Here is a 57,234-nt window from a genome sequence, read left to right on the forward strand (position 1 = left end):
GCTGTTGACCGGCAGATACGCTTTAACAATGACACCCTCGTTCGGATAATCATTGGGGTCGAGCTGGTAGATTTCCCCGTATACATTCTCACGTTCTTTAATTAAATCAAGCGGGTCCTCTATCACAACCCCACTCGCACCAGCTTCATGCAAAATATTTGAGATAGGTTCGACCGCTTCATGTGTTGTGTGAATGCTTAATTCGGACCATTTCAAAACTACCAACTCCTCATCCAATAATTAATCGCCTTTAAACGCGCGTTTTACCTTATCAAAGAAACTCATTTCCTGTTCATCAGGCAGGTTTCCGCTGACTTCGGCAAATTCACGGATAATATCTTTTTGTTTATCTGTCAAGTTTGTCGGCGTGACAACGCGGACGACGATATGCTGGTCACCCTGTCCATAGCCTCTGACATTTTGAACGCCTTTGCCTCTTAATCTGAACTTTGTTCCTGTTTGTGTACCGGCAGGAATTTTCAATTTCACTTTCCCGTGAAGCGTCGGAACTTCCACTTCATCTCCAAGAGCGGCTTGAGCAAACGTTAACGGCATTTCACAGTAAATATCATCTCCGTCGCGCTCAAAGAATTCGTGAGCGCGCACGTGGAATACGACAAATAAATCCCCTGCAGGGCCGCCGTTTACGCCTGGTTCACCCTGTCCTGAGAGACGCAGCTGCTGCCCGTCATCTACACCGGCAGGAATTGTGACGTTGATTTTTTTGCGTTTTTTGATTTTTCCTTTGCCGCCGCAATCCGCACATTTGTTTTTAATGATTTTACCCGTACCTTCGCAGTGGTGGCACACTCGTCTGTTGACAACTTTTCCAAACGGCGTGTTTTGCTCCACATTTAGCTGGCCGGAGCCTCCGCAGTGAGAGCACGTTTCTGGTTTTGTACCAGGTTTTGCCCCTGAGCCTTTACATGTATCGCACGTTTCCTCACGCGGAATCTCGATGGTCGTTTCTTTTCCGAAAACGGCGTCCTCAAATGACAGAGTCATCGTATATTGCAAGTCCGCCCCTTGACGCGGTGCATTTGGATCTCTTCGTCTAGTGCCGCCGCCGAAAATACTTGAGAAAATATCATCGAAACCAAAACCGCCGAAGTCGCCGCCGCCAAAACCGCCGCCGCCGAAGCCTTGGTTAGGATCAGTATGGCCAAATTGGTCGTAATGAGACCGTTTTTGATCATCAGACAGCGTTTCGTATGCTTCTTTGACTTCTTTAAACTTTTCATCTGATCCGGCTTCTTTGTTAATGTCAGGATGATATTTTTTCGACAGCTTTCGATAAGCCTTTTTTATTTCATCCTTTGAAGCGCTCTTACTTACACCCAGCACTTCATAGTAATCACGCTTACTCATCTACTTCACTCTCCCGAATTTCTCACATAAATTAGATTGTATCATTTTGAATTATGATTTTTCAATTCCTTTTATCCCGGGCAAGAAAAAAAGTCAAAGCCAAGAGATGCCTGACTTTGACTTTCTAACCATTGAATCAGATTATGAAATGTGTTCTTTTTGTCAGTCCCAGAAGCGGGACTGACTCTAAAAAGAACTTATTTTTTGTTTTGATCGTCGTTTACTTCTTCGTATTCAGCGTCGACAACGTTGTCATCCGCTTTGCCTTCAGCGTTTTCTCCGCCTTGAGCTTGCTGTGCCTTAGCAGCTTCTTCATAAAGCTTCATAGAAAGCTCTTGAACGATTGTTTGAAGCTCATCTTTTTTCGCTTTGATCTCTTCAAATTCGTTTTTCTCAATTGCTGCTTTTAAAGCGTCTTTGGCATCGTTGGCTTTTTTCACTTGTTCTTCGTCCACTTTGCCTTCTAGATCTTTTAATGTTTTCTCAGTTTGGAAAACAAGCTGATCTGCTTCGTTGCGGACTTCGATTTCTTCTTTTTTCTTCGCATCAGCGTCAGCATTTTCTTCCGCCTCTTTTACCATGCGTTCGATCTCATCATCAGAAAGACCTGAAGAAGATTTGATTGTGATATTTTGTTCTTTTCCTGTGCCTAAGTCTTTTGCTCTTACGTTTACGATACCGTTTTTGTCAATATCGAAGGAAACTTCGATTTGAGGCACGCCGCGCGGTGCTGGCGGGATATCAGTAAGCTGGAAGCGGCCGAGTGTTTTGTTGTCGGCAGACATTGGGCGCTCACCTTGAAGAACATGGATATCAACAGCTGTTTGGTTATCAGCAGCAGTTGAGAACACTTGTGATTTGCTTGTCGGAATTGTTGTGTTGCGGTCGATCAGTTTTGTGAATACGCCGCCCATTGTTTCAATACCGAGAGAAAGCGGTGTAACGTCAAGAAGAACTACGTCTTTTACATCACCAGTGATAACGCCGCCCTGAATTGCAGCACCAAGCGCTACAACTTCATCCGGGTTTACGCCTTTATGTGCTTCTTTTCCAGTTTCTTTTTTGATTGCTTCTTGTACGGCAGGGATACGAGTTGATCCGCCGACAAGGATGACTTTGTCGATTTCGCTTGCAGAAAGTCCTGCATCTTGAAGCGCTTGACGGACAGGGCCCATTGTACGCTCTACTAAATGAGAAGAAAGCTCTTCGAATTTAGCGCGAGTTAATGTCAGTTCAAGGTGAAGCGGTCCTGCTTCTCCAGCTGTGATAAACGGTAAAGAAATTTGCGTAGAAGATACGCCGGAAAGATCTTTTTTCGCTTTTTCAGCTGCGTCTTTCAAACGCTGTAGCGCCATTTTATCTTTAGACAGATCAATGCCGTTTTCTTTTTTGAATTCAGATACAAGGTGATCGATGATGACTTGGTCAAAATCGTCCCCGCCTAGACGATTGTCGCCGGCAGTTGAACGAACTTCAAACACACCGTCGCCCAGCTCAAGGATGGAAACGTCGAATGTACCGCCGCCAAGGTCGTATACTAGGATTGTTTGGTCTTCATCTGTTTTATCAAGTCCGTATGCAAGCGCTGCTGCAGTCGGCTCGTTGATGATACGTTCTACTTCAAGACCTGCGATTTTACCAGCGTCTTTTGTCGCTTGACGCTCAGCATCGTTAAAGTATGCAGGAACTGTGATAACTGCTTTTGATACTGTTTCGCCAAGATAGCTTTCAGCGTATGATTTAAGGTGTTGAAGGATGATAGCAGACACTTCTTGAGGAGTGTAATCTTTTCCTTCAATTTCAACTTTATAATCTGTACCCATATGGCGTTTAACAGACATAATTGTGTTTGGGTTTGTAATAGATTGGCGTTTAGCCACTTCCCCTACTTGGCGTTCGCCGTTTTTGAACGCAACAACAGATGGAGTTGTGCGGTTCCCTTCAGCGTTAGCAATGACTTTAGGCTCGCCGCCTTCAAGCACTGCCACACATGAGTTTGTTGTACCTAAGTCGATTCCGATAACTTTACTCACTTGAATAACCTCCTGCTATGTAATTATTGATTCACTTTTACCATGGAAGGGCGAATGACGCGATCCTTCAGCTTGTAGCCTTTTTGCATTTCCTCAACGACAATGTTGGAGCCGTAGTTTTCATCCTCAGCCTGCATAACGGCTTGGTGAAGGTTCGGATCAAATTCCTGTCCTACAGCTTCGATTGCTTCTACACCTTCTTTTTTCAAGGCTTCAACGAGCTGGCGGTGGACCATTTCCATTCCTTGGAGCAAACTTTTCGTCTGTTCATTGTCGGCTTCAACATGAAGCGCTCTTTCAAAGCTGTCAAGAGCCGGCAGCAATTCAGTAACGATGTTTTGAGAACGGTATTTCTGGGACGCTTCCATTTCTAAACGGCTGCGTCGTTTATAGTTTTCAAAGTCTGCTTGAACACGCAAAAGTTTGTTTTCCTTTTCCTCAAGCAAACCTTGCAATTCGTTAATTTGATTTTGAAGAAGTTCGCTTTCGTTTGTTTCTTCCTGCTGTTCTTCAGCGGCAGCTTGTTCTTCGATAACTTCTTGTTCTTCTGTTTCGTTTTGTTCCGCGGTTTGTTTTTCTTCTGACATTGTGTTCACCTCCCTCAAAAGTGTAAGGAGAAGGGCAGGTGATGCCCTTCGATAAAATTTGCCAATTTTCCCTTATTCATCATACAAACTTGTTAATGCTTTTGACAAGTCTGAAGTCACATGCTGAAGCAGACTGACGACCCTTGAATAATTCATGCGGGTTGGTCCAATGATCGCAATTGAGCCTATTTGCTTCTTATCTACTGAATATGAGGCAGTAATCAGGCTGCAGTTTTCCATCTCTTCATAGTCGTTTTCTTTTCCGATCTTAATCGAAATGCCCGTATCTGAAGATTGGACAAGCTTCAACACGTCCTGCTCCTTTTCAATCAGAGAAAGCAACGACCGCACTCTCCCGATATCATGGAACTCCGGCTGGTTCAGCATATTGATTTTCCCGCCGAAAAACAATTTTTCAACGTGACTTGTCGAATGAAATGTTGAACGCAGCGCTTCAAGTATGTTGTCGTAGTTCTTAATGTGCTGCCTTAAGTACATGACAACTTCTTTAAAAATGCGTTCATTCAGTTCATCCATCGGAACACCGGTTAAACGGTCGTTCAGTATATTTACCAGCTTTTCAATATCAGACAGATCCATTTTGGTTGGAAAATTAATCGTTTTGTTTTCCACATGCCCCGTATTGGTAACGAGAATGGCTACCGCTTTATCGGGCTGAATCGGTATGATTTGAATCTGTTTAAGATAATTCTCGCTCAGGGTCGGCCCGAGCACGATAGACGTATAATTCGTAAGATCGGACAAGATTTGTGCTGATTTTTGAACTGTCTTTTCCAGCTCGAATATTTTTTCTTTGAAGATCGAGTGGATTTGGTCTAGGTCGGTTTTTGTCAGTTTGACGGGCGACAGCAAATGATCAACATAGTACCGGTACCCTTTTTCCGACGGAACACGTCCTGAGGAAGAGTGGGTTTTCTCAATGAAGCCCAGTTCTTCCAAGTCAGCCATCTCGTTTCTTATTGTTGCAGAGCTAAATGTGATTTCATCTTTTTTCGAAAGAGTTCTTGATCCGACGGGCTGCGCCGATTTAATAAAATCGTTGATTATGACCTGAAGGATCAGCAGCTGACGATTGGTTAACATCATCATCACCTCTGTTAGCACTCTCAACAAGCGAGTGCTAAATCTATAACAAAAGTATCAAACCACAAGAAAAATGTCAATTATAACTCACCCAAAAAAGCGCCAAAAACTTCATTACCCAATAATTTTCCCTGATGAGTCAAACAAACGGCAGACTCCGTATTGATAATCAGTCCCTTTTCAGAAAGCTCTTTTAAAATGCCGGGAAAAAGTTTATCAAGAGAACGGCCGTATTTCTCCGCAAAACGTTTTTTGCTGACTCCGGATGTTTTTCTTAACCCTAAAAACATCTCTTCTTCAATTTGTTCTTCCATCGTCACTTCATGTGTATCCCGATAAGGAAAACCTTTTTCAGCTATCAGATCAATGTAATGTTTAACAGGTCCGACGTTTACTGTTCGAATTCCGCCGATATACCCGTGGGCTCCTGCTCCGAAGCCGAAATATTCCTCGTTGCTCCAGTACGTCAGGTTGTGCTTAGATTCCATGCCTTGTTTCGCAAAATTACTGATTTCATATTGGTGTATACCGGCCTTTTCCATCCGGCTCATCACCGTTTCGTACATTTCGGCTTCCTGTTCCTGCGCCGGCAGATGAAGCCGCCCTTTTTGCATCAAATTATAAAATACCGTTTTCGGTTCTACAATGAGAGAGTAAACGGAATAATGCTCTGCGTTCAGGGATAAAGCAGTTTTTAAAGAGTGGTCAAGGTGTTTAAGCGTTTGTCCAGGAAGACCGAACATCAAATCGAGACTGATATTTTCAAAACCAATTTCCCTTGCACGTTCAAAAGAGGCAAATACGTCTTTTTGTTTATGCACCCGTCCGATTTTTTCTAGAAGGTCGTCTTCAAATGTTTGCACACCGAAGCTTAAACGATTAACGCCCGCTTCCTTGAGTATTTTCAGTTTTTCTGCCGATAGGTCGTCCGGGTTCGCTTCAACAGCGAACTCTATTAAGGCGCCTGAAGGCTTCAGCACACGGCTGACCATGTCCATTAATTTTTCGAGCTGGTCTTCAGAGAGGGATGTCGGCGTGCCTCCTCCGATAAAAATCGTATGCAGATCAGGCTGCCCCGTTTTTTCTATCGTATTTATCATTTCCTTCTCGAGTGCGTTTAAATACTCGCCGACAGGCTGGCTTTGAATAAAATATTTATTGAAATCGCAGTAGTGGCAAATATGCTCACAAAATGGAATATGGATATAAGCTGATTTCAATGTATTCACCTTCTTTAAAGAAAGAAGCCGCAGTACAGGACTGCGGCGGCTTCTATTATTTTTTCGGATTGTCGTCCATTTTCAGGACCGCCATAAATGCTTCTTGCGGCACTTCAACTGAGCCGACCTGCTTCATTCGGCGTTTTCCTTCTTTTTGTTTTTCAAGAAGCTTCCGTTTCCGCGAGATGTCTCCGCCGTAACATTTAGCCAATACGTTTTTACGCATCGCTTTAATGGTAGAGCGGGCCACGATTTTCTGGCCGATCGCCGCTTGAATCGGTACTTCAAAGTGCTGGCGCGGAATGAGCTCTTTCAGTTTTTCTACAATTACTTTTCCGCGTTCGTACGCGTAATCGCGATGCACGATAAATGAAAGGGCGTCGATTTTTTCTCCGTTCAGCATAATGTCCATCTTGACAAGTTTAGACGGTTTGTAGCCGATCAGTTCGTAATCAAAGGAAGCGTAGCCTTTTGTGCTTGATTTCAGCTGATCAAAAAACTCATAGACGATTTCCGCTAACGGCATGTCATAGACAATGCTGACGCGATTTGCATCTAAATATTGCATGTCGATAAAATTGCCGCGTTTCCCTTGACAAAGCTCCATCACCGCACCGACATAATCGTTCGGCACCATCATAGTCGCTTTAACATACGGCTCCTCGATCCTTTCGATCTTTTGTGGGTCAGGCATGTTGGACGGGTTGTCGACAACAACCTTTTCCCCGTCTGTCATATACACATCATATATAACACTCGGCGCTGTAGTGATCAGGTCGATTTTAAACTCCCGCTCAATCCGCTCCTGAATGATTTCCATGTGAAGCATACCTAAAAATCCACAGCGGAAACCGAATCCGAGCGCTTGGGATGTCTCTGCTTCATATTGAAGCGATGAGTCATTCAGCTCAAGCTTTTCAAGAGCTTCCCTTAAATCGTTGTATTTGGCCGTATCGATCGGATATAAACCGCAGTACACCATCGGGTTCAGCTTGCGATATCCAGGCAATGCTTCGGCAGCTTGATTGGCCGCGCTTGTGATCGTGTCACCGACGCGTGTGTCACCGACATTTTTGATCGCAGCAGTTAAAAAGCCTACATCGCCGACCGTCAGTTCATCTGTCGGAGTTGCTTTCGGCGTGAACACACCGACTTCTGTCACTTCAAACTCTTTGCCGGTTGCCATCATTTTGATTTTTTGCCCCGGCTTTACCGTTCCTTCAACGACTCTGATATAAGCCACGACACCGCGGTAAGCGTCATAAAGCGAGTCAAAAATCAGCGCTTTAAGCGGCGCCTCTGGATCTCCGGTCGGAGCAGGCACCTTTTCCACGATCTGCTCTAAAATCTCCTCAATCCCGATCCCGGCTTTTGCTGAAGCGAGCACGGCTTCCGATGCGTCAAGGCCGATGACGTCCTCCACCTCTTGGCGAACACGTTCCGGCTCTGCGCTTGGCAGATCAATTTTATTAATGACTGGAAGAATTTCAAGGTCATTATCAAGCGCCAGGTAAACGTTCGCAAGCGTCTGCGCTTCAATTCCTTGCGCCGCGTCCACGACAAGTATCGCTCCTTCGCAGGCAGCAAGGCTTCGGGATACTTCATATGTGAAATCGACGTGTCCCGGTGTGTCAATCAGGTGGAAAATATATTCCTCTCCGTCTTTTGCTTTGTATTTAAGCTGAACAGAGTTTAATTTAATGGTAATGCCCCGTTCGCGTTCAAGATCCATAGAATCAAGCAATTGTTCTTTCATTTCTCGTTGAGTGATTGCCGACGTTTTTTCTAAAATACGATCCGCTAAGGTCGATTTTCCGTGGTCAATATGGGCGATGATGGAGAAATTCCGAATTCTCGACTGCCTCTCTAAACGCTTTTCTTTATCTGTCACAATCTATCACTCCTACTATTAAACGCAAAATACACTAGCTTAGATTATATCAATAGGATTGTAAAGATTCAATGTAAAACAAGAAAGAGAAAAGTTCCCTCTCATACTGGGGCTACTTTTCTCTTTCAAGCACTTATTTTCTCATATCCCGTATCCATTCATACATCGATTGAGCTGAGTTGGTCACTGTGTCAGATAGCGTTTTTCCTGCTTTAGAGAAAAGGTTAAACGTTTCCACCTGTTCAAGCTCTTTTTGTTTCTCTTCTAAATCTTTCGAGGTTACTGTTTCCCCTAAAACGGTCGCTTCTTTTTCATTATTTTCTCCGTCTGTGAGCGTAAACGCGCCTTTCAGTGAAGGATCATGATAGCCTTTCATGCTCAGCATGCCGTTATTTGCCTGCTGCATGCCGAACAGGACGCCTATAAACATCATCGTCACAAGAAGCAAGCATTTGCCAAGATATGCAATCAACTCGACCACCTATTTCTTATTGTTTTTTCGTCTCGCCGCTTTCGGCGTTAACTTTTTCAGCATCCCAGTACATTTCGCTGAATACGTCAGCAGTTGCGTTAGCCGCCCGCTGCAGCTCTTCGAGATTGTTATCCACTCCGCCGAATTCAAGCAAAAGCGCTCTGTCGTTTAAGTCTTGGTTGTAAACTCCGTTATCTCCTGGTGAGCCTTTAGAAAAGACCCCTGTGCTGAGTCCCGGGTATTTTTTCTCCATCAGCTTGTGAAGCTCGCTTGCAATTTTGTAGTTTTCTTCGAAATTCTTGCTTTTTTTGCCGACCACAAATGCGACCCGGGCATAGCTTTTCCCTTTAATGGTTGCCGTCGTATTTTTCTTGCGCCTGGAGTCTCTATGGATGTCAATGATGTATTGCAGATTCTTGTTTGAAGCAAGGGCTTCTTGTACGACCGGCCTTGATTCATCGTAGGATCTGGCATAATTCAACCCTTTTTTGCTCAGTTTTGCCTGTATATCCGTTTTATTAACTGTGGCTCCGATACCTTGAGATTCCAGCGCTTTCCCGAACATGTCTCCCACGAGGGTGACGTTTGCTTTAGAATGACGCGCCATATCGGGATCGGTCTCACCTTTTAATAGCGGGAGATAAGATTCCGTATTATGCGTGTGATAGATAAAGACAACCTTCTTGTCGCCGGTTGTTTGTTTTGGCGGGTCTTTTTGCGTATTGTCTGTTTGCGTCTGCTGTTTTTCAATCTCCGCCAAATTCGCTTCTCTTTCTTCCTGCATCACCTTTGAAGGCGGCGGGGATTCCGACGGCATGTTTGTATAATCGGTGCCTTGTCCCGCTAAAAGGATCTCTGTGTCAAATTGCGCAAACCCAGGCAGCTCGCGTCCAAGAAAACTTCGCGGATCCTCGAGATTAATACTTGTCGCCAGCTTTAAAGAAAGACGTGATAGATGAAATGAGCTGTCGGTTTGAGAAAGGTCAGAAGCGAAATAATGGTTTTCCATCCGCAGCAAGTGTGCAAATACGTCACCCGGCAGTTCGTCGGCAATCCCGTAAAAAGAGTCAGACGATGGCCTGAGTTCCGGCCGGAGAGACGTCAGCACACCGGATAAAACAAAAATCACTAATAGGCTTGCGATAAATAGAAAGATCGCCTTTATCGCTTTCCCGCCATTCACCGCAACAACAATTTGTCTGTTTCTGCGTTTATTTCTCATTGAATCCCTCCAGCGCTTGTCTAGTAATTACTCTATGAACAAGCTAGAGGAAGTAGAACCGTTTAGTGATTATAGGAGCCTTTGTTTTCCTGAGACACCTTTTCATGAAGCGCTGTATTTAATCCGTTTGCCAGCACATTTGCCATATCGTCAATAAATGAATCGACTTCCTTCGGCGTGACCATCAAATTATGGCCCAGAGGTGCCAACACCTCATGAATGAGCTGCCGCTTTTCGTTGTCTTCAAGAGTCCCCACTATGCCGAGAAACGATTGACGCTGTTTTGGGTCGGGAAGGTCCTCTTCAGTAAGCACTTTCTTTTTCCCAAACGTCATCCCCGCCGGAACAAGCGATCTCGACGGACTGTTATCTCTCATTTCTCTGCCAAAATGCTTTAATATGTAGTCAACCGTGTCGCTGGCAATTGTTACGGCGTCAACGACCGTCGGTACACCGATTGCAATGACAGGTACGCCTAGGGTGTCCTTACTCAAGTCTTTACGTTTATTTCCGACGCCTGATCCCGGGTGTATTCCTGTATCTGATATTTGAATGGTTGTGTTGACCCTTTCTACCGCCCGCGCCGCAAGTGCATCAATGGCAATCACAAAATCGGGTTTCGACTGCTCGATGACCCCTTTAATAATATCGCTTGTTTCGATGCCTGTAATTCCCATGACACCAGGAGCAAATGCGCTGACAGGCCTGTAGCCCTCCTGCACATTTTCAGGCTGGAGTTTAAATAAATGTCTTGTCACTAATAGATTTTCTACAGCCATCGGACCGAGCGCATCAGGTGTCACGTTCCAGTTGCCGAGGCCGACAATTAAACAGCTCGCATCCTTTGAGATCTTAAGGCTTTCCAGAAAGGCTGAGAATTCTTCCGCAAATACAGCAGAAACTTTCTCTTGCATTTCCGAATCATTTTCTCTGATCCCCTGGGCCTCAATCGTTAAATAACGTCCTTCTTTTTTTCCGGAAAGCTCTGCGCCTTCCTTCGTGATATCAACAGTGCGGATTTTTATTCCGCCATGATCGCGTTCTTTTTCAATAAAACCTTTTATCTCTTTTGCAGGCACAGCCTGACGATTAGCCATGGCTTCCTTCGTTTCAACCGCTAAATCTGTACGTATCAAATACTGATTTACATCCAGCTCACTCTTTTTCATACAGGGCCTCCTTCGAATATTCACTAACCATATTGTTTCCATTTATAAAATGAATCATGCTTAAAAGCATTCCTTCAATGAAAAATACTTTACATTTATATTGCAATCTAAAGGTGTGTTTGATAGAATACAATTTGTTCTATTGTGAAGAAGATTTAACCTTAAGACACTGTGCTACAGGTTGTATCTTAGGAGGTGAAACACATGCCAAACATTAAATCAGCGATTAAACGTACAAAAACTAATAACGAACGCCGCGCTCATAACGCGACAATCAAATCTGCTATGCGTACTGCAATCAAACAAGTTGAAGCTTCAGTTGCAAACAACGAAGCTGACAAAGCGAAAACTGCTCTTACTGAAGCAGCTAAACGTATTGATAAAGCAGTGAAAACAGGTCTTGTACACAAAAATGCCGCAGCTCGATACAAATCAAGACTAGCGAAAAAAGTGAACGGACTTTCTGCATAAAACAAAAACGATCCTCATCATTGAGGATCGTTTTTTTCATTTCTTTTTAACAGCTGCAAGAGAAAAAGCTCTAGTAAAAGCTGCTTGTCCTTTTTCCCGGTTTTCATCTCATAGTCCATCACGGCAAGCTGTTCAATAATAGACCGGAGCTCAGCTTCTGAAAAAAGCCTCGCTTGATCCATTGCCAGCTTTACCCGGAATGGATGCACCTTTAAGTTAGAAGCAATCTGTTTTTGGCCGTACCCTTGTTCCGCGAAATATTTCGTCTGCAGGATAAGCCGGAACTGGTTCGATATGAGAGCCATAATTTTAATCGGCTCTTCATTTTGTTTGAGCAAATCATAAAAAATTTGCAGACTCTCAGTCCGTTTTCGGTTGACGATTTTATTAATCAGTTCAAAGATATTTTGTTCCAGACTTCTCGCCACAAGCGTCTTTACATCATCCAGCGTGATTTCTTCACGGTCTCCAATAAACGTGCAGAGTTTCTGAATCTCCTGAAAAAGTGATGACAGATGCCCGTTTACAAGCAAAACTAAATGCTCTGCCGCCTCGGTGCTGATTGTTTTCTGCTCGGTTCTCGCCAGATTGATCGTAAAGTCTGTCGTTTCCTTCGCGTTTAATTCCTTTGCCTCCATCATGAACGCCTGCTTTTTTAGCGCTTTGGTCAGTTTTTTCCGCTCATCCAGTTTTTCATAAGGCGCAAGCAGAACAAAGACCGTGTATGGCGCCGGTGATTGTATATAAGATTCAAGCGCGCTGATGTTGTGCTCAACTTTTTCTTTCTTTTTTTCACCCGTTAAAAAATATGGATTTTTCACAATGACAAGGCGCCGCTCCCCCATAAATGGGAACGTTTCAGCGTCGGCAATCGCCTGATCCAGCGGGTCTTCCTCCAAATCAAAAACAGACAGGTTGAAATCTTTCGTCTCTTGATCAATCACCGTCTGTCTGATCCTGCTGACAGTTTCTTGGAGCAGATACGTCTCTTTTCCGTATAAACAATAAACCGGATGGACATCACCTTTTTTCAGGCTTTTCCACACATCAAATACCATTGTTGTACGACTTCCTCTCTTTCATCATCCTCTTCTATCCTAAATTGAGTTTGCAAAATAGTAAAGAGGAAGCCTGACAGCGGCTTCCCCATTTATATTAAACGCCTGTTCGCAAGCCCCCGGGACAGCTTGTAAAAAGGCGATAATCACCAGAACAGAAAACGTTACCTTAGCTTCTAGATTTTTCAAATCGATTCCATTATACTTAAGTCAGTCAGGGGGGATGAAATTGAATGATTTTGAAAAAAACGTTCAAAGCAAACGAAATGATGCTGTAGATTCAGCGGTTGGTTTTGTTGTGTCCTTCGGATTTTTCGCCTTATTGTTTGTCATGGCAACGGTTATTCACCTGGTTGGTTCATAACACGACTGCCCGGGCTGCTGATTTCTCGGCAGTCTTTTTTAATTCTCCTTTGTCATATCTGATGTATCATATGGAGGATAGACAGAAAAGGTTCCTGATCCGTTTTTGTACGTGTATTGGATCGTGCCGCTTTGATCAGTGCGCAGCACACGGATGGATCGGCTCTTTAACAATTGAAGAACTTCTTGATGCGGATGATGGTACCTATTGTTTTCTCCCGCTGAGATGATCGCCGTTTTCGGCTGAAGCTGTTTGATGAATTCTTCACCGGTAGAGCCCTTGCTTCCATGATGCCCCACCTTTAACACATCCGCTCTTATATTTGGGAAGACACTAATAATCTCCTGTTCCCCCTCTTTTTCCAGATCACCCGTCAGGAGCCAGCTGAGACTGCCTGTTTTCATCCATAGAACGAGAGAAGAATTATTTTTACTTGCCGGATCAGGCGTTTCCGGTGACAGCACATGAAACTGCAAGTCCTTTATTTGCAATACATCACCCCGCTTCACCTCTTCAATTGCCACCCCCTCCTGTCTGGCAGTCCGCAGCACTTTCTCATCATGAGGTTCAGAAACAAACCCTTTCGGAATGATGAGACGCTTTACTTTATGATGCTTCAGCAAAACCTCTGCCTCTCCGATATGATCCTGATCTGCGTGCGTCAGTATCAGCGCATCAAGCTGCTTGATGCCCTTTGCCGTTAAAAAAGGGATCAGCACCTTTTCCCCCAGTGAAAAAGGATGCTGTTTTTCCCGCCAAGGCTCTGACGAATAAGACAAAGTGCCTCCTGTATCAATTAAAACACGGCCTTTCTGATAGGGTGCACTGACAAACATACTGTCACCTTGTCCGATATCAATCATATCTACTTCTCCATCGGAACTAACATAAGGGAAAATAAAGAGCAGGGTAAGCGTTGCACAAAAAAGGCCTGCGGATACGGTCAGCCGGAGATATGAGCGTTTCTCGATACTCATAAGCAATATGATGACAGTGAGCGTGAATAAGAGAAGAAGAGCGGGTGCAGGACGTGAGATGATGATTGTGAATATTTCTATATCTGCGATTTTAGTGATCAGTCTGTTGGTCCAGGTCATCATTACATCAAACCAATAGAACAGAAATTGACCGACGGATGCTGAAAAAAATAATAGAATCACTCCTATAACAGCAGCCGGTAAAATACAGAATGTATAAAAAGGCACCAACACCATATTCATCGGAATGCTCATAATAGAAAACTGCTGAAAATGATACAGAAGAATGGGTAGTGAGCCTAGCTGGGCAATAACAGATACCATCGTCAGCTGTCCCAGACCCGTTTTGCTATGCTGAAAAATAGATGATGAGAGAATTAAAGAAAAACTGACCGCAAATGAAAGCTGAAATCCAGCTTCAAAAAGGTAGTAGGGATTAAAAAGCAAGAGGACGATATACGAAAGACAGATTACCCCTGCAGAATTCACCCGCTGCTGAAAAAGGCTTCCCGCTAAGTAGATGCCCGACATCAGAGCGGCTCGGAGAACAGAAGGCGCTGCGCCTGTCAAAATAACATAGATCGGCAGAAACAAAAGGAGTAGGATTGACGCATTTTCTCTTGTTATACCCAGACGGATCATTGCGTAAAATAGGCCAGCTGTCAAAATTCCGACATGGAGGCCTGAGATGGCTAATAGATGGACAACACCTAGATTTTGGTAAGCGTTAAGCACATCGTCATCCAAATAAGACCTCTCACCTACAGTAAGCGCCTGTACGATTCCTGCTGAATCTGACGGAAGCTTGGTGTTCGTGAATGATACGATGTATTTTCTCAAACTGAGAAGCTTATACCGGACACCTGAAGACTGACTGCAATTTCTAATAGATGTGACAGAGTAGCTCCAATGAATATGCTGCCGGTAAAGATACTGGTGATAATCAAATGTTCCCGGCACTGTTGCTTGTTTGGGCTTCTCCAAAGTACCAGTCAATTCGCATGCCATACCCGGCTCTAGATGTGACAGTTTGTCTTTCTCAGCTAAAGACTGAATCCGATAAGAGGCAGCCCATTTTTCGCCATCAGGCGTCTTGATCAACAAAGACATCCGATCTCCGTCAATTTTAGGAATACTATGAACGACCGCCTTGAAGTGATAGCTGCCCTGCTTGTACGAAGAAGTATTTTGAAAATCTGTAATCTTAAACAGGGCAAAATTGAGCACAAAAGAGAATAAACATACAAAAATGAGTGGAGCCTGTCTTGTTTTGACTGACACAATTAGAAGAAAGAGGAAGAAGAGAAAGACAGCGGAGAAATAAGAGGCGGCAGAAATTCCAGCCGTTGCTGAAGCTGCCGCCAAAGGCAATAATAGACGCGAATGTCGCATCAATCACACATAACTCGTAAAAAGTTTATTAGCCTGTTCATGTATTTTCTTCAAATCTTCCTCTGCGAGACCGGCATCCGCTAATTTTTCTAAAAGCCCCGCTACAAATGAAAGCTTTTCTCTGTTTTTCAGATCAACGATCATCTCATCAAGTTCAACCTGTTCAACCGTAACGCCAGACTGCTCAAATAGCTCCTGGGCATACGGATGTGTTTTATAATCCTCAGCGTAATATACTGTTTTGATACCGGCTTGAATGATAGACTTACAGCACTGAATACACGGATAGTGCGTAACATATATCTCCGCTCCATCTGTCGGCACTCCAAATTTAGAGCATTGAAGAATCGCATTCATTTCCGCGTGAATCGTTCTCGCGCAATGATCGTCTATCATTAAGCATCCTTCGTCCGCGCAATGTACGCCGCCTGCGATTGATCCATTATATCCTCCTGCAATCATACGTTTATCTCTGACAATGGTAGCGCCGACAGACAATCTCGGGCAGGTGCTGCGCAGTGCCAGTAAATGGCTTTGAGCCATAAAATATTGATTCCATGAAATTCGTTCCACGTTGTTCCCTCCAAATGTTGTGTTGCCTGTTCTTTAGTTTACCTATCATCATACATGACCGTCAATTCACTTTACTGTAATGGAAGACTTTATTTTTTCAAATGATTTTTCGCCAATTCCCGAAACCTTTGTGATATCTTCAATTGCCTGGAAACGCCCGTTCTCTTCCCGATATGCAATAATCGCTTCGGCTTTTGAAGGCCCTACTCCTGAAATGTTTTGTAAATCCTCTAATGTTGCTGTATTGATATTGACCAAGGCCTCTTTCCCCGTGCTGCTTTGTACAGCACCTCCGGCCGCTTGCGGCGGCTCCTCTTCTCCCTCACTCGGTATATACACCACTGTACCGTCCTGCAAAAGTTCCGCCAAATTCACTTGCGTTTCATCTGCTTTTTCGCCGATGCCTCCTGCTTTCTCAATAGCCTGTGACACTCTGTCCCCTGCATGCATTTCATAAACGCCGGGATGCTTAACAGCACCTTTTATGTCAATTACAATATTTTCTTCCGCTTTGTCTTTTGTCACTTCCTGCTTAACCTCAGCATTATCCTTTTCACTAGATATCACTTGTTTTACAGGCTCTTTGTTATGCCCGATGAAAAAAAAGAGACAAAGAACCGCAATGAGAACAGCAGCAAAGGCCACTGACATGATGATCATTTTATGTTGATTCAACCAATTCAACTGGCATGCGCCCCGCTTTCGTCATATTTTGTTTCTTTATCACATATGGTTTAGAGGATAATAGCTCAAAGGAGGGGAAATCATTGAAGATTGGCTTTATCGGCACTGGAAATATGGGTACGATCCTTATTGAATCATTTATTGAATCACAAGCAGCCGATCCCTCAAACATCACAATCACAAACCGCACAATTGAAAAAGCGTTGAAGATAAAAAACCGCTACAACAGCTTAAACGTTACAGAGAGCCTTGAAAAGCTTGTTGCAGAAAATGAGATGATTTTCATCTGTGTAAAGCCGCTTGATATATATCCATTATTGTCAAGGGCAGTTCCTTATCTAAGAAAGGATCACATTCTCATTTCCATTACAAGCCCGCTTCAGACTGATCAGCTGGAACAGTATGTGCCATGTCAGGTGGCACGAGTAATCCCGAGTATTACAAACCGGGCGCTTGCTGGCGTTTCTCTCGTCACCTTCGGCAAAAGCTGCGGGGAGGCGGCAAAAACAAAAATCAACGAGCTGATGAAGCACATTTCGAATCCGCTGCAAATTGAAAGTGACATCACAAGAGTAGCGTCAGATATCGTGAGCTGCGGACCCGCTTTTATGAGCTATCTGGTACAGCGGTTTATAGATGCAGCCGTTACGGAAACGTCAGTGTCTAAACAGGACGCTATTCACATGTGTAAAGAGATGCTTGTCGGGCTGGGAAAACTGTTAGAAACCGAATTGTATACTCTTCCTGCATTACAGGAAAAGGTTTGCGTAAAAGGCGGTGTGACAGGAGAAGGCATAAAAGCCCTCGAAAGCGGTGTACAGGATATGTTTCATCGGGTGTTTCAAAATACGCATTTGAAGTATGAAGAGGATATTTCCGCGGTGAAGAAGCAGTTTCATGTGTAAACGAGTATGCCATAGTCTTTTGTTGTATGCAAAATGGTAAAAAAGCATTTTAAAAACCATCGTCTTAGTAAACGATGGTTTTTAATTTCTGTGCTTTAAAGAAAAGGCGTTCAGAGTGTGGTGACGGGGCTGAATCGGTAAAATCAGCGGTGACCTTATGAAGCTGAAAACCGCAGCCTGCCAGCATTTCTTCGTATTCATCCACTCGGAACGTTCTTTGCTCATGCGTCTCATCGAAGCGGTCGTACGCCTCTCCGTTCCAAACAAAAAACGTCATATCATGAATGGCGGAAAGCTCTTCACTACCGGCAAAGCTTTGCCAAATATAGCTGATATCTTCGTCTTGATCAGCAAACGTGCTGCCAGGAAAAACCTCGGTTATTTTATACGGTGAATGAACATCAAACAGCAATATGCCGTCCGGCTTCAGCACCTGAAATACACTTTTAAAGGTATTCATCACGTCATTTTTCGTTTTTAAATAATTCAAGGAGTCACAGCAGATCGCAACCGCATCAAACTGGCCTTCAAAACCGGTAATCTCTCTCATGTCCTGCTGAAGGAAAAGAATCGGCTGTTTAGCTGGTACTTTTTGCTGGGCGTATGAGAGCATTTCCTCACTGAGATCAATCCCAGTGACTTCAAAGCCTTTTTCGGCAAGCCGGATTGAAATTTCTCCGGTGCCGCATGCCAAATCGAGAATACGGCCTTTTTCCGGCAGAGATGCTTCAATCCACTCTGTCCATTTGTCGTAAGGTGCGTGAGACATTAACTCGTCATACACGCTTGCAAAGCCTTGGTAAATCATTGGTTCATTCCAAGTTCCAGGTCTGCGAGCGGAGCATCTCCCCACAGTTTTTCTAGGTTGTAATAGCTTCTTTCGTCCTTGTGAAACACATGGGCAATCACATCCCCAAGGTCAACTAATACCCATCTTGCCTCATCGAAGCCTTCCATCTTTTTGACTTCAATGCCGTTTTCTTCTGCCTGGTCCTTGATTTCACGCGCAATGGCCTGAACTTGTTTATCTGAATTACCGTGGCAGATCAGAAAATAATCAGCAACCAGAGAAATTCCTTCCATATCCAGTGCTAAAATATCCTCTGCCCGCTTATCGTCGCAAGCCGCAGCTGCAATATTTAAAATGGACTTTTGATTCATTCACATATTCCTCCTGTTCATTTGCCAGACACAAGCCAGTTATAAGTTAAACATGTATCTGGAAAAACCTGTTGATTTTTTTTCATTAGAAAAATCATTGTATTTTTGATCGACTGAATCAACGCTTGATTCAAATCCGTTTCGGCTAGTTCGCGCACCTCATCAACACCGGGAAATTTACGGCCTGGTTCAATATAATCGGCAACGTAAATGACTTTTTCTAAAAGCGTCATGCCCGGACGCCCAGAGGTATGGTATCTGATCGCGTCAAGAACATCTTCGTCATGAATTCCCGCTTCCCTCTGGACTAGGTAAGCGCCGACCGGAGCATGCCACAGCTCCGGGTTGTGATCTAACAGATGCGCGGGCATGTTTTCTCTGGCAATAATTTGTTTCATTTCTTCTTTTGGACGGAATTTGGCGTAATCATGAAAGATAGCCGCCGTTTCCGCTTTTTTGGAGTCGGCGCCAAAGCGCTCCGCAAGTTCAATCGCCGTGTTCATTACGCCAATTGTATGGATATATCGATGCTCGGTCAATTGCTGCTTGACGCAGGCAAGTGCCTCCTCACGATTCATATAAACCATTCTCCTCTACATACTTCTTCACTTTATCAGGGATTAAGTAGTCAGTGGGCTTCTTGCTTTTAAACCGTTCCCTTATCATAGTCGATGATACCTCAAACTCCGGAACGTCTGCAAAGAGAAGCGGATAAGGGGTTTCAACATGAAAACCGGGGCGCTTTACTCCGATAAATTGAATAAGGTTCAGCAGCTCGTCCAGCTTATACCATTTCGGCAGGTATTCAATCATGTCAGCACCAATGATAAAGAATAGCTGATCATTCGGATATCGCTGCTTTAGTAAAGAAACGGTATCAAAGGTATATGACGGCCCTTCTCTTTCCATTTCAGCCAGCTGCAGCTTAAAGGATGGATTAGACTGGATCGCAAGCTTCAACATTTCCACCCGATGAGTGCTGTCTGTATAGTCTTCATCCTGTTTATGCGGAGGTATTTGATTGGGCATAAACCAAATTTCGTCGAGCTCCGCCTGATACAGCACCTCATTCGCCATTAAAAGGTGACCGTTATGCGGAGGATCAAACGTGCCTCCAAAAATTCCGATTTTCTTCATTTCAACCACCTTAAGGAAGCTCGATCTGTTTATTTTCCTTTGATTCCTTATATAAAACAATCGTATTGCCAATCGTCTGAACCAACTGTGCGCGGCTTCCTTTAACAAGAGTTTCCGCAACATCATTTTTATCGTCTTCGCAGTTTTGAAGAACGCTGATTTTAATCAGCTCTCTCGCTTCAAGCGCTTCAGAAATTTGTTTAATCATGTTGTCATTGACTCCGCCCTTTCCTACTTGAAAAATCGGGCTTAAATGGTGCGCTTTTGAACGCAAGAAACGTTTTTGTTTTCCTGTTAGCATTATTTTCCTCCTAATTTCCCTACTACAATAGATCTCATTTTTTCAACATCAGGTTCATGTCCCGTCCACAAGCGGAAAGACAATGCCGCCTGCTCAACAAACATGCCGACTCCATCCAGTGTTTTCAGACCTTTTTGCTTTGCTTCTTTTAATAGTGAAGTCTGAATCGGATTATACACGATATCGCAAACAACCGCACTGCTTGCCGCACGCTGCAGCGAAAGCGGAATATCTTCCACGTTTGGATACATGCCTACAGATGTTGTATGGATAATTACATCATACTGCTCAAGCCGTTCTTCTGCTTCTTTTATGCTTAACACTTCTACATTGCGGAACGAGGGAGCAGATTCTGTGAGCTGTTTGGCTTTTTCTATCGTTCGATTGCAAATATCAAACTTTGCCGGATTGTCGCGGACGATCGTCGTAAAAATCGCTCTCGCTGCCCCGCCCGCGCCGATCATTAAGAAAGACAGCTCGGAGATTGGTTTGTCCAAAATTCTCATTAAAGATTTCACAAAGCCTTCTCCGTCTGTATTATATCCGACAAGCTTGTCTCCTTCTCTTCTGACAGTGTTAACGGCACCAAGCACTTTTGCGCTCTCATCAATATGATCGAGATGATCCATGATGGAAACCTTGTGCGGAACAGTCACATTGATGCCTTGTACGCCAAGAGCTCTTATCCCTTTTACCGCATCTTCAAGACTATCCTCTTCCACCTTAAATGCATGGTAGTGTCCGTCCAAACCAAGATCCTTCAAAGCCGCGTTATGGATATCCGGCGACATGGAATGCGCAATCGGATTTCCGATAACCCCGTACAGCTTCTTCATACCCCTCTCCCCTTTTTGTTAAATTAATGAGCGCCGAACAAATACGTGAACGCCTTTTGGCGCATAAGCCGTTATCTTTTTATCCGCGTCATGCACCGTTACCCAGCCTAACCCAGAAAAAACGATATCTGTCTTTTGCTCTTTCATCGTAAACGTATGGGCAACCAGTTCTGGAAACTCATCCATATCATCTTTTCCCGGCGGTGTGAGCAATTCTCCTGCGTGCTTTTCATATAGCGCGTCAGCATTTTCCAGTTTCGTTCTGTGAATCATTAATTCATTCGGCATATAGCAGACAAAGGCAGCTCTTTCACCTGAAACATAATCAAACCTTGCCAGTCCGCCGAAATACAGCGTTTGCTGATCGTTTAGCTGGAATGTGCGCGGCTTCAGTTCCTTTTTGGGCGAAAGCACTTTTAAATCCTTTTTGTTTACATAGTGCGCCATTTGATGGTGATTGATGATTCCAGGTGTATCATAAAGCGCTGAGCCGTCATCTAACGGAATTTCAATCGCATCAAGAGTTGTGCCCGGGAATTGCGATGTTGTGATGATGTTGTCTTCACCGGACACTTCTTTGATAATCCGGTTAATGAACGTTGATTTCCCTACATTGGTACAGCCGACAACGTAAACATCCTTGCCGTTACGGTAATGCTCAATCGCATCAATGACTTCTCTGATTCCCTGGCCGCGTCCCGCACTGACCAAAAATACGTCAATCGGTTTTAAGCCGAGCTCTTTCGCCTCGCGCTTCATCCACTGGATCAGCCGTTCTCTTTTGAGCGATTTAGGCAGAATATCCGCCTTGTTTCCGACTAACAATATAGGATTTCCTCCGACTAAGCGCTGCAATCCATTAATCCAGCTGCCGTTAAAATCGAAAATATCAACAATTTTAACGACGAGAGAATCGGTTTCTCCAATTCCATGAAGGATGTTTAAAAAGTCATCATCCGTTAAGGAAACGTCTTGTATTTCATTGTAGTTTTTCAGTCTGAAGCAACGCTGGCAAATCACGCTTTCTTTAGAAAGCGAAGCCGGCGGCGCGTATCCCAGACCGTTTTTGTCCTCGGTTTGGATTGAAACTCCGCAGCCGATACAAACAACCTTTTCCATTCTTATTCCTCCCACTGAATGTGCCCTTTTCGTTTGAGAGCACTCAGTATTCTGCGTTCTACCTGGCGGTTAAAACGCGTAATAAAGCCGTCTGAGGAAGCGACAGGCACGACCAGGATCGTATGGTAGCCGTTACGGTTCCCGCCGAGTACATCAGTCAGCAGCTGATCTCCGATGACAACACAGTCCTCTTTTTTCAGCTCCATATTGCGCACTGCTCTATTAAAGGCTTTGCCCATCGGTTTTCTTGCTTTATAGATGAATGGTATACCGAGCGGTTCCGAGAAAAGTTTTACTCTTCGCTCATTATTATTAGAGACAATCGTCACTTTAATGCCGTGCTCTCTCATTTCTTCAAACCACTCGATCAATCGCGGCGTCGCGTTTGGTCTGTCCCATTCAACAAGCGTATTGTCCAGATCAGTGATAATTCCTTTTACATTTCGTTCCTTTAATTTTTCAGGTGTAATATGAAAAATATTTTTTACAAACTCGTCAGGTAAAAAAAACTTTTTTAACAAAACCCGCACCCTTCCCTTTTCTTTCTCTTAAAATTTATGTCGAAAAAAATCGAACTTGCGCTTAAAGAAAAACTGAGCAAAAAAATTTCGACAAAAATTGGGTTTCTTCACCAGGTGTGGATAAATTTACACACACTATCCACTCTTATTACATCACTCTTTAGACAAATTATAAACATGATACTCACAAGTTATCCACTTTTTGGTGTGGATAACAGAACGATTGTTCTTATATGCAATTCATGGTAGATTAAAGATAATCTTCAGCTTCAGATGAACGCAACCTATAAATGTATGTCACAAAGTCATGAATGATTCCAACTATGAAGGAGGTGTCTCTCCCATTAATTGGGTTCCTAGCATGAGAAAATTGTCTGATGAACTATTAATAGAATCCTATTTCAAAGCCACCGAAATGAATTTAAACCGCGACTTTATCGAGTTAATCGAAAACGAAATAAAAAGAAGATCGCTCGGACATATTATTTCCGTATCTTCTTAATAGGAATTTGTCTATATTTTCCGGGCGTATTTCCTTTTTTTACTCAGATGACTGATATTATATCACTTCAGTTACGCGCTTTACTACTGTTTTCAGCAAAAAACACCCCTAAAAAGAGGTGTTTTCAGGGCTGGATTTCATGTGAACCAATACACTCCGCCCACAATCAGGAGAACAACAATCAAAACAACGATAAAAGCGTATCCGTATGCTCTGCTTGCTCCATATGGCCAGCCGCCGAATGGATACGTGTATAAAACCCGCTGTACATGTGAAGCGCGCCTCCTTAAAAATGTTTCTATAACAGCCTATGTAGGAGAAATAAAACGGCTTAGGCCTTTGTCCAGATCAGCGCTTCAGGACCTGCCCATCTTGTATCCCTTCATAAACAACCCTTGCCCCTTTTGGTGTCATATGATTGCCTGAAGGATCTATCAAGCCGGATTGGATAAGCGCTTCATCAGTAGCTTCTCCACCGTCTGCTTCTATAAAGTGTTTCCAGTTGTCTACGAGAGGCACATTCATATGTTTCGCGACATCTCTTGTAATATCATTGTATGAGTTATGCCACTTTCTCGCCCCGCCTTTTGATTCAAAAGCAGCCGCTTTATACCTGGAATAGTAAAAGAGGTGATGCTTTCCGTTTCCTTCAATAATAGGAATACACGTCATTAAAACAGGCTTGATGCCGTGTTTTCTGCTTTCTTTTATAAAGTAAACCAGATTCTCTCTGAAACGCAGCTTTGACACTCTCGGCTTTCCTTCAGCCAGAATCGCGGCGTCATTAGTGCCAAACATAATAAAAAGATGCTTAGGTTTTTGATCGAGTACATCTGTTTGAAACCGTAAACGGGCATCTTCTGTCGTTTGTCCTCCAATTCCTGCATTGAGGATATCAAGATTCCCGCGTTCAGCCGTTTTTAATATATTGACCCACTGCTGCGCTTTTGGATAGTCACGATAATCCCAATTAGAGCCGCGTGTATTGCTGTCACCAAATGCTACCACGTCTTCGTATCCCCTTCCTTCGCATCCTGCTGTAACGAACAGCACTAGGAAAAGGATGAACATATACTTCATCTTTACACCCCCAAAAGCTTCACCTTTATGTTATACCTCTGCTCTGTTTCATTCAACGCAGAGTTTTTTCGTTATAGCGTTCTCTCTATTGTTAACGTGTCCCTCTCGACTAAAATCATTCTGTTTCCATTAAGGGGTGATATATCTATTTCAGTTCCCGTCTTTTCCTGCGAAAAAACACTTCAGAGAGTTGATTGCAATAACCTGCTTCCGCCAGAGGAAACAGGCTACTGATTACCTCTGCATTTATTTTAATTTCGCTTTAAGCTTGGCCTTTGTTTTCGGTCCGTAGATACCATCAGCTTTTAATCCATTCATCAGCTGAAAACGTTTCACGGCATTTGCTGTTTTCGGTCCATAAATGCCGTCAATACCGTTATTCTTCGCACCTTTATCGGGGTAAAAATGAAGTGCTGCTAAAGCCTTTTGCAGCTGAAGAACTTTTGTGCCTTTTCTATAAGGCGCAGTAAGTTTTATTACTCCTGAAGGCAGAGGATAAGATTTGGGTGATTCTTTAGATGGCGTATCAGAGGAAGAAATTCCGTTTTTGAATGCACTCCATTGATTTAAGAGTTTGCGGGGACATTCTTTTCCGGACCATTTTTTGTGGGGAACAACACGATCCAGCGAAATATTGTGATCCTTCATCAATTTTTTGATCAGCCACTGCGCATTAGCTACTGCTTTGTCAAAATCGCCGTCTGCATTTTCGCAGATTTCAATCCCGATTGATTTGCGATTCCCTGTTCCATCGGTGCCGTCGCCAGCATGCCACCCGTTTTCAGTAAGAGGCAGATGCTGATAGATGTCTGAATCGTCTACTGTAAAATGCCAGCTGACAGATGTACTTGGGTTTTTTACATAATCAGCGTGCATTTTTGCATCGGCACCTTTGGCGGTATTTGCTGTATTGTGCACCGTAATGTAGGCAGGTGTCATCGCATAGCCGGGACGGTTATCGTTTGATTTTGGTATAAAATCTTTTTTTATCGCTACCATTTCTATCCCTCCCTACTATTAAAGAATGCAGCAACGAGTGAAATGGACAGCCTATTTTACTAGCTAAAAAAGAATTGTATTCCCCCCCACTCGTATGACAGTTGAACCTCCGAAATGGTACAAGTTATACTAACGTAGATGCCGGAGATTCTGCCTCCTGACATCGCCACAAGTGTTGGGAGTGGATAATTGATATGTTAAAAAAGACTTTAGGTATAATCTTGATCATCGCCGTTATTGCAGTCGGGTTTTATCAGAAAGAAGCTTGGCTTGATGCTATAAAAGCAGGCGGCTTGATCTCCGTTTTATGTAGTATGCTTCTGATTGCAGCCGACGTCTTTTTCCCGATTGTGCCGTTTGCAATTATTGCAGCTTTAAATGGCGCTGTGTTCGGAATTGCAAATGGCGTTTGGATTACACTGGCCGGTTCAATGCTCGGTACAATATTGCTATTTTTTCTCGCGAGGTACAGCTTTCGTGATTGGGCTAGGAAAAAAATAAAAGCTTACCCTGCTATAAAAGGATACGAGGCTTCCTTCGATAAAAATGCGTTTACCGCTGTTTTATTGGGAAGACTTATCCCTGTTATTCCTTCTCTTGTCATGAATGTTGTATGCGGACTAAGCAGTGTTCGGTGGCATGTTTTTTTCGTCGCCTCTTTAATAGGAAAAATCCCAAATATATTAGTTGTTACCATTGCCGGCGCCAATTTCTCCAGCAACAAATTACTATCTTTCAGTATTTACGGGGCCTACGTTCTGATCCTGATGCTGATCATATATAAAAAGTTTCCTCATCTTGTAAAAGTGTCAAAAAAATAAGGGCGGCCCGCTTTGCCCCCTTACTTTTTTTCTGTTGCATGTCCTCCAAATTCATTACGGAGCGCAGCAACGACCTTTCCTGTAAACGTATCGTCTGTTAACGAACGGTATCTCATCAAGAGCGACATCGCGATCACCGGGGTGGCTGTCTGCAAATCTAGTGCCGTTTCCACTGTCCATTTCCCTTCCCCTGAGGAATGCATGACGCCTTTGATCTGTTCCAGCTTCGCGTCTTTAGAAAAAGCTCGCTCAGTCAGCCCCATAAGCCACGACCTTATGACAGATCCATGATTCCATACCCTTGCAACTTTCTCGTAGTCAAACTCAAACGGGCTTTTTTCCAGCACTTCAAATCCTTCGCCAATAGCAGCCATCATTCCGTACTCAATGCCATTATGAATCATTTTTAAAAAGTGGCCGCTGCCCGCTTCTCCGGCATATAAATATCCATTTTCAACAGCAGTATCCCGAAATAGCGGCTCGGCAATTTCCCATGCTTCCGGGTCTCCCCCCACCATAAAACAGGCTCCATGCCGTGCACCTTCCATTCCGCCCGACGTCCCCGCATCGAGATAATAGATACCCGCTTCTTTCATATGATTATAGCGACGAATCGATTCTTTATAATGAGAATTTCCGGCTTCGATGATAATATCACCTGTGCTTAATAAAGGTGTCACATCACGCAAAACAGTATCGACCACGCCATGGGGCACCATAACCCATAGTATTCGCGGCATGTCTAATGAAGAAATCAACTCTCTTATACTCGTTGCCCCCTCAGCCCCATAAGATATCAGTTCATCAACAGCAGCTTGGTTCACGTCATAACCGATTGCTTGATGATTGCGGTCGATCAATTGCTTTCCTATGTTGATGCCCATTTTCCCTAAGCCGATCAATCCTATTTTCATGTGAGTTCCTCCTGGTTGTCTAAACTCTAAAGCCCTTACTCTTTATGTTCCCTGTGAACTGCTTTGTGATACGTCCTGTTTTCTCAAACAAAAAAACAAAAGCGGTCCGTGATCAGCCAGAGTGATTTCTTTTCCCGTGTCATATCGTTTCTGTATGATCTTTATCAGAAAGAGGGTGTGATAATCATTTGGCGCCTTCATGAATTACAGCAGAAATCGTGGAAACATCCTTGATTTCCTCTCTATTTAAGTTAAAATATGGGAAGAGAATTCAATTTATTTCTAGCTAAGAAGGTGACAACTTGCAGGATCAAACACAAACAATCATTGGAATTAAGAAAACCGCGAAATGTTTATTATACGTTACACTTGCAATGATCGGTCTTCTCATTGGTTATTTCTTTCATCAGCTTGCGAAATGGGCATTATCCCTGCCGTGGATTCCATTAGAAGGCCCTCTTCGGCTTGTTGCCTCTTTTCACGGATCACCGGTGAAGTTTATCACCGCGCTGCTTGGCCTGATTGCCGGTATATGGTTCGCTCATTCAATCATCAAAATGCTATTAACTGTACACATTACAGACGACTCCGTGAAATTAATGAAAGGCAAGCATGTTCAAACGCTCAACTCGGAAGACATTGCTCTGGTATTTATTGATCATAAACGGCTTGTCCTCTTAGGAACAGACGGATATGAACTGGCACGTGAAGAAATAGATGAAAAACCTAAAATCATTGAGCAGGCCTTTAAAAAACACCATTACATATGGTCGGCAGAAGGTGACCCGTTTAAAGATAAATTTCGACGATGGGTACCTGAATCACCCGATCTCTCTCCAAGCGCTCATGCTATATTGAAGGCTCGTCAGAAAGCACTGAAAAAAGAGGAAACAGACGACATTGAAGATTTTCGTCTTGAACTTGCAAAGATCGGGATCGTTGTACCTGAAGAAGGCCCACGCCAGTATTGGCGAGAAGCAGAAACGTATCCTCCTCAGGAAAATCAGCCTAGCGGCAACATAGGATCATAGCAAAAGAGGCTCAATTCTGAGCCTCTTCTTTTATTACTGAACAATAAACAACACTTTGGTGCCATCTGGATAACCGCTCATTTGATTTCCTACCCATGAACCGGCGCCGCGATTATCAGAAGGCGTTACATAGCGGACATCGGCTCCGGCGCCTCCTTCTTCACAAACTGCCATCGGCCATTCATCTCGATCAAAACCAGGCTTCGTCGGAATTCCTTTTAATGATTCCTCCCGCCTTTTGTCCGCTCCATCACGATCAATTGTACAAATATCAGAATGTCCTTCGGCAATCGCATCTCTTATATGATCCCCGGTTTCCGGATAACGAGACAACGGAAAGTATAAAACTTTGTCATATAAAGCAGCCCCCTTGACCTGTTGCGGAGCCGTCATATCCTTTCCCAATAAACAAAGAAAAGCTGCTGCCGCCAGAAGAAGCATTGCCATCCATCTTTTCATCCTCATCCCCCCATACAGTTTCGTTCATTTAAATGTATGGGGGCAGCGTAAAGATTATTTTAAAAAACAAAACCTAAGCTCCCCATTGAGAAATTTCCCGGTACAGACACAGACAGCCTTCCGATCACATACATTGACATATAGGCTTTTGCCTACATAATCATGTGGAGGTGACGATGGTGACAGGTGTTTTCGCAGCGCTCGGTTTTGTAGTTAAAGAGCTTGTCTTTTTAGTATCTTACGTGAAAAACAATGCCTTTCCACAACCGCTCTCAAGCAGCGACGAAAAAAAATACTTAGAGCTCATGGCTAAAGGGGATGAGCATGCAAGAAACATGCTGATTGAGCATAATCTTCGCTTGGTCGCCCATATTGTAAAAAAGTTTGAAAATACAGGTGAAGACGCAGAGGACTTAATCTCCATCGGAACAATCGGGCTGATCAAAGGAATTGAAAGCTATTCCGCCGGCAAAGGGACAAAACTGGCGACGTATGCTGCGCGGTGTATTGAAAATGAAATCCTCATGCATTTGCGAGCACTAAAAAAAACAAAAAAAGACGTGTCCCTTCATGATCCGATCGGGCAGGATAAAGAAGGGAATGAAATAAGCCTGATCGATGTCCTGAAATCAGAAAATGAAGACGTGATTGATACAATCCAGCTCAATATGGAGCTTGAAAAAGTGAAGCAATACATTGACATTTTAGATGACCGTGAAAAGGAAGTAATTGTCGGGCGGTTTGGGCTTGATTTGAAGAAGGAAAAAACGCAGCGTGAGATTGCCAAAGAACTCGGTATTTCGCGTAGCTATGTATCGCGGATTGAAAAGCGGGCGCTGATGAAGATGTTTCATGAGTTCTATCGGGCGGAGAAGGAAAAGCGGAAGAAAGCGAAGGGGAAATGATTTAGAAAGGCCGGATCTAATATTCCGGCTTTCTCTATTTCATTAAAGTTTCTTTTTAAAAAAATAGAGAAAGAATATATGAAAGAGTTATGAAAATCATTTTTTGTCATCGCTGATAAGCTCTCCGAGAAACAGATGACATTACTTAAAAGCCCTTTACTTGCTTACTTGCATCCTCTCTCAAGCAATCCAAAGCCGGACGTTATAAAAGCTCGCGCTAGAAACCCCTTCATAGCATGCTTCAACACACCTATTTATACAGGCCTCGATCTGGCTGTCGATGCTCGATCCCTTGATCGCTTGTTCCTCGGTTGATACCCTTACATATATTGCGATCACCCTGTATCTCCTTCCTATAAAGTTTTATTAAATAATGATAGCAATCGTTAATGCATTTTTCAGCTTGCGGTCCCTCGATGATGATTACCTTCATAAAATGCATCACCCCTTGGGTAATGCTATGTAACAGCTGTTTGTCCAAATAAGGTCATTTTCAAAGAATATGAAAACAAATAAAAAAACCGAGGTTTAAGGGACTGACCCCTGTTTTTGAGACAGGGATCAAAACACCTTTTATACAGCCAATTGCCGATAGCTTATCGGTGATTGGCTGTTTAGTTTCGTTTGAATACGAATGTTGTTATAATAATAAATGTATTCTTTGACAGTGCGTTCTACGATGGCGGTCGTGGTTCGATTAATGCTGTTAAGATAGAACGTTTCAGACTTTAGTGAGGAATGAAACGATTCGATGGAGGCATTATCAGCGGGCGTCCCTTTGCGGGACATGCTCATGGTAATGCCTTTTGTTTTAACAGCTTTCTGATACTCATAAGATGTATACACAGATCCTTGGTCACTATGTAACACGCAGTTCTGAGGCAGTGTTGGCAGTTGATCAAGTGTGTTTAAGACAAAGTCTGTGTCCTGCTTATCTCCAATCGTGAAAGCAATTACTTCTCCATTGTATACATCCAATATACTGGAAAGGTACAATTGTTTCTGTCCATAAGGCAAATACGTGATATCCGTTACTAGTTTTTCAAGAGGATGATCGGACTGAAAGTTCCGATCTAATATATTATCAACCACGGCATATGGCTGCCCATTCTTCTTGCGCTTTTTCACCTTAACCCGGCACTGCCACTGATTTTTCTGCATGATACGCTGAACCGTTTTATGGTTAATACGCATTTCCTTTTTTAATATAGCTGTAATTTTTCGATATCCATATCGATACTTGTGCTCTCGACACAACGTGCCGATTTGTTTTTCCAAATGGCACTTGGGATGATCTTTCATCAGTTCAGGTTCTTCTTCCAACGATAATAAGACGCTCGTGAGATACCTAAATGAACACAGATATTCTGTACGGTCATTGTGCCGTGCAATACTTCTACAAGTTCGACTGACGTTTGGCTATCAACTTCCTTTCCAATTCGTTGTACTTTTTTAAAACTTCATTCTGTTGTCTCAGATAACGGTTCTCTGCCTGCAGTTTCTCTAATTCGGAAGAATACTCCGGACCTTTTCCGTAAGTGTATTGCTTACCAACAGGCTGTTCAAATCGATGTGTATCCCCAGCTTTATGCCATCTAACCCATGTCTGAACCTGCGTCTTATTCTTGATATTCAATTCCTGCATGATCTCTTTCATAGGCACGCCTGCCAATCTCATTTCTACAGCCTTCTGTTTGACTTCAATCGGATAACTCATTCTTGTTCCCATACAAAAAACACCTCCAAGTCTTATTTCGGATAACAACTATCCGTTTTCAAACTTGAAGGTGTTTTTTATTTATCTCATTTTATGGGGTCAGTCCCTTAAATCATCGGTTTTTTTTACTATCCCCACTAGGTTCTCAAGTTTTCGCTAAGCTTTCTCCCAACCGGTTTTCTTTCCACATAATTGTAATACCGAAGCCAATGACCATAATGACAGCAGCGAAAAGATAAGGATAGTGGATGTTTACGTCAAATAATATTCCGCCCATGGCTGGCCCTCCGATATTACCTAAGCTCGTATAGGTTGAGTTCATTCCAGCAACAAATCCTTGCTCTTTATCGGCAGCTTTTGATAAAAAAGTCGTCAATGCCGGGCGAAGCAAATCAAATGCGAGGAAGATGAAGCAAGTTACCGCTAGCACTGCTAAAAAGCTAGAGATTACAGTAGATGCCACTGCCAATATTGCACCTATAATTAACAATAATTGAATTAGTTTCTTTTCACCAAGTATATCTACAATTTTTCCAAACATAAATAATTGAATAACAACTCCGAAGATTGAGCTGATTGTAATAATAGTTGCAATTTCCTTCGGCGTAAAGCCAAATTTATGATCAGAAAATAGGCTGAAAACTGTTTCATATGCTGATAATCCGAAAGCAAGTACAAATACAATAATAAAGGCAGTAAAGTAACGTGGATTAAGTGATCTTTTGAAATCGCCTATTAAGTTTGTTTGCTTTGTATTTGCAGAAATTTCTGCAATCTGTTCCTTTGTTAGCGGCTCTTTTAAAATAAATATGGATGAAATGCATGCTAAAAAGGCAATGCCTGCCGCAAAGAAGAAGGGCATACGTATACCGTATTCTGAAATAAAGCCACCGATGCCAGGTCCGATAATAAAGCCAGTACTAATGGCGGCAGAAATATAGCCTATCGCTTTTGGACGTTCCTGAACGGATGTAATATCTGCAACAAATGCAGTAACGCCTGTCATAATAAAGGCAGCACTAATTCCCCCTAGAATCCTTGATATATAAAGCACTGATACAGTCGTGCCTAAACTAAAGATAAGTTCTGAAACACCAAAAAGAAACAAACCGCTTATGATGATTTTCTTTCTGCCATAATGGTCAACCCATCGTCCTGCGAGCGGTGATATAAGCAGTTGTGCTACCGCAAGTACGGCGACAAGATAGCCCATCGTTTTTCCCGATAAATGCATGATATTCATAAAAGACGGCATAACGGGGACGATGAGACCTATACCTAGAAATGCAATGAATATATTGCTAAGAAGTATAATTAATACCAACTTTTGTTCTTTAATTGTTTTCTTCATATATAAACACCCCTTTCTATATAATCATTGATGTACAGTGCCTCTCCAAAATAATGTCCAAGAGACTTCTAATTTATTACTCAAGCGTTTTTCATCATTACCGTATACAAGCTCCAGCACAACATTGGAATCGACTACACCTAAGAAGGCGAGAGTCGAAGTTTTGTTACATCTCCGCTTATACCTTGAAGTTACATAACACCCAAGATACCTAGAGTAATGTCTACTTAGGTTCTTCAAATGTATAGGAAAGTTATATAAGCTTATGCTTTTTCCTGATTCCCTTTAAAATACCAAATAACTACAGGAACAAGTAACAATGATAAAACAGCTCCAGAAATTGATAGTATTGTATAACTAGAATGTGCAACAACCATTCCTGACAAGGCTCCACCTGCTGCTCCTGATAGTGCTACTAAAACATCGAATGTTCCTTGTGTTTTTGCTCGTAGAGATGGATGTGTTGAATCTATAATGAGGGCAGTTCCCGTTAGTAAACCAAAGTTCCAACCTACCCCTAGTAATACTAGGGCTAGGATTAGTAATGATAATGAGTCTGCCGGTGCAATAGCTGCCACCAATCCAGCGGCAAGAAGTGTAGCACCTGAAGCAATAGCCATAGTAGTGCGACCATACTTATCTACTAATAAACCAGTCAATGGTGAAGGAAGATACATCGCTGCAATATGGAGCCCTATCACTAATCCCACTTCGCTCAAACCATGACCGTGATGTCCCATGTGAACTGGTGTCATTGTCATAATAGCTGTCATGATTAGTTGAGCTAAAATCATAATTACAGCTCCTACCATTATTCCTTTTTTGTTTATGGCAGTATTTTTTAGACTTCCTCCTATTTGTACTTTATCGTCTTTTTTCTCAGCATTCGCAATAGCTGTAGATACAAACAGCGGATCTGGACGAAGAAAAATGAAGAGAATAAATCCAGCAATTATAAAAGCTGCTCCTGACATGATAAACGGACCAGCTAAATTGGGAACACCAATTGAATCTGCAAATCTTCCCATTGTATTAACTAAGTTAGGGCCTACTACAGCTCCTAAAGTAGTAGAAACCAAGGCCATACTTGCAGCAGTTGCCCGTTGTTTCTCATTTGCAAGGTCTGTCCCAGCATACCGAACTTGAAGATTAGAAGCCATACCTGCTCCATAAATAAGAAGGGAAACAAATAATAGGGCAACGCTGTTGATTAAAGCCGCAATTATAACACCTATAGCGCCTAATCCACCTATAAGGAAACCACCTGCAAGTCCTGCTCTACGGCCAAAACGTTGTGAGGATGCTCCTATAAGTAGGGCAGCTACGGCAGATCCAAAAGTAAAGAGGGCAGTTGGAATTCCTGCTACATTTTCCGATCCTATCATATCTTGTGCAAGAAGCGCCCCAACTGTTATCCCAGCACCAAGTCCTGCTCCCCCAAATATTTGTGAAAAAATCAAGATTTTTAATGTTTTTTTATAAAGTTGGTTTTGTTTTTCTGGTGAATCAATATAACCTTGTAACCAAACAGGCTGCTGTGTTGATATATTTGTATCTTTTTTTGTCATTATCTCTACCTCCTAACGACATATCTCTCTGGTGCTGTTCAAGTATTTTTGTCATCATTGGAACATTCCATTTTTGTTATTCCGTATATTTTGGATTTTCGATATATATAAAATTTAATTATATTCATCATTAGAAGAAGCTCATGATTATTTTTTATAATTATGAGCTTCTTCTATTTCTTATTTTTAAATATGAACAAGACAATATTATTTTTCGGTGTTTATATTAAAATGTGTAAGACTCTCCATCTTCTGGTACTAAAATATTTCTTGAGAATCCTTTTTCTTTACTAAAGTTTTTTAATTCTTCTCTAGATAGTGTCCAATGGTTAACAGCTTCCATATGAACAGATATAATCTTAGCATGAGGAGCAGCCTTGTGAACTTCATAGATGTCTTCTTTTCCCATGATGAGTGAACCTAAATCTAATCTTTGATTGTCTCCACCATTAACCACAATGATTTCTGGTTGATGTGTATGAATCTCGTCTTCGATAGCATCATACCAAACTGTATCCCCAGCTACATATAAAACTTTTTCACTTGGGTGCTTGAATACTAATCCACAAACTTCACCCATTAAGTTTAATAACTCTTCTCCTCTGCCATGTTCACCTTTTGTTTTTACTAATTGGATCCCTTCAAAAACAGTGTCTTGTTGCAGTACTTCTACATTTTTGAAACCACTTGCTTTTACTTCTTTTGCATCTGCTTCATTTTGAACAAACATTTTGATGTTTTTTGGCAATACGTTTTTTGCCACATCATCAAAGTGATCTAGGTGTAGATGAGTAACAATGACTGCATCTACGCCATCCAGAATGTTATCTATTGATGTTGGCAAACTCACCAAAGGATTAAATAGATCTTGTCTGATCGTTTCAGGGAAAGTAGCGTACGTACCTTTTTCTGCTAACATAGGATCTATTAAAAATTTTTTATTTGCGTAATTTACAACAATTGTTGCATTTCGAATTTGTGTAATATTCATATTTACAACTCACTTTCTTTTTTATTTGTCTTACTTCGACAGAGTTAAGTGTATAATATCAGCAGTATTCAAATACATAGATAAAAAAAAGTGTTTTAACTCTTTGACTTTATTTTCGAAAGGAATTAACGTTCAACTAGATCAAACAGATAAAAAATTATAGTGAAAGTATGTAATAATAGCCAGATTACAATGAAGATCTGGGAGAGAGTACACTTAACATGGTCAACAGCTGCAGTTCGTATATGTATAAAAAAAGCCCTAGCTCGGTAAGTTTCATATCCAAACTAGGGCTTTTTTAGAGCAGATATATATCATGTTATATGACCACACATCTCCGTTTTATAAAGGTAACTATTTACCAATAACAATCGACACTTTATAGTTTGCATGTTTGTTTAAGTCATTTAAAAATTGATCTAATACCTCGTTTGAAGGAAATTTACATTCAAGCAAATAGCAACCGTCTCCACTAACTTTATAATTGTTTATTACAAAGTTACCTTGTGTTTCTATAAAGGCTAAATAGGGTTGATGATGGATTTTTTCGATATAAATATTAAGAAAAGCATGTACAGAGAAGCCTAATTTCACTTGATTCACTTCAATACTGCATCCTTTTATTATGTCATTGTCTAATAACTTTACTACTCTTGATGCGGCTGCTGGTGCAGTGAGATGTACTTTTTCCCCTAATTTTTTCATTGTAATGCGACTATTTTTAGACAGCTCATCAAGTATTTTTTTATCTATTTCATCAATCATTTTCTTGTATCCTTTCTGAAAAAATAAGATGTATTTTACATAGTTTGTTCGCTGTACAATTTGTTTATGTTTGCTTAAAACTTTAAAAATAAAGTGATATTGTGAAATCACTTTATTTTCCCTATGTATTGATCGATTGAGAAAGTATATATTTATTTGCATACAAATCAAAAGAGGAATGTACACCATTTAATATGAGACATTTATTTAAAATGGTTTTTCCATTGATGTTGTATATGTTTAGAGGTGAAATTATGAAGAAATTTGATATATCTGTTTTATCAGTTGCTCCATTAAGACAAGGAGAAACAATGAAACAAGGGATTGATTCTGCAGTGTCATTAGCTAAAGCTGTAGATCATATGGGCTATAAACGGATTTGGTTTGCAGAGCACCATAATCACGACGCTTATGCAAGTGCAGCAACCGTATCAATTGTACAACATATATTAGCAAATACAAAGGACATCCGCGTAGGTTCAGGAGGTATTATGTTGCCAAATCATTCCCCATTAGTTGTAGCGGAGCAATTTGGAACACTTGAAACATTATATCCAAATCGTGTAGATTTGGCATTAGGACGCGCACCGGGAACGGATCAAAAAACGGCTGACGTGATTCGTCGTTCCAACCATAATGGCGTGTTTTTCTTTGAAAGAGAAGTAAATGATATTTTGCGTTTTGTTGGGGATAAGAGTGTGCAGGGAGAGGTTCACGCTTATCCGGGTATTGGAACGCATGTGCCTGTTTTTGTATTAGGCTCCTCAACGGATTCAGCAGAAATTGCTGCAAAGCTTGGTTTACCCTATGCATTTGGCGCTCAATTTTCACCTCATGCGATGGAAGAAGCGCTCGCTATTTATCGAGAACATTTCCAACCGTCTTCTTATTTACAAGTGCCTTACGTGATTGCTTGTATTAATGTGATTGCAGCAGAATCTATGGAAGAGGCATCTTTTATTTCTGCAAGTCATTTGCAGGTGTATATTGATATTTACACAAATAATTTAAGTAAGCTTATTCCACCCACTGAAAACTTCCTAGAATCGTTATCACAGTTTGAATTAGAAATTCTCCATCGTCGACTGGGGTATACAATCATGGGTGATCCAGAAACAATTCGTCGCGAACTAATTGATTTCCAACAGATGTATCAAGCAGATGAATTAATTGTGTTGTCTAATATTTACGAATTGAGCAAGGAAATTCAGTCTTACGAGATTTTAAAACATGTTGTGGATGAGTTGTTTCAATAAAGAATGGAGCAACTTTAGAAGTCGAGTTATGTGAGTTCGTATTCCTCCTAGCTTTATCCTTCTTTTAAAATACTCAAATTCTTCACTATCCGTGTATAAAAATGCTAATCGACAGTAGACAATACTAATTCAAATACTTTATATGGGCTATCATATAGATTGGTACGAGTCATCCATTATCAAAAAGAATTTCATCCTGTACAAACATTTATTGAACATTATGTAAATGTCTTAACATAAAAAAGAAAGGCCAACATTTGAAACACTCTATTGGTCTTTCTTTTAATCATACGTAAGAAAGTGATCTGTTACAGAATATCCAACCAAATTTTAACAGCCGTCACCGAAATCAGTAAAGCTAAGATCCACCGCAGGATTTTTTCATTTACTTTTTGTCCCAGTTTTGCTCCTAGAGGCGAAGCGATTAAACTTGAGATAATAAGAATCAAAGAAGGTAAAAAAAGTACCTGACCTGTAATCACCTTTCCAACTGTTGCTCCAATAGATGAAAGAAGTGTAATCGCAAGAGATGAAGCGACGGTGATTCTAACAGGAATATTTAAAATCGATAACATAATGGGGACTAGGATAAAGGCGCCGCCAGCTCCTAAAATACCTGATACGCCACCAATGATAAACGCTAGGGACGAAGCCAACCATTTATTAAATATCACTTCTTCGCCTTCTTTATGTGCTTGTCCTCTTTTAGGTATCAACATTAAAATAACAGCTATAATGGCCAGAATTCCGTATATAAAGTTAATTCCTTTTTCAGATATGAGATGAGAAAAATAACTCCCCAAAACACTCCCTATAAGAATACTGCTTCCCATGTAGATGATTAAATTTTTATTTAAAAACCCACTCTTACGATAAGCCCAAACACCGCCAAGTGTTGCAAAGAAAACTTGAATAGCACCTATTCCTGAAACTTCATGGGCAGTTAACGACATCACACCCACTAAGGGAGGAATGTACAATAACATTGGATAATTAATAACAGATCCTCCAATACCAATCATTCCAGAAATAAAGGAACCAATAAACCCTATGATGAACAGAGTTATTATAAAGGCAATATCCATTCGGGTTTCCTCCTTTTTCAAAGGAAAAGGGTATCTTTTTTATTCGATACCCTTTCACAGTGATTAGCCTTTTTTAATCCAGAATTTCAGTACATCGCCTTCTTCAACATGTTCTAGAAGTTCATGACCACCTGACTTAGACCAAGCCGCAAGGTCACTTTTGAATCCTTTATCTGTTGCATGTACTTCTAAAATTCGGCCCAATTCTAACTCATTCATAGCTTTCTTTGTTCTCACAATTGGCATTGGGCATGCTAGTCCTGTTGCATCTAATACTTTATCTGATTTCATGTTCATCTCTCCTCTGTTTGGTAATAATCATCATTTATCGAATTGCACAACGATTTGGCCCAATCTCCATTTCACGCTGTTTTTCTTCATCTGGGTTGATTTTTCCCATATTTGTTTCTCGAATCTCTTGATATGCATTGGGTTGTGGAGGCAGACTGTCTGTCACTAGGTGTCTAAATTCTGTTTCATCCTCAATGTTCAAACCATGGTTCTCGCTAAATAATGCACTTAGTTTTTTACCCACACTACCATCCTCATTTAGCTCATCAATGATCATAAAGTGTGCCGGTAATACAATTAAATCCTTTGATAACGCTTTGTAACGGCTATAAAGAGTTTTTCTTAAATCTCCTACCCAATCTTCTGCCATACCGGCTAAGTCTGGTCTGCCGATTGAATCAATAAACAAGATATCACCTGAAAGAAGATACTGATCATCGACAATGAAAGAAGTGGAGCCAATGGAATGCCCGGGAGAATAAATCGGTTGAATTCTAATCTTTGTATTTCCAATGATAATATCATTTCCTTCTTCCAACGGCTGATAATCGAATACCACTTCTTCAGCATCTTTAGGCGGTAACCAGTAGGTTGCTTTTGTTTTTTCAGCAATGACTCTGCCGCCTGAAATATGGTCTGCGTGAAGATGTGTATCAAATACGTGAGTAATCCTCGCACCCTTCTCCTTCGCAAAATCTATAAAGATATCTACCATACGTGTCGCATCAATAATCGCTGCTTCACCATTGGAAATGACCATGTATGACAGGCAGCCTTTACCGATTCGAACAAACTGATACATCTCACCGCCATCTTTTAAATCCCCGATTTTTACCGGCTCTAAATGTTCGCTCCATGCTTTCATCCCACCCTTAAGATAGGATACAGAAAGACCTGCTTCAGAAAGCATTTCGGATACCATTACGGATGAACCTTCTTTTGCGCAAACGACTAGCACTTCTTTATCAGAAGGAATTTTCTCCAAGATATCTTCTACGCCATCTAAAAGATCAAAATACGGTACATTTAAATGGTCAAAATCATGCCCTTCAATCTTCCAATCGCTAAAATCATTTTCATTACGTACATCTAGAATAAATAGAGGTTCTTTGTTAAAGATTTTTTGTGTGACTTCTTTTGCGGTAAGTGCTTGCACGGTCATGTTTAATTCCCTCCTATATCAAAATCTTTTTAAGCAGGACTAAAATGTTAAAGATACATCCGCATCTTTTGCAAAATCTAAAAAGGTAACAGCCCCGCCTACTTCAATTCCTTCTACAAAATCATCTTTTGTTAAACCCATAACGTCCATCGTCATTTGACAACCAATAAATGTAACACCCATCTCTTGTGCCATTTCAATCAGTTCAGGAATAGACGGCACGTTTGCTTTCTTAAATCCTTCCGCAAAGTGTTCTTTTCCTTTCGGCATTTCTAATTCTTGATGTGCTTGCTTATGAATTAGATTTAATCCCTCGAATGTAAAGAAGATAGATACTTCTTGATCACTTGCTGCTGCGGCAGTCGCAATATTAAAAACTTTATAGGCATCAAATAGACCACCATTTGCCGCAATAATCGCTACTCTTGTACTCATTGGTTTATCATCCTTTTTATTTATTCTGTTTTACCTGTCCAATCACGCATACCAGGGACAACATTAATCACCTTTTTAAAACCTTGTTTTTTCATCGTTTGGGCTGCCATTTCACTTCTTCTTCCAGAATGGCAAATGATATAAATTTCAGCATCTTTGTTTAACTCGTTAGAGCGCTTTTCCACCTCCCCAAGAGGGATATGCACAACTCCCGGGATATGAGCTTCTTCATACTCATCTAGCTCCCGGACATCTAAAATGTTAAGAGACTCCTCACTTTCAACTTTCTGTTTGAAAGCTTCTAGTGAAACCTCAGGAATAGAAGGTGTGCTTTCTGATGAATGTTCTCCTCCTTTACGAAGAAAATGATGAAGTATTTCTCCCTCTGTTTCAGTACCTAGATATTCATGACCTGTGCTATTTGCCCATGCTTGCAAATCTGCCGTGGAGCCTTTATCTGTTGCTTCAATTTCTAGTATTTCACCAGCTTTTAAATCCTTCATTTTCTTCTTCGTTTTTACAATGGGCATTGGACACGTCAAACCTTTAGCGTCTAACACAATATTTGCCTTCACCATTTTTTCCTCCTTTTTAAATAGGGGTGGGGGTATATAAATATACAAAAAAATACTATCTAAGGTTTTATGACCATGTATTCATACCACCTTTAATATTTGTGATGTTTTTAAATCCTTGTTTTTTCAATACCTTGCTAGCCTTTAGACTTCTCATTCCACTTTGACAAATAATAAAAACTTCTTTATCTTTCGAAAGTTGATTGGTTTGACGAGGCAGGTTTGACAAGGGAATGTTTTTAAACCCTTGAATATGTCTTGTACGAAATTCATGAGGTGTTCGTACATCGATAAACTGTTTGCCTTTATTTTTCAGCTCTGACTTTAAATCAGCAGTTGTTATTTGTTTAACACCTTGCACTGGGAAAAAACGTCGAAATACAATCCAAAGTAAAAATAAAATAAGTAAGGTATTGATGATTACGCCACTATCCATTGTGTTTCACCTCCTTTATTTATTTAATTTACAATGGGTAACATTAGATAAATAAGTTGACACTGCCTTCTTCAGCATCTGCCAAATAAGCTGCTACACCAGCATAATCGATATCATCTAATAGTTCTTTTTCCTGTAAACCAAGAAGATCCATTGTCATCGTACAAGCTACAAGCTTTACACCCTGTTCTTGAGCCATCTCAATCAACTGAGGCAACGTAAGTGCATTATGCTTTTTCATCACATTTTTAATCATTTTCGGGCCCATACCTGCAAAGTTCATTTTAGATAAACCCATCTTATCAGCACCACGAGGCATCATCTTTCCAAACATTTTTTCAAGAAATCCTTTTTTTACTGGAATCAGTTCTTCTTTACGTATAGCGTTTAAACCCCAAAAAGTATGGAAGATCGTCACTTCATGATCGTAGGCAGCAGCACCATTTGCAATAATATAAGCTGCCATTGCTTTGTCATAATCTCCACTAAATAAAACAATTGTTGTGTGTTTTGTTTGTTTTGTCATGTTTCTCCTCCTAACTAATTACCCCCAGGGGTATCTGGAATCCTAAAAATTTTTGAATGAAAGATATAAAATTACGCAATCAGTTAAATCTATATACCCATGGGGGTATGTTATTACACAAATAAAAATTCGTCAACCTTAAAGGATTATAGGTTGATGAATTTTTTATCGACTCTTTACCAATAAGTCGACTGCTTCTTTTACTAAATTTTGTGTATCTTCACCCTTTTTTAAATTTTCACGGACACAATGTTCAAGATTTGTGCTCACAATTAAACCCAATGCTCGGTCGATAGCATTACGTGAAGCTGCTAATTGGGTCACAACCTCTCTACAATCTTTTCCTTGCTCCATCATAGTCAATACACCTTTAATTTGTCCTTCTATCCGGCGTAAGCGATTTTTAATCTTTCGATCATACTCCATTTGGATGAAATCCTTTCTTTAATTTATTTGTACAACATGTTACCTACTCAAAACATTCAACATGAATACCTTTAAGCTTTAGGAAATGAATTAATTCAGTGAGCTATTATGTGTATTTTATCACGTTGTATCTTTGAATAAAAACATTTAGATACGCATATGGAAGAAATCAAGTCTTGTTGCAGTTTGACTTGATTTTTGAAAGTGTGTATCTTATATGTTTAACAGGTGTATGATATCCATTTGAATGGGAATATTATGTAATTTGAAAATACCTAGTGAATTCTTACCGCATTTAAAAGTGATTGGTATAGTATACCTAGGAAAGGATTTGATTTTATGTTGGATCACACTGATATAAAAATATTAGAAGAATTGTCCAAAAATAGTCGCATAACAATGAAAGAATTAGGAGAGAAAATTCATTTAACAGGACAAGCAGCTGCGTCGAGAGTTGCTAAATTAGAAGATACCGGGGTAATTAAAGGTTATACAATAAAAGTGAATCAAGCTAATTTAGGGTGTTCTATTCACGCCTTAATTAACATCTACACAAAAAGTACTTATCATCAGCCTTATCTTTCATTTATAAAAGAACAAGAGAAATTTGTTATCAATAACTATAAAATAAGTGGAGATGGCTGTTATCTTCTTGAATGTAGATTTCCATCTAATGAATTGTTAGATCAATTTCTGATGAGCTTAGACAACCATGTAAATTATAAATTGTCCATTGTTATTAACAAGTTGTAGCAAGTACCGTTAGCCAGTAATGCTGCCTCTAGTCTGCATTTTGTTCACTCAGGGCACAATTTGAGGGTTTAATCAGTTTTCATGTTTGATTTCGGTCAGAAAGTTGATGATATGCACTACCTTGCTCAACAGTAAAAGTAGTAACGAGACCTAAACTTAAAGTTACTGCAGTAAGAATAATGATTACGCCCTTTTTAAAATTCATACAGGCATTCTCCCCTCTGAATTTGTTTTTGCGTTTCAAGCATTTTTTGATAATAAACATATGATGTTTCAAATTCCTTTGATTTTGCAAAAACTTCAGCCGTATCAATTGCGATATCTTCCACATACGCATAATTCTTATTTTTTTCTAAGTAATCAATCGTTTTTTTGATTCCCACTTGATCTACTGCATTAATATAAAGTGCTTCCAAATACTTTTGCAGGGACACAAAAAGTTTATCACCTTGGGATATCGCAGCGGATAAACCCTTTTTACTCATTTTTATTGCTTCACTTGTTTTCCCTTGCTTAAAAAGAAATTTAGCGTATGTAAACAGTGAATGTGGTAAATTGCTCAACTTAGCACTTTCTGATACCTTGGCAGCCTCATTTAAGAAATGATCTGCTTTATCATTTATTCCTAAATCTGCGTAATTCTTTCCGAGATTGTAGTAAGCCGAGCTAAGTAGCCTTTCATTGCGCTCTAATTGTTTGGACAACTCTAAGGCTTTTTCAAGGTGCGGCAAGCTTTTCTCGAAATGTTTAAAATCAACGTAATTTCCAGATATCACGAAATGACATTGTATTTTTTGCACTTTATAAAGTTCATATTGATTATAATGGAGAAATAACTGATGAAATATTACAGGCTGCTTTGGAGATTATAACGGAGCAATTAAAAGAAAGACGGAAATCAGATAAATAAACGCAGTTTGTTTATTATTATTTATTTCTGTTATTATGTTTAATTCTGTTTACTAATAAGATTTAGATCCTCATTTATAAAGTGATTTTTGAATCCCTTACAAACCCTTACGTGGCAAGGGTTTGTTGTTTTTCTCATTTGTATTTTCATTTATGTTTCTTTTACATTTTCATATATAAAAAAGAGCGTTTGTTGTGAAAAAAACTGCTAAGTATCGAATTGGAAAAAGAGGGCTTCTTGTTAAAAACCTTGCAAGGTTGTAAATGAAAAAAAATACGGTTTTCTCGTCAACGCCAACGCTTTCTGCGACCTCTACAAAAGTCTTAGACATGGATTGCTCTTGGATGGATTTTAAAAGCCTTTTGGTCATACTACGTTTTTCATCAATGGATATTAAGCGTTCCCAGATTCACGACACTTGTATCGTCTGCGGTTCAATTGTAAGCCCACTCGCTTTAAACGAACGGGCAAATCAATAATTGGTTTCTTTCTTGAACTGTGTTTGTACAACTTGTCAAAACCACATTCAGGACAACGTTCAGGTGGATCGACTGCTTCAACTTTAAACATCATATCTGTGTTATTTTCTTGTGGTGATTCAATTGGTATTAGATCTGAAATACATAGTAGGCCTCTCATGTTTTTATCCTTTAAACAGAGGGTAGGAAATATCCCTGCTTCGTTACTGTATAGGAACTAATATTTCACACAAATGATTATCAATCATTTGTGAAGTATATCTTTCTATAATTGGTTGTTCTCTTATTGATAGATTATTTCTTTCTATCTCAGTAAAAATACTGCCCCAAAATTCACTGACTGCCTCTTTTATATGGTCAAGCAAGAAAACAGCGTATTTCCCACCAGAAAATTCACCAACATGAGCTGGTTTTTCCACATTAAAATCTTTATTTATAACAACGCAAACATCATAACGACATTCCTCTTTAGGAGTAATCTCTGGGTTATCTTGTGGTATGCCTAAAATTGTAGAATTATCAAATACACCATTCGATTTTGCCCACTTTTTAAAATTCTCCATTAATTCTTTGTTTTGCTTTTCACCATACTCCCCAACATTTCGGAAGTAAGCAATCCTTGATTCAGGTAATTCTTCAATAGTTACTTTCATATTTTAATCCTCCTTTCTTAGATAAGGTAATTCGATTTAAATTGTTTTTCAAGTTATTTTAAAAATATTCTGATTATTACGCAGTTTAATTAATCCATTATTCCACTTTACTATATTTTAAGCACATCTGTTAAATAAAAGTAAGCTACATAAACTTAACTCAATGATTTATACAGTCATTAGGCGTAAAAATGCGACTTACTGTCGGGAAGCTGGTACAGGAACCCAGTGACTAACCGCTACCCGTTTTTTCCCCGTATGTGTATCATAGATATGACGCTCTATTTTTCCAATATTGCCGCCGTACACATGAATTCCTACACACGGATCATTGGAGGCACACTCCACTTTGTGAAGGTCTTGGTCAGTGGAGCAACAGACGACAACCTCCCCTTGCAGAATATAACGGTCATTACATGCTATCAGTTCCTCATGCTTATTAGAAGGCGATGCATACTGTATTTCGTGTTCCGTTCCTTGAACTACTCCAATTACGCCCCACGTTCCATGATCATGGACAGGAGTGGATTGCCCAACATCCCAAACCGCAACCGCGATAGAAAAACTCTCATCGTCAGCAATATACAACGGATACAGAGCGTATTTTGGGTTCGGTTGCCGATACTGTGAAGGGAGAATATTATCGGCCTGTAACAGATGTCTCATCCTCTCCGCAATCTTGCCAGTCAAAACCTCTTCAGTCCCGCCGTCATGAACAATTCGATCCACATCCTTAATAAAAGACTCAATTTCAGGATTTTTCATTAACAAACACCACCTAAACTAAATTTTATATACCCTACCCCTGTATTGTATATGAATTTCATGCTGAGTTTCAAGGATAAATTCCCTTCCTTATCCAATTCAAGGTAATAGATATTATTCGAAAAAGTACTTTTGTTAAATGCGTATATAAAGATGTGCTTCTGGTCTTCAACAATTAAGATAGGAGATTGATTATTAAGATTCTGTTTAAACACTTTTCATTATCAATTATTGTCATTAATTACTTAGCAGCTCTTCAATAAACACCACACTTATCTTAGATGCATTTTCCTATGAAAAAAGTCTTAGTTTCCCCTATAATATTTAATAAATCCAATTTTTGGATTGTCGTCTTTAAGGAGGTTTTCATCTTGAGGTATACAAACAGTCATTTAGAGGATTGGATTGAAACTTATACAGGAAGATTGATATGACAGAGCCTGAACAAATTAATTTTGAACGAATTGCCGAGGCTTTAGATATCAGGCTTTCATTTAAACCTGTTACAAGCTTCGCGCTTAAACACAGTGGAATTTATAATATATGCTTGGACAGCCGAAAAAGCCGAGTTGAACAATGGTATGATTTCGCTCATGAATTTTGCCATATATAGACATGAAGGCGGTAAAAAAACAATGCCTGCAACTTGGACTGATTATTTAGAGTGGCAGTCCAATTATTTTACATATCACTTTTGCATTCCGTTGCGTAATATTAATCTTTCGTACATACAATCACATGCAATTGAAAATGGGCTTGGCTTTTTAGTTTGAACATATATTACAGGAAGCTGACCCAACATTTATTTAATCAATCAGTGACGAAAAATCTGTGCACCCCCCTTTTGAATAAGGAAAAACTAGTTACTGATTAGTAACTAGTTTTTATCTTAAAAGATTTAAATGTTTGGTTTCACCATATCTTCTGGCTTAACCATTTCATCAAATTGCTCTTCCGTTAATAGTTCGAGTTGGACAGCAGCCTCTTTTAACGTCAAGCCTTCTTTATGAGCAAACTTAGCAATTTTCGCAGCTTTTTCATATCCGATATAAGGATTCAATGCTGTGACAAGCATTAAAGATCCGGAGAGATTTTCCTTAATGGTTTTTTTATTAGGTTCAATACCAACCGCACAATGATCATGGAAAGATTTTATTCCATCACTCAGTAATTGCACGGATTGAAGGAAGTTATAGATAATAACTGGTTTAAATACATTTAATTCAAAGTTGCCTTGACTTGAAGCAAAACCAATAGTTGCGTCATTCCCCATAATTTGAGCCGCAATCATGGTAAGGGCTTCACATTGAGTAGGGTTGACTTTACCGGGCATAATGGAGCTGCCAGGTTCATTTTCCGGGATTGAAATTTCCCCGATACCACAGCGAGGACCGCTTGCAAGCCATCTAACATCGTTCGCAATTTTCATTAAGTCAGCAGCTAATGCCTTCATAGCACCATGTACATACGTTATTTCATCATGACTAGTTAAGGCATGGAACTTATTCGGTGAACTTTTAAACTGTTGGCCTGTAAACTTCGAAATTTCCTCTGAGACAACTTCTCCAAACTGTGGATGTGCATTAATGCCTGTCCCTACTGCCGTACCCCCGATAGCAAGTTCACGCATTTTTTCAGTTGCTTCCAAGATCATTTCTTTCGAACGATCAATCATATACACCCAACCGCTAATTTCTTGTCCAAGGGTTAAAGGTGTAGCATCTTGAAGATGTGTACGACCTATTTTTACAATGTCATTGAATTTTTTTGCTTTTTCATCTAATGTGTTCCGAAGTTGATCAAGTGCAGGAACTAATTGTTCATAGATGGCTAATACACCTGCAACATGCATCGCTGTTGGGAAAGTGTCATTCGAACTTTGACTGCGGTTGACATCATCATTTGGATGTATGGTTTGTATAGAGCCTTTTTCTTTTAATAAAGCTGTTGCAAGGTTTGCTATAACTTCGTTAACATTCATATTGCTTTGTGTTCCGCTTCCCGTCTGCCAAACAACGAGTGGAAAATTGTCATCATATTTGCCTTCAAGAATCTCATCACAAACTGCTGTAATAACCTCTGTTTTTTCGTTATCCAAATTACCTAGACGATTATTAGCAATAGCTGTACTGCGCTTCAATATAGCAAAAGCTTTAACAATACGGATAGGCATTTTTTCAGAACCTATCTTGAAGTTCTCTTTACTACGTTGTGTTTGCGCTCCCCAAAACTTATCAGCAGGCACCTTTATTTCTCCAAAAGTATCTTTTTCAATTCGATAGTTCATTAAAATAATCCTCCTTCTGAATACACAATTAGTTTAAAATTCATATAAAAATTCATATATTTTTTCGATAAATTGATCATAACACTAATAAATTATGATGTATAATGCATAATAAATATGATTTTAATTCATTTATGTAATGATTTATAAAAAGGTGGATGTTTTAATGGAATGGGAACAATTAGAGTACTTTCAAACTCTTGCTCGTATACAGCATGTAACTAAAGCTGCTGAAACGTTATCAATAACACAGCCAGCACTTTCTCGGTCTATTGTTAGATTAGAAAATTACTTAGGGGTTCCGCTTTTTGATAGACAAGGCCGATCCATTACATTAAATAAATATGGGGAAAGATTCCTCGAGAGGGTCGATTCCATCATTAAAGAATTTACTGAAGGAAAGGAAGAAATTCAATCCCTTTTACAACCAGATCAAGGTGAAGTGTCTTTAGGCTTTTTACACACTCTGGGTACAACGATCGTTCCAAATTTAATTGGAGCATTTAAAGATCAATACCCAAATGTTCATTTCCAATTAAACCAGTCTCACTCTAATCAGCTTTTAGATAAACTAAAATCAGGTGAACTAGATCTCTGCCTGCTTGCTTCTTTTCCAGTCGAATCAAATATAATGTGGAAGCCCTTATGGAAGGAGGAGCTCTTTTTATTTTTGCCCAAAAAACATGTGTTAGCTACTCGTCAGGAGATTACCTTAAACGACATTGCTCATGAGCCTTTTGTTTTAATGAAAGAAGGTTTTGCTCTTCGAGTAACCATAGATCATATATTTGAACAGGGTAATATTACCCCAAACATTGTATTTGAAGGCGAAGAAGCTGCTACAATCGCAGGTTTTGTTGCAGCAGGTCTTGGCGTTTCAATTCTTCCTGATTTTAAAGGCTTAGACCAAACAAATATCGCAAAGGTTCGCATTAGTTGGCCAAGGTTCGAGCGCACAGTTGGTATTTCCTGGATTGAAGGGAAGTATCTATCACCTGTCGCTGAAAACTTCAAGCAATATATCATCAATCAGTTTCCTCAAATAGATTCGATATAGTATAAGTTACTGTTGTTGAGGCCAAGTCATGGTGCTCCTAGATGGATTTAATAGCTCTAAAAACAAACAAAGAAGATACCAAAATGGCTTTTTGGTATCTCTTTATTAATTCGTTACCTTCCATAAAGTGGAAGTATATTGTCAGTTACAGAAGCTTTCAAGCATCTGAAGTTATCCAATACATACTCATTGCATCATTTTATATCTATTTTGGGCACAAAATGGGCACGATTTTTTCCTTCCTTTAGTCCCTAACTTGATCTCCAACTATACTGCCAATGAAAAGTTCAGTCATTGCAGGTTATTTACTTATTTGTTTTCACCCACCATTAAGATTTAGCCAGACGTTCAAGCAGCATCATCCCTTAGGTAATGCTATGTAATAACTGATTATCCTAATGAGGAGATTTTCCGGGAGTATGAAAAAACCGATAGTTTAAAAACCATGAATTTTATATAACCAGTAGGCCCTCAACATAGTAAATCCATATCATTGGTTATAGAAGCTTGTTTTCATTACACTCTTTATACTCATTTGCCATTAATTCTATACGTTTATATCAATTATGGTTAAAAAATGGTGAGCAAAAAACACCCTCTAGTGTTTGAACTCGCCAAATAGTCCGAGTTATAAGTAAATGTTTCAACTATTGAAAAGTGAATTCCACTAAATATTCCGAAGACCCTAATATTTAATTAAAGTCTTGCATTAACGTATCAACCACTTCTTTTACAGTTCTGATTTCTTTAATTGGCGTAATTCCAGTACCTATAGAAATATAGCCATCGTCTGTATTGCCTTCTAGCATGCCGATACGCATTCCAATTGATCCACGCATCATTTTTGCTATTTCTTCACGACTAACACCTTGTTTATCCATTTCTACTAGTTTATTCGCAAATTTAGTAGGTAAAGAACGATAGTATGCTGGTAAAGTACGGAACATTAGTAAATCTTCTGCTGTAGCATCTACAATCATTTGTTTCACGTTTTCTGCTGCTGGATTTTCTTTTGTTGGAATAAAGACACTACCAGCAAACACACCTTCAGCGCCTAAAGCAAATGCAGCACGCACTCCTCTAACATCTCCAATACCACCAGCTGCCATTACAGGGGTATTTATAGCATCTACAATCATTGGAACAATCGAAAATGTTCCAATAACTCGTTCAGGAACCGTACCACCTTCATCAAATCCAGTCGCTACATAAACATCTATTCCAAATTCTTCTGCAGCTTTTGCATTTTCAATAGTAGGAGTAAGTGGTCTATAAACAATTTTAATATCGTTTTCTTTTAATGGTTTAAAGATTCTTTCATCCAGTATATCGTTCACAAGAACCACAGGAACTTTCTCGTCAATAATCGTTTCTAAAATTGGCCATGTGTAAGCTAAATCACGATTTACGATTACAGGTACTCCAAATGGCTTATTCGTTAATGATTTTGTTTTTTGTATTTCAGTTCTCATTCTTTCCGCACTTATTTCGGGTGAACGAGTTATCTCAACCTGACCGGCATTTGGACCTAGAAATCCTAATCCACCAGCATTGCTTACCGCCGCAACAAATTCGGCATTAGTAACCCAAGACATCGGGCCCTGTATAATCGGCTTTTCTATATTTAATATTTTGCATATTCTATTATTCATTATTGAATCCTCCTGCTCAGATTATTTTCAACCTTCAGTTGGTTTAAAGAAATACTTAGTCTGCTAAATAATTTCAGTTTGGCTTACTTATTAGTACAATATTTTGGGTAGAGTAATATTTTTTTAGGTTGCTAAATATATATTTGAGAGAAAACTTAGGTTAAGTTTTTCTCCATACGCTTTATTAAATCCCTTAATATTAAGCGTTCTTCGGCTGAAATTGACTGTAGTAATTTTTCTTGATGTTCATTCCATTTCATTCTAACAGGTTCTTCTAAATCTTTGCCTTTGTCCGTTAGATAAATTCGCATAACCCTTGCATCTTCTTTATCACGTTTACGGTATATGAAACCATTCTGCTCTAGCGATTTAACCATATTTGTTACTGTAGGCGGTTCGCATTTTAAATGTTCACATAGCTGCATTTGTGTTATTCCATCACCCAACCACAAACGCGAGAGTAAATTATCTTGGCCGACATAAAGATTGAGTTCTCTAAGGCTTTCACTATAATTCCGACGCATTTGGGAAGAAACTTTATCCAAGGACATACGAATATCACAGTCCACACTAACCTTCAAAGATGAACCTCCTCTGCCGAAAAATATTTAGCGGGCTAAATATATCATGGTTGTGTTTTAGTTGTCAACGTTTCTACATTGATTGCTCTTCTTCAGCTAACCTGCTCCGTTTGTGACATAAGAACGGTATATCTTTCTTTTAGAATTAAAACAATGCGATTGTTGAACAAAAAATATAAGGAGTGAAACATATTATTCATGTATAACATATTTCACTCCTTATTTTATATGACTTTTTACAATTTAGGTCTTGATAAACAAAGAGACGAATAATGATAAGGCAAAAATTAAAAGATTTCAATATGGTTTTGTACCTTCATTAAATCGAGTCCCTCAACATAGTAAATCCATATCATTGGTTATGGAAGCTTATTTTCATTACATTCCTTATATTCATTTGCTCTCATTCCCATACGTTTATATGAATTATGGTTAAAAAATGGTGAGCACAAACACTAAACGTCCGTACTACCCTTTTATGACAGCGGCAGGAATTTTCTACTTGCCGTCGAAAGTAATTGTCGAAAAGTAATCTAGGAGGATAGGGGGGTTCTGAGGGGACTCAAATATTCTGATGATGGAAACCAATTTAATGGAGCAACTTTCATTAAGTCATATTTGTTGTATTCGTAGAAAGACAAATACAAATGGAAAGGTTGTTGAAATCATGGGAGCACAATTAAACTCTTATCTAATGTCAGAGGACGCAAGAAGCCAGGCGGATTTTTACTTAGAATCACTCGGTGGAGAAATTGTATCACTTAAAACATTCGGTGAGGTACCAGGAACTCCAGAAGATATGAAGGAGAAAGTTATGCATCTGTCTTTGATGATAGCTGGAAACAATATCTTAATGCTTTCTGATTCCTTTGAACAAGTGGTCGGTAATCGTAGCATCAGTCTTGCTTTAACCTATGATAATGAGAGCGAAGCAAGAGAGGCATATACCAAGCTTGGTGAGGGTGGAGAAAACAAATATCCCTTTGCTTTGCAGCCATGGGGCGCACACTATGGAGAAGTGATAGATAAATTTGGTGTTACATGGATGATTACTAAACCGTAAACTATGCAAAATGAATCAGGATTTTATTGAAGCGTTAAAAGAACCATGGCAAAGAAACTCTCTACAAATTTATGTAAGACGTCCATGAGGATATAACAGATGACCATGAATGTATTCAGTATAAGAAGCCCCATTTTTCGAATAACAGAAATATGCTGCTGTCATCACGACATCGACAAATGCTGTTCGCTTTACAACTGGAACTTCCTGAAGATGGTCTATCGGAAAGAAAAACACCGAAGCTCCGTGAAGGGGATTCGTTTAATTCCGGGCAGCTAGTGTTATTGGTCAGCCATGCCTCAAAATTACTTTAAATGTAATTCATTGAGTTAGAAAGATAAGATATTCAACAATCGGACGTTATTCTTTTATAAGATGGCGTCTTTTTGCATGATTGAGATCCTGAAACCACTTAATTCCCATCTGAGAGATTTCCTGGAGAACCAAAAAGTTATTGCGTGCCCTATTGCCTTTTTCTCTCCCCAAAAGTAAGGTTATGCCTCAAGGATTTAAAGGGGGGACTAATTATATCGCATTTGATTCCATTGTTTCTGTTAATATCAAATAAAAAAACCTCCATTTATGAAGGAGGTTTAGGGTAGTATTATCAAGTTTGAAAACGATCAGAGGCAATATGAAATGTGTTTTGAGTTTGATTTTCTGTTAAAGATCCGAAACCACACACTAAAACAAGTGACAAACCCAGGATTAGGCATACCTTCTTTTTAAAAGTCATACAGGCATTCTCCCCTTTGAATTTGTGTTTGAGTCTCAAGCATTTTCTGATGATATACATAGGATGTTTCAAATTCTTTTGAGTTTGCGTAAGCAGCTGCGGTCTCACAGGCAATGTCTTCAATATATGAATAGTTCTTATTCCTTTCTAAGTATTCTATGGTTTTATTAACACCTTGTTGATCCACTGCATCGACATAAAGAGCATTTAAATATCCCTGTAATTTTGCGAAAAGCTCATCACCTTGATAAAGAGCTGCTGACAAACCTTTCTTACTTACTTGGATAGCCTCATTCATTTTTCCTTGTTTAAAAAGGATTTTTGCATAAGAAAATAAAGAATGTGGCAAGTTTGTGAGTTTTTCTTTTTCTGTAATCTCCACTGATTGCTTTATGTATACTTCCGCCTGCTCGTAATCACCACTGTCAGCAAAATTAGTGCCTAAATTATATAGTGCAGAACTAATCAACCTTTTGTTATTCAATTCCCTAGATAACGCTAATGCCTTTTCAAGATGCGGCTGACTTTTTTCGTAATGTTTAAAATCAGTATAATTCCCTGAGATAACAAACATACATTGAACTTTTCGCACCTTATAAAGTTCATATTGATTATAAATATCCAATGCTTGTTTAACGTGATGCATAGACACATGACTTTGCTTCATACCATAATATGCTTCAGCTAACTTAAAATGAAACTCTGCCCTTTCGATCTCATCAGGGACATGTATAAGCTGCTTTTCAGCTTCTCTATAATAGTAGATAGCTTTCATGTATTGCTTCTTATCAAACTCGTACATCCCTCTGAAAAACAGAGAATAATACGACAACAGGCCAGATATGCCTTTATTTGAAGTCTCAATTTTTTCAAGAAGTTCGTCAATAGTTGGTCTTATACGTGTTGTTACGGGTTCCAAATAATCTAACATGAGCTGATGACGGAATTTCATTAGGGAGAAGTAAATGAGTAAATACTCATCTTCCTCCATCCGTTGGATTTCTTGCTCCACCTCTGCCTTTAAAATCTCTGCATCCGGGACACTAAATTGACGTATCATTTTATACCATTCATTGATCTTTACGCCAACTTCTGACGATGATAAAACCGGATTCACAGGACCCCTCCTTTTATGTCTTTTTATGTAATATTCTAACATTTCCAAAAAGTGTTTAGACCGCAAAAAAACCGCAAACTTTTTATTCGGTATCTTTGATATGGTCAATCAAGATAATTTTAAGTCCGCTTCTTCTTTTTTCCATGGTAATATTTTGTTATACAATTAAATGAGAGGGTATGATTATGAAAGTCTTTGAAGCTAAAACCCTTATGTCTGAAGCTACAGACCGCGCCAAAGAATATAAAGATTTAAGGATGCAAATGGTCAACTTGAGAAAAGCTTTACAAAGCGTCGCTGAACTGGATGACAGCGAATTCTCTGGTAAAGGCGCTAATAATATTAAAGCATTCTATCACGATCATGTTGGTGTCACTGATCAATGGATCGACTACATTGACATGAAAATCGCATTCTTTAACAGCATTGCTGGCGCTGTCGAGGACAAAGGTCTCTCTGATGCTTATATTGATGAATCTTTTCTAGAACATGAGCTGGCTAACGCTCATAAAAAATCAAAGTCGATTATGTCTGAACAGAAAAAAGCCATGAAAGATATCCTAAACGACATTGACGACATCCTCCCGCTCGACCTGTTTTCAACAGAAACCTTCAAGAATGAGCTTGCGGATGCCAATGACAAACGCAAGAAAACAATTGAAAAACTAGGTGACCTTGACGAAGATTTACTGACAGAATATGGTCTCTCAGAACCAAATGAACAATTCATCAAGTCAGATTTCCAAAAGCTCCAAGAAGCAACGGGCAAAGGCAAAAACGCTACACCCATTCACTACAACGCTAAGGCATATCGTGAGAGTGATATACATAAGAAAAAAGGTGATATTGAGAAACAGACTGAATCCTATTTGACGATTAAGAAGAAGGAAGAAAAAGAACGAGAGATTGAAAAACTAAAAGAAAGACTAAAGAATTACGATTATGCAGATGCTGATGAATTCTATTCAATGGCCAAAACAATTGGGTATGAAAATCTAACAGCAGAACAACAAAGATATTTCACACAGATTGAAAACACACGTGAGCTAATGGCTGGAGCCAAAGGGACTGTTACAGCACTTTATGATATGACAGCTGAAACATTAGACTATATGGCACACAATCATCCTGTCGACATGCTTATTAATTCTGCAGTTGCGGTTTATTATTATGATTCCACGTTTAACTCTATTAAAGATGCGATTATAACCTCCTATGTAAGAGACGTAAAGAACGGAGACACAGAATCAAAGGCTCATTGGTTTACGTATGCAGCAGTAAACATCTTTGCTTTAAAAGGTGCTGGTTCAGTTGCTAAAATAGGAGTGAAAACAGCTGGAAAAGCTGTAGTAAAAAAAGTGTCTAAAAAACTGGATGAAACTCCTGATCCACTAACAGCAATTAAACCGTTTGTTATGCGAGAAGATGTTGTTGTAGCAGGTGGCATGCCATATAATGTCATCAACGATGTGAGCGCTAAAGACAGGCTGCTTCAGCTTGCTAAAAAGTTAGATGAAAGCAGAAAGCCGTTTACTGGTAAGGAAATAAATCTTCCTTGGTTAAATAAAGAAAAGTATAGTGCGGTTGAAATAGACGGCAAAGTAAAAGTTAAAGGACAACCTAGAGATGTTAGCCGTAGAGTATACACAATGAAAGACATTGATATTAACAGAGTAGACCCAGATACAGGGAAAACGAATCTTCAGATAATGAAAAAAGGAGATGCTCCTTACGCTAATGATGGAACCAAAGTTAATTTGCATCACCTTATCCAAGAAGAGAGTGGTACAATGCTTGAAATACCCGAAAGCTGGCACAACAAATATAGTAAAGTGCTGCATGGCTTGAAGGGAAATGGACAGAGCTTTAGAAATGATCCAATACTTGAAAAACAGTACAATAATTTTAGAAAGAGATATTGGAAATGGAGAGCTAAACAATTCGAGAATCAAGAGTAAGAGGTGACTTTAATGAACTATTCACAAGTTGAGCAATTTATTAGAGAGAATGCAGAAGATGACGATTTTACGGGTGGAATTAGCAATGATAAAATTAATGCTATAGAGGAAAAACTAAACGTTAAATTACCCAACAGTTATAAATGGTTTCTTGAGAAATATGGATCTGGTGGAGTTTATGGAGTGAATATACTAGGTCATGGTAAAGCTACTGCAAGAGTGGTTACAGTGACTGAAGAATACAGGAAGTACTATGATTTAATTGATGGAATTGTGGTTATCGAATATATAGATGAATTTTCTTATTGTCTTGATACAAACAGAATGGATGATGATGGAGAATGTCCGGTTATCCTTTGGGACAATCAAGAGGGTTACGGTCGAACTGTGGCCCGTAACTTTTTAGAGTTTTTAATGGAGGATCTTGAGGAATCTAAAGAAAACTGGGAAGAAGATGAAGACTGGGACGATTAAGTCAGAAGGATTGCAATATAGAGCCCTCATTATATGAGAGGCTCTTTTTCACTTCAATAAATGCTTCTAGTTTCGCTTTCGTATCAATTTCAGAACAATCTTGAGTGCCACATGATAGCTTCTGGATGATCCATAACCACCTACTAAGAATTGAAATTTTTGATTCCAGACAAAGAGAAATTCTTTAAAATGAGGATTTACTTGTTAAATCACTGTCATCACCTTTGTTCACAATGGTGATTTCAAAAGGTTTATCTTCTTCTGTAAGTTCTTCAATCTCTAATTTTTTCTTGTTAATATTTAAGCGCATATGCTCCAATTCTTTCTTCTTTTTTGAGATTGTGGAAGATCGTTATTGAACTAAAGCCCCCGATAGTTGGATAAGAAAAGCAAAGAACTTGCTATTCCTCAAATACATCCACCAAATTTTCAATGTTAGTTTGTTTTTCATACACACTAATAATAAAAGTAAAACCTTATTAAAACTTTACAAGACAAACTGAATTGGCTATAGTCTAATTAGACTAAAATATTGATGTAAAGAAGTGAAAAATGAGATGATAAAGTCTTTTTTAATGTTGGGGCAGTCAAATATGGCGGGCCGTGGATTTTTGAATGAAGTAGACCCTATCTATAATGAAAAAATAAAAGTGCTGCGCAATGGACAGTGGCAGATGATGACAGAGCCGATTAATTACGACCGTCCGGTTTCCGGCGTTGGCTTGGCGGCATCTTTTGCAGATGCATGGTCGAAAGCTCATCCCGATGAAGAAATTGGCTTGATCCCTTGTGCGGAAGGTGGCAGTTCATTGAATGACTGGCATCCGGAAGGCGTCCTTTTTCAGCATGCTTTGTCCGAAGCCCGCTTCGCCCTGCGGTCCAGTCAAAT

The 57,234-nt window shown here is 40.0% G+C and carries 58 protein-coding genes and 10 pseudogenes (2 of these 68 only partly in view); 16 read left to right on the forward strand and 52 right to left on the reverse strand.

Going from position 1 to position 57,234, the window contains the following annotated elements; genetic code table 11:
• The 10 genes from prmA to gpr all read right to left on the reverse strand — a co-directional run.
• Positions 1-216 carry the 5' portion of a 50S ribosomal protein L11 methyltransferase gene (gene prmA, locus NSU16_RS12605; RefSeq protein ID WP_168748270.1) on the reverse strand. 720 nt of this gene lie to the left of the window's left edge, so 216 of the gene's 936 nt are visible here — the first part of the coding sequence; the start codon lies at positions 214-216; its stop codon lies off the left edge, out of view.
• A 24-nt stretch (positions 217-240) separates the two neighbouring features.
• Positions 241-1,368, reverse strand: coding sequence for a molecular chaperone DnaJ (dnaJ, locus tag NSU16_RS12610; protein WP_010334994.1), 1,128 nt, complete (start codon positions 1,366-1,368; stop codon positions 241-243).
• Positions 1,369-1,565: 197 nt separating this feature from the next.
• Positions 1,566-3,401: a molecular chaperone DnaK gene (dnaK, locus tag NSU16_RS12615; RefSeq protein WP_010334995.1), complete on the reverse strand. Its 1,836-nt coding sequence runs from the start codon at positions 3,399-3,401 to the stop codon at positions 1,566-1,568.
• Between the two features lie 23 nt (positions 3,402-3,424).
• On the reverse strand, positions 3,425-3,988 hold the full coding sequence (gene grpE, locus NSU16_RS12620; protein WP_010334996.1) for a nucleotide exchange factor GrpE: 564 nt from the start codon (positions 3,986-3,988) through the stop codon (positions 3,425-3,427).
• A gap of 72 nt (positions 3,989-4,060) precedes the next feature.
• Positions 4,061-5,092: a heat-inducible transcriptional repressor HrcA gene (hrcA, locus tag NSU16_RS12625; protein ID WP_010334997.1), complete on the reverse strand. Its 1,032-nt coding sequence runs from the start codon at positions 5,090-5,092 to the stop codon at positions 4,061-4,063.
• An 80-nt stretch (positions 5,093-5,172) separates the two neighbouring features.
• On the reverse strand, positions 5,173-6,312 hold the full coding sequence (gene hemW, locus NSU16_RS12630) for a radical SAM family heme chaperone HemW (protein WP_168748271.1): 1,140 nt from the start codon (positions 6,310-6,312) through the stop codon (positions 5,173-5,175).
• A gap of 55 nt (positions 6,313-6,367) precedes the next feature.
• Entirely contained in the window at positions 6,368-8,203 is a 1,836-nt protein-coding gene (lepA, locus tag NSU16_RS12635; protein ID WP_010334999.1) for a translation elongation factor 4, read from the reverse strand.
• Positions 8,204-8,336: 133 nt separating this feature from the next.
• The gene (locus tag NSU16_RS12640) at positions 8,337-8,675 is read right to left on the reverse strand and encodes a YqxA family protein (RefSeq protein WP_029441371.1); all 339 of its coding nucleotides are present in this window, start codon (positions 8,673-8,675) and stop codon (positions 8,337-8,339) included.
• A gap of 16 nt (positions 8,676-8,691) precedes the next feature.
• Positions 8,692-9,897 carry a spore autolysin SpoIIP gene (gene spoIIP / locus NSU16_RS12645; RefSeq protein WP_268445830.1) on the reverse strand — a complete coding sequence of 402 codons (1,206 nt, stop codon included), beginning with the start codon at positions 9,895-9,897 and terminating at the stop codon, positions 8,692-8,694.
• A 62-nt stretch (positions 9,898-9,959) separates the two neighbouring features.
• Positions 9,960-11,066 (reverse strand): GPR endopeptidase, encoded by a 1,107-nt coding sequence (gpr, locus tag NSU16_RS12650; protein ID WP_010335002.1) that lies wholly within the window; start codon positions 11,064-11,066, stop codon positions 9,960-9,962.
• 204 nt (positions 11,067-11,270) lie between these two features.
• Here gpr and rpsT point away from each other — a divergent pair, with 204 nt between their 5' ends.
• The gene (gene rpsT, locus NSU16_RS12655; RefSeq protein ID WP_010335003.1) at positions 11,271-11,537 is read left to right on the forward strand and encodes a 30S ribosomal protein S20; all 267 of its coding nucleotides are present in this window, start codon (positions 11,271-11,273) and stop codon (positions 11,535-11,537) included.
• Positions 11,538-11,554: 17 nt separating this feature from the next.
• On the opposite strand, the gene holA is transcribed toward rpsT, so the two are convergent.
• Together holA and NSU16_RS12665 are read right to left on the reverse strand one after the other, a co-directional pair.
• Positions 11,555-12,595 (reverse strand): DNA polymerase III subunit delta, encoded by a 1,041-nt coding sequence (holA, locus tag NSU16_RS12660; RefSeq protein WP_010335004.1) that lies wholly within the window; start codon positions 12,593-12,595, stop codon positions 11,555-11,557.
• A gap of 39 nt (positions 12,596-12,634) precedes the next feature.
• Positions 12,635-12,784: a hypothetical protein gene (locus tag NSU16_RS12665; protein ID WP_003229985.1), complete on the reverse strand. Its 150-nt coding sequence runs from the start codon at positions 12,782-12,784 to the stop codon at positions 12,635-12,637.
• Between the two features lie 40 nt (positions 12,785-12,824).
• Between NSU16_RS12665 and NSU16_RS12670 the strand changes: the two genes are divergently transcribed.
• Positions 12,825-12,959, forward strand: coding sequence for a YqzM family protein (locus NSU16_RS12670; protein ID WP_010335005.1), 135 nt, complete (start codon positions 12,825-12,827; stop codon positions 12,957-12,959).
• A gap of 38 nt (positions 12,960-12,997) precedes the next feature.
• Here NSU16_RS12670 and NSU16_RS12675 read toward each other — a convergent pair whose 3' ends face one another.
• The 3 genes from NSU16_RS12675 to NSU16_RS12685 form a co-directional block, all read right to left on the reverse strand.
• Entirely contained in the window at positions 12,998-15,328 is a 2,331-nt protein-coding gene (locus NSU16_RS12675) for a DNA internalization-related competence protein ComEC/Rec2 (RefSeq protein ID WP_268505137.1), read from the reverse strand.
• Positions 15,329-15,331: 3 nt separating this feature from the next.
• Complete coding sequence (locus NSU16_RS12680) at positions 15,332-15,901, reverse strand: ComE operon protein 2 (RefSeq protein ID WP_010335007.1); 570 nt, start codon at positions 15,899-15,901, stop codon at positions 15,332-15,334.
• 66 nt (positions 15,902-15,967) lie between these two features.
• Complete coding sequence (locus tag NSU16_RS12685; protein WP_268504969.1) at positions 15,968-16,585, reverse strand: helix-hairpin-helix domain-containing protein; 618 nt, start codon at positions 16,583-16,585, stop codon at positions 15,968-15,970.
• Between the two features lie 83 nt (positions 16,586-16,668).
• Here NSU16_RS12685 and comER point away from each other — a divergent pair, with 83 nt between their 5' ends.
• A complete protein-coding gene (comER, locus tag NSU16_RS12690) occupies positions 16,669-17,490 on the forward strand; it encodes a late competence protein ComER (protein ID WP_268449344.1) in 822 nt (273 codons plus the stop codon).
• A gap of 64 nt (positions 17,491-17,554) precedes the next feature.
• Here comER and NSU16_RS12695 read toward each other — a convergent pair whose 3' ends face one another.
• Genes NSU16_RS12695 through NSU16_RS12730 form a run of 8 tightly spaced genes read right to left on the reverse strand, consistent with a single transcriptional unit; the run spans position 17,555 to position 22,565 of the window.
• The gene (locus NSU16_RS12695) at positions 17,555-18,298 is read right to left on the reverse strand and encodes a class I SAM-dependent methyltransferase (RefSeq protein ID WP_268504968.1); all 744 of its coding nucleotides are present in this window, start codon (positions 18,296-18,298) and stop codon (positions 17,555-17,557) included.
• Positions 18,295-18,651, reverse strand: coding sequence for a ribosome silencing factor (rsfS, locus tag NSU16_RS12700; protein ID WP_168748278.1), 357 nt, complete (start codon positions 18,649-18,651; stop codon positions 18,295-18,297). Before rsfS ends, NSU16_RS12695 begins: the two co-directional genes overlap by 4 nt.
• Positions 18,652-18,668: 17 nt before the next feature.
• On the reverse strand, positions 18,669-19,229 hold the full coding sequence (yqeK, locus tag NSU16_RS12705) for a bis(5'-nucleosyl)-tetraphosphatase (symmetrical) YqeK (protein ID WP_168748279.1): 561 nt from the start codon (positions 19,227-19,229) through the stop codon (positions 18,669-18,671).
• Entirely contained in the window at positions 19,219-19,788 is a 570-nt protein-coding gene (locus tag NSU16_RS12710) for a nicotinate-nucleotide adenylyltransferase (RefSeq protein ID WP_010335014.1), read from the reverse strand. Before NSU16_RS12710 ends, yqeK begins: the two co-directional genes overlap by 11 nt.
• A gap of 10 nt (positions 19,789-19,798) precedes the next feature.
• Positions 19,799-20,089: a ribosome assembly RNA-binding protein YhbY gene (gene yhbY, locus NSU16_RS12715; protein ID WP_268504967.1), complete on the reverse strand. Its 291-nt coding sequence runs from the start codon at positions 20,087-20,089 to the stop codon at positions 19,799-19,801.
• Complete coding sequence (gene aroE, locus NSU16_RS12720; protein ID WP_268504966.1) at positions 20,089-20,925, reverse strand: shikimate dehydrogenase; 837 nt, start codon at positions 20,923-20,925, stop codon at positions 20,089-20,091. The genes yhbY and aroE overlap by 1 nt, the downstream gene beginning before the upstream one ends.
• A gap of 18 nt (positions 20,926-20,943) precedes the next feature.
• Positions 20,944-22,044: a ribosome biogenesis GTPase YqeH gene (gene yqeH, locus NSU16_RS12725; protein WP_010335017.1), complete on the reverse strand. Its 1,101-nt coding sequence runs from the start codon at positions 22,042-22,044 to the stop codon at positions 20,944-20,946.
• A gap of 2 nt (positions 22,045-22,046) precedes the next feature.
• The gene (locus tag NSU16_RS12730; protein WP_010335018.1) at positions 22,047-22,565 is read right to left on the reverse strand and encodes a YqeG family HAD IIIA-type phosphatase; all 519 of its coding nucleotides are present in this window, start codon (positions 22,563-22,565) and stop codon (positions 22,047-22,049) included.
• 361 nt (positions 22,566-22,926) lie between these two features.
• Here NSU16_RS12730 and NSU16_RS12735 point away from each other — a divergent pair, with 361 nt between their 5' ends.
• Positions 22,927-23,067 carry a sporulation histidine kinase inhibitor Sda gene (locus NSU16_RS12735; RefSeq protein ID WP_003226124.1) on the forward strand — a complete coding sequence of 47 codons (141 nt, stop codon included), beginning with the start codon at positions 22,927-22,929 and terminating at the stop codon, positions 23,065-23,067.
• Positions 23,068-23,415: 348 nt separating this feature from the next.
• Here the strand turns inward: NSU16_RS12735 and NSU16_RS12740 are convergent, their stop codons facing one another.
• The gene (locus NSU16_RS12740; RefSeq protein ID WP_229146778.1) at positions 23,416-24,147 is read right to left on the reverse strand and encodes an SGNH/GDSL hydrolase family protein; all 732 of its coding nucleotides are present in this window, start codon (positions 24,145-24,147) and stop codon (positions 23,416-23,418) included.
• Between the two features lie 246 nt (positions 24,148-24,393).
• On the reverse strand, positions 24,394-25,146 hold the full coding sequence (locus NSU16_RS12745; RefSeq protein WP_168748283.1) for an N-acetylmuramoyl-L-alanine amidase: 753 nt from the start codon (positions 25,144-25,146) through the stop codon (positions 24,394-24,396).
• 194 nt (positions 25,147-25,340) lie between these two features.
• On the opposite strand from NSU16_RS12745, the gene NSU16_RS12750 reads away from it, so the two are divergent.
• Entirely contained in the window at positions 25,341-25,967 is a 627-nt protein-coding gene (locus tag NSU16_RS12750) for a TVP38/TMEM64 family protein (protein ID WP_229146777.1), read from the forward strand.
• A gap of 20 nt (positions 25,968-25,987) precedes the next feature.
• On the opposite strand, the gene gnd is transcribed toward NSU16_RS12750, so the two are convergent.
• Entirely contained in the window at positions 25,988-26,881 is an 894-nt protein-coding gene (gene gnd, locus NSU16_RS12755; protein WP_339191041.1) for a phosphogluconate dehydrogenase (NAD(+)-dependent, decarboxylating), read from the reverse strand.
• 302 nt (positions 26,882-27,183) lie between these two features.
• Here gnd and NSU16_RS12760 point away from each other — a divergent pair, with 302 nt between their 5' ends.
• Positions 27,184-27,912, forward strand: a complete 729-nt coding sequence (locus NSU16_RS12760; RefSeq protein WP_339191044.1) for a DUF308 domain-containing protein — start codon at positions 27,184-27,186, stop codon at positions 27,910-27,912.
• Positions 27,913-27,945: 33 nt separating this feature from the next.
• Here NSU16_RS12760 and NSU16_RS12765 read toward each other — a convergent pair whose 3' ends face one another.
• Positions 27,946-28,371 (reverse strand): NucA/NucB deoxyribonuclease domain-containing protein, encoded by a 426-nt coding sequence (locus NSU16_RS12765; protein WP_339191046.1) that lies wholly within the window; start codon positions 28,369-28,371, stop codon positions 27,946-27,948.
• A 176-nt stretch (positions 28,372-28,547) separates the two neighbouring features.
• On the opposite strand from NSU16_RS12765, the gene sigK reads away from it, so the two are divergent.
• Entirely contained in the window at positions 28,548-29,276 is a 729-nt protein-coding gene (gene sigK / locus NSU16_RS12770) for an RNA polymerase sporulation sigma factor SigK (protein WP_174754429.1), read from the forward strand.
• 128 nt (positions 29,277-29,404) lie between these two features.
• Here the strand turns inward: sigK and NSU16_RS12775 are convergent.
• The 7 genes and pseudogenes from NSU16_RS12775 to lrpA form a co-directional block, all read right to left on the reverse strand.
• Positions 29,405-29,573: pseudogene (locus NSU16_RS12775) on the reverse strand (recombinase family protein); the annotation flags it as partial.
• Positions 29,531-29,709: pseudogene (locus tag NSU16_RS12780) on the reverse strand (hypothetical protein). The pseudogenes NSU16_RS12775 and NSU16_RS12780, both read right to left, overlap by 43 nt.
• A 140-nt stretch (positions 29,710-29,849) precedes the next feature.
• Positions 29,850-31,005, reverse strand: a pseudogene (locus NSU16_RS12785) (IS3 family transposase).
• Positions 31,006-31,138: 133 nt separating this feature from the next.
• A complete protein-coding gene (locus NSU16_RS12790; RefSeq protein WP_339191049.1) occupies positions 31,139-32,344 on the reverse strand; it encodes an MFS transporter in 1,206 nt (401 codons plus the stop codon).
• Between the two features lie 263 nt (positions 32,345-32,607).
• Positions 32,608-33,912: an MFS transporter gene (locus tag NSU16_RS12795; protein WP_339191052.1), complete on the reverse strand. Its 1,305-nt coding sequence runs from the start codon at positions 33,910-33,912 to the stop codon at positions 32,608-32,610.
• Between the two features lie 226 nt (positions 33,913-34,138).
• Positions 34,139-34,903 (reverse strand): MBL fold metallo-hydrolase, encoded by a 765-nt coding sequence (locus tag NSU16_RS12800; RefSeq protein ID WP_339191055.1) that lies wholly within the window; start codon positions 34,901-34,903, stop codon positions 34,139-34,141.
• 354 nt (positions 34,904-35,257) lie between these two features.
• On the reverse strand, positions 35,258-35,668 hold the full coding sequence (gene lrpA, locus NSU16_RS12805; RefSeq protein ID WP_168747021.1) for a transcriptional regulator LrpA: 411 nt from the start codon (positions 35,666-35,668) through the stop codon (positions 35,258-35,260).
• A gap of 254 nt (positions 35,669-35,922) precedes the next feature.
• Between lrpA and NSU16_RS12810 the strand changes: the two genes are divergently transcribed.
• Complete coding sequence (locus tag NSU16_RS12810) at positions 35,923-36,924, forward strand: LLM class flavin-dependent oxidoreductase (RefSeq protein WP_339191060.1); 1,002 nt, start codon at positions 35,923-35,925, stop codon at positions 36,922-36,924.
• A 308-nt stretch (positions 36,925-37,232) separates the two neighbouring features.
• Here NSU16_RS12810 and NSU16_RS12815 read toward each other — a convergent pair whose 3' ends face one another.
• From NSU16_RS12815 to NSU16_RS12850, 8 genes and pseudogenes are all read right to left on the reverse strand, one after another.
• The gene (locus NSU16_RS12815; protein WP_339191063.1) at positions 37,233-38,009 is read right to left on the reverse strand and encodes a sulfite exporter TauE/SafE family protein; all 777 of its coding nucleotides are present in this window, start codon (positions 38,007-38,009) and stop codon (positions 37,233-37,235) included.
• Positions 38,010-38,072: 63 nt separating this feature from the next.
• Positions 38,073-38,300: a sulfurtransferase TusA family protein gene (locus NSU16_RS12820; protein ID WP_268451246.1), complete on the reverse strand. Its 228-nt coding sequence runs from the start codon at positions 38,298-38,300 to the stop codon at positions 38,073-38,075.
• Between the two features lie 34 nt (positions 38,301-38,334).
• Positions 38,335-39,469 (reverse strand): annotated as a pseudogene (locus tag NSU16_RS12825) (MBL fold metallo-hydrolase).
• 32 nt (positions 39,470-39,501) lie between these two features.
• A complete protein-coding gene (locus NSU16_RS12830; RefSeq protein ID WP_014114508.1) occupies positions 39,502-39,897 on the reverse strand; it encodes a DsrE/DsrF/DrsH-like family protein in 396 nt (131 codons plus the stop codon).
• 20 nt (positions 39,898-39,917) lie between these two features.
• The gene (locus NSU16_RS12835) at positions 39,918-40,475 is read right to left on the reverse strand and encodes a sulfurtransferase TusA family protein (protein WP_326330884.1); all 558 of its coding nucleotides are present in this window, start codon (positions 40,473-40,475) and stop codon (positions 39,918-39,920) included.
• A 64-nt stretch (positions 40,476-40,539) separates the two neighbouring features.
• Positions 40,540-40,908: a rhodanese-like domain-containing protein gene (locus NSU16_RS12840; protein WP_168748293.1), complete on the reverse strand. Its 369-nt coding sequence runs from the start codon at positions 40,906-40,908 to the stop codon at positions 40,540-40,542.
• Between the two features lie 43 nt (positions 40,909-40,951).
• On the reverse strand, positions 40,952-41,434 hold the full coding sequence (locus tag NSU16_RS12845) for a DsrE/DsrF/DrsH-like family protein (protein WP_339191068.1): 483 nt from the start codon (positions 41,432-41,434) through the stop codon (positions 40,952-40,954).
• Positions 41,435-41,599: 165 nt separating this feature from the next.
• Entirely contained in the window at positions 41,600-41,860 is a 261-nt protein-coding gene (locus NSU16_RS12850; RefSeq protein ID WP_168748295.1) for a metal-sensitive transcriptional regulator, read from the reverse strand.
• Positions 41,861-42,199: 339 nt separating this feature from the next.
• Here NSU16_RS12850 and NSU16_RS12855 point away from each other — a divergent pair, with 339 nt between their 5' ends.
• The gene (locus NSU16_RS12855) at positions 42,200-42,613 is read left to right on the forward strand and encodes an Lrp/AsnC family transcriptional regulator (RefSeq protein ID WP_339191070.1); all 414 of its coding nucleotides are present in this window, start codon (positions 42,200-42,202) and stop codon (positions 42,611-42,613) included.
• A gap of 194 nt (positions 42,614-42,807) precedes the next feature.
• Here the strand turns inward: NSU16_RS12855 and NSU16_RS12860 are convergent.
• Positions 42,808-43,437: pseudogene (locus NSU16_RS12860) on the reverse strand (aspartate phosphatase); the annotation flags it as partial.
• On the opposite strand from NSU16_RS12860, the pseudogene NSU16_RS12865 reads away from it, so the two are divergent.
• A pseudogene (locus NSU16_RS12865) lies at positions 43,437-43,523 on the forward strand (transcriptional regulator); the annotation flags it as partial. The pseudogenes NSU16_RS12860 and NSU16_RS12865 overlap by 1 nt on opposite strands.
• A 274-nt stretch (positions 43,524-43,797) precedes the next feature.
• On the opposite strand, the pseudogene NSU16_RS12870 reads toward NSU16_RS12865, so the two are convergent.
• The 3 genes and pseudogenes from NSU16_RS12870 to NSU16_RS12880 form a co-directional block, all read right to left on the reverse strand.
• Positions 43,798-44,162: pseudogene (locus NSU16_RS12870) on the reverse strand (transposase family protein); the annotation flags it as partial.
• A gap of 43 nt (positions 44,163-44,205) precedes the next feature.
• Positions 44,206-44,655: a GyrI-like domain-containing protein gene (locus NSU16_RS12875; protein WP_168748297.1), complete on the reverse strand. Its 450-nt coding sequence runs from the start codon at positions 44,653-44,655 to the stop codon at positions 44,206-44,208.
• Positions 44,656-44,853: 198 nt separating this feature from the next.
• Positions 44,854-45,420, reverse strand: coding sequence for a cysteine dioxygenase family protein (locus NSU16_RS12880; protein WP_127696728.1), 567 nt, complete (start codon positions 45,418-45,420; stop codon positions 44,854-44,856).
• A gap of 371 nt (positions 45,421-45,791) precedes the next feature.
• On the opposite strand from NSU16_RS12880, the pseudogene NSU16_RS12885 reads away from it, so the two are divergent.
• A pseudogene (locus NSU16_RS12885) lies at positions 45,792-46,294 on the forward strand (ImmA/IrrE family metallo-endopeptidase).
• A 24-nt stretch (positions 46,295-46,318) separates the two neighbouring features.
• On the opposite strand, the gene fumC reads toward NSU16_RS12885, so the two are convergent.
• Positions 46,319-47,707, reverse strand: a complete 1,389-nt coding sequence (gene fumC / locus NSU16_RS12890; protein WP_339191073.1) for a class II fumarate hydratase — start codon at positions 47,705-47,707, stop codon at positions 46,319-46,321.
• Positions 47,708-47,873: 166 nt separating this feature from the next.
• On the opposite strand from fumC, the gene NSU16_RS12895 reads away from it, so the two are divergent.
• Positions 47,874-48,764, forward strand: a complete 891-nt coding sequence (locus NSU16_RS12895) for a LysR family transcriptional regulator (protein WP_339191075.1) — start codon at positions 47,874-47,876, stop codon at positions 48,762-48,764.
• Between the two features lie 692 nt (positions 48,765-49,456).
• Here NSU16_RS12895 and NSU16_RS12900 read toward each other — a convergent pair.
• Together NSU16_RS12900 and NSU16_RS12905 are read right to left on the reverse strand one after the other, a co-directional pair.
• Positions 49,457-50,416: a nitronate monooxygenase gene (locus NSU16_RS12900; RefSeq protein ID WP_010335037.1), complete on the reverse strand. Its 960-nt coding sequence runs from the start codon at positions 50,414-50,416 to the stop codon at positions 49,457-49,459.
• Positions 50,417-50,571: 155 nt separating this feature from the next.
• Positions 50,572-50,997: a MarR family winged helix-turn-helix transcriptional regulator gene (locus tag NSU16_RS12905; RefSeq protein WP_286058285.1), complete on the reverse strand. Its 426-nt coding sequence runs from the start codon at positions 50,995-50,997 to the stop codon at positions 50,572-50,574.
• 667 nt (positions 50,998-51,664) lie between these two features.
• Between NSU16_RS12905 and NSU16_RS12910 the strand changes: the two genes are divergently transcribed.
• Positions 51,665-52,060, forward strand: a complete 396-nt coding sequence (locus tag NSU16_RS12910) for a VOC family protein (RefSeq protein ID WP_339192688.1) — start codon at positions 51,665-51,667, stop codon at positions 52,058-52,060.
• Positions 52,061-52,785: 725 nt separating this feature from the next.
• Here the strand turns inward: NSU16_RS12910 and NSU16_RS12915 are convergent.
• Positions 52,786-53,913: a tetratricopeptide repeat protein gene (locus NSU16_RS12915; RefSeq protein ID WP_010335040.1), complete on the reverse strand. Its 1,128-nt coding sequence runs from the start codon at positions 53,911-53,913 to the stop codon at positions 52,786-52,788.
• A 185-nt stretch (positions 53,914-54,098) separates the two neighbouring features.
• Here NSU16_RS12915 and NSU16_RS12920 point away from each other — a divergent pair, with 185 nt between their 5' ends.
• Positions 54,099-55,871 (forward strand): T7SS effector LXG polymorphic toxin, encoded by a 1,773-nt coding sequence (locus tag NSU16_RS12920; protein ID WP_339177331.1) that lies wholly within the window; start codon positions 54,099-54,101, stop codon positions 55,869-55,871.
• Between the two features lie 12 nt (positions 55,872-55,883).
• On the forward strand, positions 55,884-56,345 hold the full coding sequence (locus tag NSU16_RS12925) for an SMI1/KNR4 family protein (RefSeq protein WP_010335042.1): 462 nt from the start codon (positions 55,884-55,886) through the stop codon (positions 56,343-56,345).
• Positions 56,346-56,420: 75 nt separating this feature from the next.
• Here the strand turns inward: NSU16_RS12925 and NSU16_RS12930 are convergent.
• A pseudogene (locus tag NSU16_RS12930) lies at positions 56,421-56,558 on the reverse strand (phage terminase large subunit); the annotation flags it as partial.
• A pseudogene (locus NSU16_RS12935) lies at positions 56,554-56,679 on the reverse strand (hypothetical protein); the annotation flags it as partial. The pseudogenes NSU16_RS12930 and NSU16_RS12935, both read right to left, overlap by 5 nt.
• Before the next feature lie 223 nt (positions 56,680-56,902).
• On the opposite strand from NSU16_RS12935, the gene NSU16_RS12940 reads away from it, so the two are divergent.
• Positions 56,903-57,234 carry the 5' end (the start) of a sialate O-acetylesterase gene (locus NSU16_RS12940; protein WP_339191077.1) on the forward strand. 511 nt of this gene lie beyond the right edge of the window, so only the first 332 of its 843 coding nucleotides appear in the window; its start codon is at positions 56,903-56,905; its stop codon lies off the right edge, out of view.

Source organism: Bacillus sp. FSL K6-1003 (assembly GCF_037964945.1).
Lineage (GTDB): Bacteria > Bacillota > Bacilli > Bacillales > Bacillaceae > Bacillus > Bacillus mojavensis.

What these genes read in the sequence shown, in the direction of transcription:
- dnaJ (WP_010334994.1), bottom strand. Translation starts at nt 1,368, where the DNA reads ATGAGTAAGCGTGATTACTATGAAGTGCTGGGTGTAAGTAAGAGCGCT.
- grpE (WP_010334996.1), bottom strand. Translation starts at nt 3,988, where the DNA reads ATGTCAGAAGAAAAACAAACCGCGGAACAAAACGAAACAGAAGAACAA.
- hrcA (WP_010334997.1), bottom strand. Translation starts at nt 5,092, where the DNA reads ATGTTAACCAATCGTCAGCTGCTGATCCTTCAGGTCATAATCAACGAT.
- spoIIP (WP_268445830.1), bottom strand. Translation starts at nt 9,897, where the DNA reads ATGAGAAATAAACGCAGAAACAGACAAATTGTTGTTGCGGTGAATGGC.
- gpr (WP_010335002.1), bottom strand. Translation starts at nt 11,066, where the DNA reads ATGAAAAAGAGTGAGCTGGATGTAAATCAGTATTTGATACGTACAGAT.
- rpsT (WP_010335003.1), top strand. Translation starts at nt 11,271, where the DNA reads ATGCCAAACATTAAATCAGCGATTAAACGTACAAAAACTAATAACGAA.
- holA (WP_010335004.1), bottom strand. Translation starts at nt 12,595, where the DNA reads ATGGTATTTGATGTGTGGAAAAGCCTGAAAAAAGGTGATGTCCATCCG.
- NSU16_RS12675 (WP_268505137.1), bottom strand. Translation starts at nt 15,328, where the DNA reads ATGCGACATTCGCGTCTATTATTGCCTTTGGCGGCAGCTTCAGCAACG.
- NSU16_RS12695 (WP_268504968.1), bottom strand. Translation starts at nt 18,298, where the DNA reads ATGATTTACCAAGGCTTTGCAAGCGTGTATGACGAGTTAATGTCTCAC.
- rsfS (WP_168748278.1), bottom strand. Translation starts at nt 18,651, where the DNA reads ATGAATCAAAAGTCCATTTTAAATATTGCAGCTGCGGCTTGCGACGAT.
- yqeK (WP_168748279.1), bottom strand. Translation starts at nt 19,229, where the DNA reads ATGAATCGTGAGGAGGCACTTGCCTGCGTCAAGCAGCAATTGACCGAG.
- NSU16_RS12710 (WP_010335014.1), bottom strand. Translation starts at nt 19,788, where the DNA reads ATGAAGAAAATCGGAATTTTTGGAGGCACGTTTGATCCTCCGCATAAC.
- yhbY (WP_268504967.1), bottom strand. Translation starts at nt 20,089, where the DNA reads ATGCTAACAGGAAAACAAAAACGTTTCTTGCGTTCAAAAGCGCACCAT.
- aroE (WP_268504966.1), bottom strand. Translation starts at nt 20,925, where the DNA reads ATGAAGAAGCTGTACGGGGTTATCGGAAATCCGATTGCGCATTCCATG.
- yqeH (WP_010335017.1), bottom strand. Translation starts at nt 22,044, where the DNA reads ATGGAAAAGGTTGTTTGTATCGGCTGCGGAGTTTCAATCCAAACCGAG.
- NSU16_RS12735 (WP_003226124.1), top strand. Translation starts at nt 22,927, where the DNA reads ATGAGAAAATTGTCTGATGAACTATTAATAGAATCCTATTTCAAAGCC.
- NSU16_RS12740 (WP_229146778.1), bottom strand. Translation starts at nt 24,147, where the DNA reads ATGAAGTATATGTTCATCCTTTTCCTAGTGCTGTTCGTTACAGCAGGA.
- NSU16_RS12745 (WP_168748283.1), bottom strand. Translation starts at nt 25,146, where the DNA reads ATGGTAGCGATAAAAAAAGATTTTATACCAAAATCAAACGATAACCGT.
- NSU16_RS12750 (WP_229146777.1), top strand. Translation starts at nt 25,341, where the DNA reads ATGTTAAAAAAGACTTTAGGTATAATCTTGATCATCGCCGTTATTGCA.
- gnd (WP_339191041.1), bottom strand. Translation starts at nt 26,881, where the DNA reads ATGAAAATAGGATTGATCGGCTTAGGGAAAATGGGCATCAACATAGGA.
- NSU16_RS12765 (WP_339191046.1), bottom strand. Translation starts at nt 28,371, where the DNA reads ATGAAAAGATGGATGGCAATGCTTCTTCTGGCGGCAGCAGCTTTTCTT.
- sigK (WP_174754429.1), top strand. Translation starts at nt 28,548, where the DNA reads ATGGTGACAGGTGTTTTCGCAGCGCTCGGTTTTGTAGTTAAAGAGCTT.
- NSU16_RS12790 (WP_339191049.1), bottom strand. Translation starts at nt 32,344, where the DNA reads ATGAAGAAAACAATTAAAGAACAAAAGTTGGTATTAATTATACTTCTT.
- NSU16_RS12795 (WP_339191052.1), bottom strand. Translation starts at nt 33,912, where the DNA reads ATGACAAAAAAAGATACAAATATATCAACACAGCAGCCTGTTTGGTTA.
- NSU16_RS12800 (WP_339191055.1), bottom strand. Translation starts at nt 34,903, where the DNA reads ATGAATATTACACAAATTCGAAATGCAACAATTGTTGTAAATTACGCA.
- lrpA (WP_168747021.1), bottom strand. Translation starts at nt 35,668, where the DNA reads ATGATTGATGAAATAGATAAAAAAATACTTGATGAGCTGTCTAAAAAT.
- NSU16_RS12810 (WP_339191060.1), top strand. Translation starts at nt 35,923, where the DNA reads ATGAAGAAATTTGATATATCTGTTTTATCAGTTGCTCCATTAAGACAA.
- NSU16_RS12815 (WP_339191063.1), bottom strand. Translation starts at nt 38,009, where the DNA reads ATGGATATTGCCTTTATAATAACTCTGTTCATCATAGGGTTTATTGGT.
- NSU16_RS12820 (WP_268451246.1), bottom strand. Translation starts at nt 38,300, where the DNA reads ATGAAATCAGATAAAGTATTAGATGCAACAGGACTAGCATGCCCAATG.
- NSU16_RS12830 (WP_014114508.1), bottom strand. Translation starts at nt 39,897, where the DNA reads ATGAGTACAAGAGTAGCGATTATTGCGGCAAATGGTGGTCTATTTGAT.
- NSU16_RS12835 (WP_326330884.1), bottom strand. Translation starts at nt 40,475, where the DNA reads ATGGTGAAGGCAAATATTGTGTTAGACGCTAAAGGTTTGACGTGTCCA.
- NSU16_RS12840 (WP_168748293.1), bottom strand. Translation starts at nt 40,908, where the DNA reads ATGGATAGTGGCGTAATCATCAATACCTTACTTATTTTATTTTTACTT.
- NSU16_RS12845 (WP_339191068.1), bottom strand. Translation starts at nt 41,434, where the DNA reads ATGACAAAACAAACAAAACACACAACAATTGTTTTATTTAGTGGAGAT.
- NSU16_RS12850 (WP_168748295.1), bottom strand. Translation starts at nt 41,860, where the DNA reads ATGGAGTATGATCGAAAGATTAAAAATCGCTTACGCCGGATAGAAGGA.
- NSU16_RS12855 (WP_339191070.1), top strand. Translation starts at nt 42,200, where the DNA reads ATGTTGGATCACACTGATATAAAAATATTAGAAGAATTGTCCAAAAAT.
- NSU16_RS12875 (WP_168748297.1), bottom strand. Translation starts at nt 44,655, where the DNA reads ATGAAAGTAACTATTGAAGAATTACCTGAATCAAGGATTGCTTACTTC.
- NSU16_RS12880 (WP_127696728.1), bottom strand. Translation starts at nt 45,420, where the DNA reads ATGAAAAATCCTGAAATTGAGTCTTTTATTAAGGATGTGGATCGAATT.
- fumC (WP_339191073.1), bottom strand. Translation starts at nt 47,707, where the DNA reads ATGAACTATCGAATTGAAAAAGATACTTTTGGAGAAATAAAGGTGCCT.
- NSU16_RS12895 (WP_339191075.1), top strand. Translation starts at nt 47,874, where the DNA reads ATGGAATGGGAACAATTAGAGTACTTTCAAACTCTTGCTCGTATACAG.
- NSU16_RS12900 (WP_010335037.1), bottom strand. Translation starts at nt 50,416, where the DNA reads ATGAATAATAGAATATGCAAAATATTAAATATAGAAAAGCCGATTATA.
- NSU16_RS12910 (WP_339192688.1), top strand. Translation starts at nt 51,665, where the DNA reads ATGGGAGCACAATTAAACTCTTATCTAATGTCAGAGGACGCAAGAAGC.
- NSU16_RS12920 (WP_339177331.1), top strand. Translation starts at nt 54,099, where the DNA reads ATGAAAGTCTTTGAAGCTAAAACCCTTATGTCTGAAGCTACAGACCGC.
- NSU16_RS12925 (WP_010335042.1), top strand. Translation starts at nt 55,884, where the DNA reads ATGAACTATTCACAAGTTGAGCAATTTATTAGAGAGAATGCAGAAGAT.